The organism is Pseudomonas sp. TMW22080 (genome assembly GCF_022496745.1).
GTDB classification, from domain to species: Bacteria; Pseudomonadota; Gammaproteobacteria; order Pseudomonadales; family Pseudomonadaceae; genus Aquipseudomonas; species Aquipseudomonas bubulae.
Genome location: NZ_SCFF01000001.1, coordinates 57672 through 114533, shown reverse-complemented (window position 1 = coordinate 114533; position 56862 = coordinate 57672). Strand labels below are relative to the sequence as shown.

Annotated in this window: 53 protein-coding genes, 1 tRNA gene and 2 pseudogenes (2 of these 56 running past the window's edge); 23 read left to right on the top strand and 33 right to left on the bottom strand. The window is 58.3% G+C overall.

Annotated features, from left to right (window positions below; all coding sequences use genetic code 11):
• The 4 genes from EQV96_RS00530 to EQV96_RS00515 all read right to left on the bottom strand — a co-directional run.
• Positions 1 to 920: the 5' portion of an FAD-binding protein gene (locus EQV96_RS00530; protein WP_095019852.1), read on the bottom strand. Its footprint begins 826 nt before the window's first position; 920 of the gene's 1746 nt are visible here — the first part of the coding sequence; it begins with the start codon at positions 918 to 920; its stop codon lies off the left edge, out of view.
• A gap of 56 nt (positions 921 to 976) precedes the next feature.
• Positions 977 to 2164 carry an acyl-CoA dehydrogenase family protein gene (locus EQV96_RS00525; protein ID WP_095000073.1) on the bottom strand — a complete coding sequence of 396 codons (1188 nt, stop codon included), beginning with the start codon at positions 2162 to 2164 and terminating at the stop codon, positions 977 to 979.
• A 227-nt stretch (positions 2165 to 2391) separates the two neighbouring features.
• Positions 2392 to 3957: an amidase family protein gene (locus tag EQV96_RS00520; protein WP_240881023.1), complete on the bottom strand. Its 1566-nt coding sequence runs from the start codon at positions 3955 to 3957 to the stop codon at positions 2392 to 2394.
• Between the two features lie 92 nt (positions 3958 to 4049).
• On the bottom strand, positions 4050 to 5486 hold the full coding sequence (locus tag EQV96_RS00515; RefSeq protein ID WP_240881022.1) for a coniferyl aldehyde dehydrogenase: 1437 nt from the start codon (positions 5484 to 5486) through the stop codon (positions 4050 to 4052).
• 173 nt (positions 5487 to 5659) lie between these two features.
• On the opposite strand from EQV96_RS00515, the gene EQV96_RS00510 reads away from it, so the two are divergent.
• The 6 genes from EQV96_RS00510 (at position 5660) to EQV96_RS00485 (ending at position 11706) form a co-directional block, all read left to right on the top strand.
• Positions 5660 to 6640 (top strand): flavin reductase family protein, encoded by a 981-nt coding sequence (locus EQV96_RS00510; protein WP_095000070.1) that lies wholly within the window; start codon positions 5660 to 5662, stop codon positions 6638 to 6640.
• 29 nt (positions 6641 to 6669) lie between these two features.
• Positions 6670 to 7443, top strand: a complete 774-nt coding sequence (locus tag EQV96_RS00505) for a glucose 1-dehydrogenase (RefSeq protein WP_095000069.1) — start codon at positions 6670 to 6672, stop codon at positions 7441 to 7443.
• Between the two features lie 102 nt (positions 7444 to 7545).
• The gene (locus EQV96_RS00500; protein ID WP_095000068.1) at positions 7546 to 8337 is read left to right on the top strand and encodes a fumarylacetoacetate hydrolase family protein; all 792 of its coding nucleotides are present in this window, start codon (positions 7546 to 7548) and stop codon (positions 8335 to 8337) included.
• A gap of 21 nt (positions 8338 to 8358) precedes the next feature.
• Entirely contained in the window at positions 8359 to 9288 is a 930-nt protein-coding gene (locus tag EQV96_RS00495) for an acetaldehyde dehydrogenase (acetylating) (protein WP_095000067.1), read from the top strand.
• A 10-nt stretch (positions 9289 to 9298) separates the two neighbouring features.
• Complete coding sequence (gene dmpG / locus EQV96_RS00490) at positions 9299 to 10321, top strand: 4-hydroxy-2-oxovalerate aldolase (RefSeq protein WP_095018480.1); 1023 nt, start codon at positions 9299 to 9301, stop codon at positions 10319 to 10321.
• A gap of 71 nt (positions 10322 to 10392) precedes the next feature.
• Entirely contained in the window at positions 10393 to 11706 is a 1314-nt protein-coding gene (locus EQV96_RS00485) for an MFS transporter (RefSeq protein ID WP_240881021.1), read from the top strand.
• Here the strand turns inward: EQV96_RS00485 and EQV96_RS00480 are convergent.
• Both EQV96_RS00480 and EQV96_RS00475 read right to left on the bottom strand, forming a co-directional pair.
• Positions 11679 to 12761 (bottom strand): nitronate monooxygenase, encoded by a 1083-nt coding sequence (locus EQV96_RS00480; protein ID WP_240881020.1) that lies wholly within the window; start codon positions 12759 to 12761, stop codon positions 11679 to 11681. The genes EQV96_RS00485 and EQV96_RS00480 overlap by 28 nt on opposite strands.
• Positions 12762 to 12903: 142 nt before the next feature.
• Positions 12904 to 14463 (bottom strand): L,D-transpeptidase family protein, encoded by a 1560-nt coding sequence (locus EQV96_RS00475; RefSeq protein ID WP_240881019.1) that lies wholly within the window; start codon positions 14461 to 14463, stop codon positions 12904 to 12906.
• Positions 14464 to 14607: 144 nt separating this feature from the next.
• Between EQV96_RS00475 and EQV96_RS00470 the strand changes: the two genes are divergently transcribed.
• Together EQV96_RS00470 and EQV96_RS00465 are read left to right on the top strand one after the other, a co-directional pair.
• Positions 14608 to 15327, top strand: a complete 720-nt coding sequence (locus EQV96_RS00470; protein ID WP_095000062.1) for a murein L,D-transpeptidase catalytic domain family protein — start codon at positions 14608 to 14610, stop codon at positions 15325 to 15327.
• Positions 15328 to 15380: 53 nt separating this feature from the next.
• Positions 15381 to 16238 (top strand): GNAT family N-acetyltransferase, encoded by an 858-nt coding sequence (locus EQV96_RS00465; protein WP_240881017.1) that lies wholly within the window; start codon positions 15381 to 15383, stop codon positions 16236 to 16238.
• A 164-nt stretch (positions 16239 to 16402) separates the two neighbouring features.
• Here the strand turns inward: EQV96_RS00465 and EQV96_RS00460 are convergent.
• The 3 genes from EQV96_RS00460 to EQV96_RS00450 all read right to left on the bottom strand — a co-directional run bounded on the left by EQV96_RS00460 (position 16403) and on the right by EQV96_RS00450 (position 17822).
• Positions 16403 to 16477, bottom strand: a tRNA-Gln gene (locus EQV96_RS00460).
• Between the two features lie 274 nt (positions 16478 to 16751).
• On the bottom strand, positions 16752 to 17222 hold the full coding sequence (locus EQV96_RS00455; protein WP_095032534.1) for an anti-virulence regulator CigR family protein: 471 nt from the start codon (positions 17220 to 17222) through the stop codon (positions 16752 to 16754).
• A gap of 87 nt (positions 17223 to 17309) precedes the next feature.
• Entirely contained in the window at positions 17310 to 17822 is a 513-nt protein-coding gene (locus EQV96_RS00450) for a GNAT family N-acetyltransferase (RefSeq protein ID WP_240881015.1), read from the bottom strand.
• A 396-nt stretch (positions 17823 to 18218) separates the two neighbouring features.
• Here EQV96_RS00450 and EQV96_RS00445 point away from each other — a divergent pair, with 396 nt between their 5' ends.
• The gene (locus EQV96_RS00445) at positions 18219 to 19055 is read left to right on the top strand and encodes an endonuclease (protein WP_095018476.1); all 837 of its coding nucleotides are present in this window, start codon (positions 18219 to 18221) and stop codon (positions 19053 to 19055) included.
• Between the two features lie 126 nt (positions 19056 to 19181).
• On the opposite strand, the gene EQV96_RS00440 is transcribed toward EQV96_RS00445, so the two are convergent.
• The 4 genes from EQV96_RS00440 to EQV96_RS00425 form a co-directional block, all read right to left on the bottom strand.
• Positions 19182 to 19730, bottom strand: coding sequence for an AAA family ATPase (locus EQV96_RS00440; RefSeq protein ID WP_153326626.1), 549 nt, complete (start codon positions 19728 to 19730; stop codon positions 19182 to 19184).
• 185 nt (positions 19731 to 19915) lie between these two features.
• Entirely contained in the window at positions 19916 to 20227 is a 312-nt protein-coding gene (locus EQV96_RS00435) for a dihydrofolate reductase family protein (protein WP_262372257.1), read from the bottom strand.
• A 13-nt stretch (positions 20228 to 20240) separates the two neighbouring features.
• Positions 20241 to 21137: a serine hydrolase domain-containing protein gene (locus tag EQV96_RS00430; protein ID WP_095018474.1), complete on the bottom strand. Its 897-nt coding sequence runs from the start codon at positions 21135 to 21137 to the stop codon at positions 20241 to 20243.
• A 133-nt stretch (positions 21138 to 21270) separates the two neighbouring features.
• Entirely contained in the window at positions 21271 to 21621 is a 351-nt protein-coding gene (locus EQV96_RS00425) for a DUF3077 domain-containing protein (RefSeq protein ID WP_095018473.1), read from the bottom strand.
• 755 nt (positions 21622 to 22376) lie between these two features.
• Between EQV96_RS00425 and EQV96_RS00420 the strand changes: the two genes are divergently transcribed.
• The 4 genes and pseudogenes from EQV96_RS00420 (at position 22377) to EQV96_RS00405 (ending at position 24198) form a co-directional block, all read left to right on the top strand.
• Positions 22377 to 22706, top strand: coding sequence for a type II toxin-antitoxin system RelE/ParE family toxin (locus tag EQV96_RS00420; protein WP_095018472.1), 330 nt, complete (start codon positions 22377 to 22379; stop codon positions 22704 to 22706).
• A gap of 161 nt (positions 22707 to 22867) precedes the next feature.
• Complete coding sequence (locus EQV96_RS00415; RefSeq protein WP_095018471.1) at positions 22868 to 23152, top strand: XRE family transcriptional regulator; 285 nt, start codon at positions 22868 to 22870, stop codon at positions 23150 to 23152.
• Between the two features lie 224 nt (positions 23153 to 23376).
• A pseudogene (locus EQV96_RS00410) lies at positions 23377 to 23463 on the top strand (transcriptional regulator); the annotation flags it as partial.
• Between the two features lie 165 nt (positions 23464 to 23628).
• Positions 23629 to 24198 (top strand): DJ-1/PfpI family protein, encoded by a 570-nt coding sequence (locus EQV96_RS00405; RefSeq protein WP_095032358.1) that lies wholly within the window; start codon positions 23629 to 23631, stop codon positions 24196 to 24198.
• 115 nt (positions 24199 to 24313) lie between these two features.
• Here the strand turns inward: EQV96_RS00405 and EQV96_RS23290 are convergent.
• Positions 24314 to 24427: pseudogene (locus tag EQV96_RS23290) on the bottom strand (integrase); the annotation flags it as partial.
• Between the two features lie 101 nt (positions 24428 to 24528).
• On the opposite strand from EQV96_RS23290, the gene dusA reads away from it, so the two are divergent.
• Complete coding sequence (gene dusA / locus EQV96_RS00400; protein WP_240881013.1) at positions 24529 to 25539, top strand: tRNA dihydrouridine(20/20a) synthase DusA; 1011 nt, start codon at positions 24529 to 24531, stop codon at positions 25537 to 25539.
• 80 nt (positions 25540 to 25619) lie between these two features.
• On the opposite strand, the gene EQV96_RS00395 is transcribed toward dusA, so the two are convergent.
• The 11 genes from EQV96_RS00395 to EQV96_RS00345 form a co-directional block, all read right to left on the bottom strand.
• Positions 25620 to 27194 (bottom strand): tannase/feruloyl esterase family alpha/beta hydrolase, encoded by a 1575-nt coding sequence (locus EQV96_RS00395; protein WP_240881010.1) that lies wholly within the window; start codon positions 27192 to 27194, stop codon positions 25620 to 25622.
• Positions 27195 to 27293: 99 nt separating this feature from the next.
• A complete protein-coding gene (locus tag EQV96_RS00390; protein ID WP_095000051.1) occupies positions 27294 to 27596 on the bottom strand; it encodes a Dabb family protein in 303 nt (100 codons plus the stop codon).
• 36 nt (positions 27597 to 27632) lie between these two features.
• The gene (mmsB, locus tag EQV96_RS00385) at positions 27633 to 28823 is read right to left on the bottom strand and encodes a multiple monosaccharide ABC transporter permease (protein ID WP_346769595.1); all 1191 of its coding nucleotides are present in this window, start codon (positions 28821 to 28823) and stop codon (positions 27633 to 27635) included.
• Entirely contained in the window at positions 28820 to 30355 is a 1536-nt protein-coding gene (gene mmsA / locus EQV96_RS00380; RefSeq protein ID WP_240881009.1) for a multiple monosaccharide ABC transporter ATP-binding protein, read from the bottom strand. Before mmsA ends, mmsB begins: the two co-directional genes overlap by 4 nt.
• Before the next feature lie 44 nt (positions 30356 to 30399).
• Positions 30400 to 31470, bottom strand: coding sequence for a multiple monosaccharide ABC transporter substrate-binding protein (gene chvE, locus EQV96_RS00375; RefSeq protein ID WP_095000610.1), 1071 nt, complete (start codon positions 31468 to 31470; stop codon positions 30400 to 30402).
• A gap of 105 nt (positions 31471 to 31575) precedes the next feature.
• Positions 31576 to 32667, bottom strand: a complete 1092-nt coding sequence (locus EQV96_RS00370) for a Gfo/Idh/MocA family oxidoreductase (RefSeq protein ID WP_240881008.1) — start codon at positions 32665 to 32667, stop codon at positions 31576 to 31578.
• 50 nt (positions 32668 to 32717) lie between these two features.
• On the bottom strand, positions 32718 to 33713 hold the full coding sequence (iolG, locus tag EQV96_RS00365) for an inositol 2-dehydrogenase (RefSeq protein ID WP_240881006.1): 996 nt from the start codon (positions 33711 to 33713) through the stop codon (positions 32718 to 32720).
• Between the two features lie 70 nt (positions 33714 to 33783).
• On the bottom strand, positions 33784 to 34656 hold the full coding sequence (locus EQV96_RS00360; protein ID WP_095000046.1) for a sugar phosphate isomerase/epimerase: 873 nt from the start codon (positions 34654 to 34656) through the stop codon (positions 33784 to 33786).
• 44 nt (positions 34657 to 34700) lie between these two features.
• Positions 34701 to 35597, bottom strand: a complete 897-nt coding sequence (locus EQV96_RS00355; RefSeq protein ID WP_095000045.1) for an intradiol ring-cleavage dioxygenase — start codon at positions 35595 to 35597, stop codon at positions 34701 to 34703.
• A 55-nt stretch (positions 35598 to 35652) separates the two neighbouring features.
• Positions 35653 to 37092: a sugar porter family MFS transporter gene (locus tag EQV96_RS00350; protein ID WP_095000044.1), complete on the bottom strand. Its 1440-nt coding sequence runs from the start codon at positions 37090 to 37092 to the stop codon at positions 35653 to 35655.
• Between the two features lie 240 nt (positions 37093 to 37332).
• The gene (locus tag EQV96_RS00345) at positions 37333 to 38247 is read right to left on the bottom strand and encodes a LysR family transcriptional regulator (RefSeq protein WP_095000043.1); all 915 of its coding nucleotides are present in this window, start codon (positions 38245 to 38247) and stop codon (positions 37333 to 37335) included.
• 169 nt (positions 38248 to 38416) lie between these two features.
• On the opposite strand from EQV96_RS00345, the gene EQV96_RS00340 reads away from it, so the two are divergent.
• From EQV96_RS00340 to EQV96_RS00330, 3 genes are read left to right on the top strand one after another with little or no spacing between them, the layout of a single operon-like run.
• Positions 38417 to 39241 carry a dioxygenase gene (locus tag EQV96_RS00340; protein ID WP_240881004.1) on the top strand — a complete coding sequence of 275 codons (825 nt, stop codon included), beginning with the start codon at positions 38417 to 38419 and terminating at the stop codon, positions 39239 to 39241.
• Between the two features lie 39 nt (positions 39242 to 39280).
• Positions 39281 to 39730 (top strand): nuclear transport factor 2 family protein, encoded by a 450-nt coding sequence (locus tag EQV96_RS00335; protein ID WP_095000041.1) that lies wholly within the window; start codon positions 39281 to 39283, stop codon positions 39728 to 39730.
• Entirely contained in the window at positions 39705 to 40772 is a 1068-nt protein-coding gene (locus tag EQV96_RS00330) for a maleylacetate reductase (RefSeq protein WP_240881003.1), read from the top strand. Before EQV96_RS00335 ends, EQV96_RS00330 begins: the two co-directional genes overlap by 26 nt.
• A gap of 24 nt (positions 40773 to 40796) precedes the next feature.
• On the opposite strand, the gene EQV96_RS00325 is transcribed toward EQV96_RS00330, so the two are convergent.
• A complete protein-coding gene (locus EQV96_RS00325) occupies positions 40797 to 41459 on the bottom strand; it encodes a TetR/AcrR family transcriptional regulator (protein WP_218723421.1) in 663 nt (220 codons plus the stop codon).
• A 213-nt stretch (positions 41460 to 41672) separates the two neighbouring features.
• On the opposite strand from EQV96_RS00325, the gene EQV96_RS00320 reads away from it, so the two are divergent.
• From EQV96_RS00320 to EQV96_RS00310, 3 genes are all read left to right on the top strand, one after another.
• On the top strand, positions 41673 to 42512 hold the full coding sequence (locus EQV96_RS00320) for a TauD/TfdA family dioxygenase (RefSeq protein ID WP_095021135.1): 840 nt from the start codon (positions 41673 to 41675) through the stop codon (positions 42510 to 42512).
• 51 nt (positions 42513 to 42563) lie between these two features.
• Complete coding sequence (locus tag EQV96_RS00315) at positions 42564 to 43334, top strand: class II aldolase/adducin family protein (protein ID WP_095021136.1); 771 nt, start codon at positions 42564 to 42566, stop codon at positions 43332 to 43334.
• Between the two features lie 130 nt (positions 43335 to 43464).
• Positions 43465 to 44568: an alkene reductase gene (locus EQV96_RS00310; RefSeq protein ID WP_240881000.1), complete on the top strand. Its 1104-nt coding sequence runs from the start codon at positions 43465 to 43467 to the stop codon at positions 44566 to 44568.
• 48 nt (positions 44569 to 44616) lie between these two features.
• Here EQV96_RS00310 and EQV96_RS00305 read toward each other — a convergent pair whose 3' ends face one another.
• From EQV96_RS00305 to EQV96_RS00295, 3 genes are all read right to left on the bottom strand, one after another.
• The gene (locus tag EQV96_RS00305; RefSeq protein WP_153326635.1) at positions 44617 to 45564 is read right to left on the bottom strand and encodes a LysR family transcriptional regulator; all 948 of its coding nucleotides are present in this window, start codon (positions 45562 to 45564) and stop codon (positions 44617 to 44619) included.
• A 161-nt stretch (positions 45565 to 45725) separates the two neighbouring features.
• The gene (locus EQV96_RS00300; protein WP_153399575.1) at positions 45726 to 46169 is read right to left on the bottom strand and encodes a nuclear transport factor 2 family protein; all 444 of its coding nucleotides are present in this window, start codon (positions 46167 to 46169) and stop codon (positions 45726 to 45728) included.
• A gap of 168 nt (positions 46170 to 46337) precedes the next feature.
• On the bottom strand, positions 46338 to 47231 hold the full coding sequence (locus EQV96_RS00295) for a LysR substrate-binding domain-containing protein (protein WP_095018463.1): 894 nt from the start codon (positions 47229 to 47231) through the stop codon (positions 46338 to 46340).
• Positions 47232 to 47340: 109 nt separating this feature from the next.
• Between EQV96_RS00295 and EQV96_RS00290 the strand changes: the two genes are divergently transcribed.
• Genes EQV96_RS00290 through EQV96_RS00280 form a run of 3 tightly spaced genes read left to right on the top strand, consistent with a single transcriptional unit; the run spans position 47341 to position 49664 of the window.
• Complete coding sequence (locus EQV96_RS00290) at positions 47341 to 48000, top strand: ankyrin repeat domain-containing protein (protein WP_095000032.1); 660 nt, start codon at positions 47341 to 47343, stop codon at positions 47998 to 48000.
• 19 nt (positions 48001 to 48019) lie between these two features.
• Positions 48020 to 48481: a nucleoside deaminase gene (locus EQV96_RS00285; RefSeq protein WP_240880997.1), complete on the top strand. Its 462-nt coding sequence runs from the start codon at positions 48020 to 48022 to the stop codon at positions 48479 to 48481.
• Positions 48468 to 49664, top strand: a complete 1197-nt coding sequence (locus EQV96_RS00280) for a CynX/NimT family MFS transporter (RefSeq protein WP_095021141.1) — start codon at positions 48468 to 48470, stop codon at positions 49662 to 49664. Before EQV96_RS00285 ends, EQV96_RS00280 begins: the two co-directional genes overlap by 14 nt.
• Positions 49665 to 49690: 26 nt before the next feature.
• Here EQV96_RS00280 and EQV96_RS00275 read toward each other — a convergent pair whose 3' ends face one another.
• The 4 genes from EQV96_RS00275 to EQV96_RS00260 all read right to left on the bottom strand — a co-directional run.
• The gene (locus EQV96_RS00275; RefSeq protein WP_130871783.1) at positions 49691 to 49759 is read right to left on the bottom strand and encodes a hypothetical protein; all 69 of its coding nucleotides are present in this window, start codon (positions 49757 to 49759) and stop codon (positions 49691 to 49693) included.
• Between the two features lie 507 nt (positions 49760 to 50266).
• On the bottom strand, positions 50267 to 50737 hold the full coding sequence (locus tag EQV96_RS00270) for a hypothetical protein (RefSeq protein WP_095021142.1): 471 nt from the start codon (positions 50735 to 50737) through the stop codon (positions 50267 to 50269).
• A gap of 893 nt (positions 50738 to 51630) precedes the next feature.
• The gene (locus EQV96_RS00265; RefSeq protein ID WP_095018459.1) at positions 51631 to 51990 is read right to left on the bottom strand and encodes a hypothetical protein; all 360 of its coding nucleotides are present in this window, start codon (positions 51988 to 51990) and stop codon (positions 51631 to 51633) included.
• A gap of 3 nt (positions 51991 to 51993) precedes the next feature.
• Positions 51994 to 56862: the end of a hemagglutinin repeat-containing protein gene (locus EQV96_RS00260; protein ID WP_240880995.1), read on the bottom strand. It continues 5304 nt past the right edge of the window; 4869 of the gene's 10173 nt are visible here — the last part of the coding sequence; the start codon falls outside the window, past its right edge; its stop codon occupies positions 51994 to 51996.

Below are 56862 nucleotides of genomic sequence, written 5' to 3'. Positions count from 1 at the left end.
GCTGCCCCGGTATTGTTGCCCGGTGGCGTGGCGCTCCAGCTGGCACGGGTCGGCTGCGGCAGGAACTTCTCACGCAGCGTCTGGTTCTGTTCGAAACCGCCGGAGCCGAAAATCACGGCGCGACGGGCCTTGAGTTCAAGCACCTTGCCGCCGGTGGCGACCTTGATGCCGCACACCCGGTCACCGTCGAGCACCACATCCTGAAAGTCGGTGTTGAGCCACAGCGGCACGTTGCGGTCCATCAGTGAACGACGCAACGACGCCACCAGCGAACTGCCCAACGCAGCGCGGCGGTCGTACTTGCTTTTGCGCCGCCATTTGAAGTCGAGCTTGTAGCGCGCCATCAACTTGAAGATCAGCCATTGCCAGCCAAAGCTGCGCGCCATGGCCTTGTGCGCATCGCGGGCCGTCCAGGCAATGCGCCCCATCAACAGGGTGGAGGGTGAAGGCTTGCGCAGGTTGGGCAGCTCTTCGGCCAGCAGGCTGGTGTCGAACAGCTCCGGGTCCAGGGTGCGACCACCCGGCAAGGCGCCGGGCAGTTGCGGGTAGTAATCGGGGTATTTGTCGGCCACCGCATAACGCACGTGGCTGTTGGCAGTGAGCCTTTTGATCATCGGCGCGGCGTGATCCAGATACGCCTTCAGGCGCACCGGGTCGCCATGCTCGCCGGTGGCCGCCTTGAGGTACTGCATCGACAGCTCGGGGCTGTCCTGCCCGCCGAGCGCGGCAAAGTAGTGGTTGTTGGGGATCCAGATACCGCCACCGGAAATCGCCGAAGTGCCACCGTATTTATCGCTTTTTTCGACAATCAGGACCGACAGGCCCTGATCAGCCGCAAACAGGGCTGAGGTCATGGCGCCGGCGCCGGAGCCGACAACAATTACGTCATAGCTGGACTGAGACTGATCGTGAGCCGTCATTATTGTTATGCCTTGCGCTGAGGTCAGAGGTGTTTTGCCGGATGTAGATCAGCCGATCACACAAACGGGTCCGCGTTGGGCAGGCCCAATTGCACCAGGCCGTAACTGCGCCGGTAAGCCGCCTCGTTATTGGCGATATGCCCGCGAGCCTGATGCAGGTCACGGAAGAAGCGCGCCACCGGGTTGGTGTTGTACAAGCCCGATGCGGCCATGCAGCGCAGCAGGTCACTGACCCGGTCGGCGCACACATTGGTTACATGGGAGGACTGGTAGCGATACAGCAAGCGGGTTTCCACATCCGGGTATTCCCCGGCGGCGGCCAGCGCCATCAGGTTGGCGTAGTTGCGCATCAGCACCAGTTTGAGCGAGTCGACGGTGATGATGGCTTCGGCCACGGCAGCCTGGGCGGCCGGGTCTTCGGCGGTTTTGGCGCCATGCTTGCCGATGTGCTTGGCCGCGTTGTCACGGAACTCGTTGATCGCGCCTTGCAGGGCGCCGAGGGCCGAGGTAGAGACGGCACGGGCAAACACCTGGGCAAACGGGATGGCGTACATCGGGTTGGTGTTGACCAGCCGCCCCGGTGTGGCTTCGATGCCGTAATTGTTGGTGCGTTGTACTCGATGGGCCGGAACAAAAGCGTCTTCAACGACGATATCGTGGCTGCCGCTGCCGCGCAGCCCCAACACGTCCCAGTTCTGCTCGATACGGTAGTCGCTGGCCGGGATCAGGAAGGTGCCGTGTTCGGTAGGGCCGGTTTCATCTTGCGGCACGATGCCGCCAAGCAGACACCACTGCGCATGCTGGCTGCCACTGGAGAAGCCCCAGCGCCCGCTGACCTGATAGCCGCCCTTGACCGGCGTGACCTTGGCCACGGGCATATAGGTCGAGGCCACCAGCACCGAGCTGTCCTCGCCCCACACATCACGCTGCGCCTCTACCGGGTAACGCGCCAGTTGCCACGGATGCACACCCACTACGCCATAAACCCAGGCGGTGGACATGCAGCCTTCCGCCAGGGTCATCTGGATTTCAAAAAAGGTGCGCAAGTCGATTTCATGGCCGCCCCACTTTTTCGGTTGCAGGGCACGAAACAGCCCGGCTTCCTGCATTTCGCGAACGGTTTCGTCAGGTAGCTTGCAGTCCTTGTCCGCCTGGGCTGAACGGCTTTTAAGCGCAGGTATCAAATTGCGCGCGCGTTGCAGCAGCTCAAGCTCAATCGGACTTTTCTCTCGTATCTGATCCATCCGTGTGTTCTCCGTCAGTCTCTCGCTGCGCGAATGCGCGGGCGGTGTGTGACGAATAATCCCGCCAGCGGGGTTGTGGATCATCGTCAAAGCGGACTAGTCGGGATATCGGGATATCGGGTGAAGGCTGGCCCTCACCCCAACCCTCTGCCAAAGGCAGAGGGAGCTAGCCGCAGGGTAAACGCCAATCAATCCCCTCTCCCTGAGGGAGAGGGTCAGGGCGCTTTTTAAACCACCGGCAACTTCGCAAAAGGCCGATCCTGCTCGATCTGCGCGCCCAAACGCAGCAACACGTCTTCACCGCCCAATGGCGCGGTGAACATCATGCCGATGGGCAGGCCGTTGTCGCTCATGCCCACCGGCAACGACAGCGCCGGCTGCCCGCTGACGTTGGCCAACACGGTAAAGGCCGCGCTGCCCATGGCGTTGTGGGCATAGCTGTCCCACGGCTGGTTCAGGCTCAGCAGGCCCAGGTCCGGGGTAATGTTGGCCGTTACCGGCGACAGGATCACGTCGTACTTCTGGAACTGCTCTTCCATATAACCGCCAATACTTTCGAACGACTGCCGCGCCCGGTACAGACCCTCTCCAGTGACTTTTTGGGCATTGCCCAGTACCACCTGGGTGATGCGTTCATATTCATCGGCCGTGGCGCTACGCCCCAGCACTTGCTCGCGATCGTGCACCATGGTCAGCAAGGCATCGCCAACCACCGAGCCGTGGGCTCCGAACAACTGCCGTGGGTCGATGCTCAGGCGCAATTCTTCAACTTCATGGCCCTGGGCGGCCAGGCGTTTGGCAGTGTCGTCCAGCACCCTGACCACCGCCGGGTCCAGCGGCGAGCCGGTCAACGAGTCACGCACCACACCGATACGCAGACGGCCCGGTGCAGTGCGCAGCTCTTCAACGTAAGGACGTACCAGCGGTTTTGCCCAATACGGGCTGCCCGCCTCATGTCCCTGCCCCACGTCCATAAACAGCGCCATATCGCGCATATTGCGCGACACCACGTTGCCCACGCTGGCACCGAACCAACCCTCGTACTTGCCCGGGCCGCTTGGTGTGCGGTAACGCGTCGGCTTGAGCCCGACCAGCCCGCAATAAGACGCCGGAATGCGGATCGAGCCGCCGCCGTCGGTGGCATGGGCCACCGGCACAATACCTGCGGCAACCGCCGAAGCAGCTCCGCCGGACGAGCCGCCGGCGCTTTTGGCCAGGTTCCAGGGGTTGCGGGTCTGGCCCCACAGCAGGGATTCGGTGGTGGTGGTCAGGCCGAATTCCGGGCAGGTGGTCTTGCCAAACGGCACGGCCCCGGCTGCCTGATAGCGGTCAATCAGGGTACTGGTGTGGGGCGCTGGTGGCGCGTCCTTGTACAACCTGCTGCCATTGGTGGTGCGGGTACCTTGCAGGTAGGTGTTGAGGTCCTTGATCAGGATCGGCACCCCGGCCAGTGCGCCGGTATTCGCAGTCCCGCTGGCACTGCGGGCCTTGAGCAGTGCCTGGGCGTAGTCGTCATGGCGCATATTGACGGCATTGACCTTGGGGTTGACGGCATCACAGCGGGCCATGGCCGCTGCCAGCAGAGCGTGCGGGCTGAGTTCGCCCTTTTGTACGGCGCGGGCCATGTCGGTGGCATCCATTGCCAGATACTCGGCGGGCGAAATGGCGGTGCCTTCAGCGGCATTGGCAAAACGCCCCAGCAGCCCGGCACCCACGGCCAGGGCGCCCGCTTTGAGGACGTGGCGACGGGGCCAGCCAGTGGATTGTTCAGGTGTTTCGGCAGGGTTTTGCAAGGTCTATCTCCAGAGCAAATCTTGTTTTTATTTAAAGAGCAACGCCCCTTGTGGGAGCGAGCCTGCTCGCTCCCACAAGGGCATTTCGGGTTTCAGTCGGCGGTGACCATCGCCTGCATGGAGGGTAAAAAGTGCTCGCCATAAGGCGGCAACAGGCCCCACTCGCGGCGCGGGTCGTGGGCCGCAGCCTTGTACACGGTGCGCATATGGCTGAACTCCAGGAAGCCTTCGCGGCCGTGGTAATGGCCCATGCCCGAGGCGCCAATACCGCCAAAAGGCGCATCGTGCAAAGCCGCATGCATCATCACGTCGTTGATGCTGACCCCACCGGAAATCGTGTTTTGCAGCACATGACGCTGCTCTTCTTCACTTTGCCCGAAGTAGTACAGCGCCAGCGGGCGCTCGCGTGAATGGATATCGGCCAGCGCACGGTCAAGCTGCTCATAGGGCAACAGCACCAGTGCCGGACCGAAAATTTCTTCTTGCAGGATCAGGCTGTCGCGGGGCGGATTGATCACCACCTGCAACGGGCGCCTGCGTGTGAGCGCGTCAACCTCAAGAGCCCGAGGGAAGCGCTCGACACGCGCGCCACGCTGGCGGGCGTCCTGCACATAGCCTTCGATACGCTGCAGATGCCGGTCGTTGACCACCGCAACCACGTCAGGATTGGCGTCGGTGGCGGGCAACAGCTCACTGTAGGCCGCGCCCAGCAGGCCAAGGAAATCTTCCATCTGTTCGCGGGGCACATACACCACGTCCGGGTTGATGCAGATTTGCCCGCCGTTATTGGCCTTGGCCACGGCAATGCTGAAGGCCGCCTTGGCCAGATCGGCGCTGCGGGAAATAATCACTGGCGACTTGCCGCCCAGCTCCAGGGTCAACGGCACCAGGTGTTGCGCCGCATTGCGCATCACCGAGCGCGCAACCGCAGTGCTGCCGGTAAACACCAGATGGTCGAAGGCTTGCGCAGTAAACACTTGCGCCAGTTCGGCGTCGCCGGTGACCACGGCGATTTCCAGCGGATCGAACAGCTCGGCAAAAGCCCCGACAAGCACATCGGCGGTACGCGGCACCACTTCAGAGGGCTTGAGAATCGCCCGGTTACCCGCCGCCAGCACGCAGGCCAGGGGGCTGAGCAAGGTGAACAGCGGCGCATTCCAGGTGCCGAGAATGCCGATACTGCCCTTGGGCTGGTGCATCACCCAGGCCTTGGCGCCCAACTGGTCATAGGGCGCAAACACCTGGCGCGGCTCGTCTGCAACCCAGTGCTCGAGATGGTCGCGGGCGTATTTGAGCGAGGCCAGGGAACCCAGCACGTCATTCATCAACGAAAAGCCCTGGGGCCTGCCGCCAAAGTCGGCATCCATGGCCTCGACCAGCGGCTGCTGGAAGCGCACCAGCAACTCAATCACCCGCTGGATGCGCTCCCGACGCAGCTCGGCACTGACGTGGCCTGCGCCGACAAAGGCTTTTTTCTGCGCCGCCAACAGGCTGGTCAGCTGTTCTGGAGCAGTGCTGCTGAACGTCATGGATAAGTCCTCTGATACACCGGTTCGATCAACCGACGCTAGCGAACTGCGCCCCGCAATGCCTCGTCCGATCGGACGATAATCGGCCATATCCGTTAGTCCATTAAGACGATGTAGCCCCCGCAAGCCAGGGGAATACTGCCAGCACGAAAATTCAATCCATGAGGTTCGTCATGGCAGTGCAAAGCAGTTTTGACCCGCAGGCATTCCGTACCGCGCTGGGCACCTTCACCACCGGGGTGACGATCATCACCACCCAGGCCGAAGATGGCTCGCCCATTGGCATTACGGCCAACAGTTTCAACTCGGTATCGCTCAACCCGCCGCTGGTGCTGTGGAGCCTGGCCAAGTCCGCCCGCAGCCTGCCGGTATTCAGTGCCGGTTCGCACTGGAACGTGCATGTGCTGTCGACAGAGCAGGAGCCGCTTTCGGGGCGCTTTGCCATGCAGGGCGAGAACAAGTTTGCCGAAATCGAACTCGATAACGGCATCAGCCCCGCGCCGCTGTTGCAGGACTGCACCGCGAGGTTTCAGTGCCGCACGGCTTTTCAGTATGAAGGCGGCGACCATGTGATATTCGTCGGGGAAGTACTCGCCTTCGATCACAGTGACCGTGCACCGCTGGCCTTTCAAAGTGGCCAATATGCCCTGGCAACACGCAAGCCGCGCAGCGAGCTGCGCCTGGCAACCACCCCGCCACCGCCGGAATGCAGTTACACCGAAGACCTGCTCGGTTACTTGCTGGGCCGCGCCCATTATCAGCTGCTCGACGCCCTGCATCGCCTGCTGAGCAACCAGCAGCTGGACGAACATGCCTTTTTTATCCTGTCAGTGCTGTGTATTCGCGACAACCTGACCCTGGATGAAATCAATCACTTCGTCAGCTATACCGGGCATGTGGTAAGCGTGGCAAGCATGCGCTTTCTTGAAAAGCAGAACCTGGTCGCCCTCGAAGGCAGCCAGCAGGCGCCACGCTATGTGCTGACCGCCACCGGCCGCGAGGCCTCGCTGCAACAGGTGGCGCTGGCCAAGGCGGTGGAAGAGAACGTGTCGGCCCGTCTCGCTCCCGGTGATGCCCAGGCGCTCAAGGTGCTGCTCAAGCGCCTGATTGCCGCCAGTGATCCCGGCTTGCCCGACCTGTGGGCGCCCCGCTAGCTTTGTACCTAAAAAGGAAAAGGACTTTTATGAATATTATTCAGCGCTTCAACCTGACCGGCAGCGTGGCAGTGATCACCGGCGGCGGGCGCGGCATCGGGCGCGGCATCGCCCTGGCCTATGCTGAAGCAGGCGCCGACGTGGTTCTGGCCGCCCGCACCTTGGCCGACGTTGAAGCCGTAGCCGAAGAAGTACGCAGCCTCGGCCGTCGGGCCCTGGCCCTGAGCTGCGACGTCAATGACAGCGAACAGCGCAGCGCTCTGGTCACCCAGGCCCGCGAGCAGATGGGCCGCATCACCCACCTGGTAAACAATGCTGGCGGCGCCGGCCCCAACGATCCGCTGACCCTGAGCGTGGAGCGTTTTGAAGAAATCATGCGCTTCAACGTGTCTTCGGCCTATCACCTGAGCCAGCTGTGCGTGCCGCATATGCGCGAAGCCGGCAGCGGCAACATCATCAATATCACCTCGGGCGCGGCGCGTTATGCGCAAACCCAATTCAGCGCCTACGGCACCGCCAAGGCCGCGCTGAGCCATATGACCCGCCTGCTGGCCCAGGACTTTGCACCGCAGGTACGGGTCAACGGCATTGCTCCCGGCCCGGTACTGACTGCCGCCCTCAATGGCGTGCTGCCGGTGGCCATGCGCGACGGCATGATCAAGGCCACGCCGCTGCAAAGCCTGGGCGAAGTTGAAGATATCGCGGCTGCAGCGCTGTACCTGGCCAGCCCGGCTTCACGCTGGGTCACCGGCAAGATCCTGGAAGTAGACGGCGGCGCCGAATCGAGCGTCTGGCCGGGTTGAGCCACCATCAAACCGTGGGAGCGAGCCTGCTCGCGAAGAAGTTTCGCGAGCAGGCTCGCTCCCACAAGAGGATTTTCTGCATAGCCTCCCGAGAGCCAATTTATGGACACACAGTTGATTGAAGCCCTGGGCGACGAGTTGTTTCACGCCCTGCTGGAGCGGCGCAGCCTTGAGCCATTGACCGCCCGCTACCCGGATTTGACCCTGGACACCGCCTACCGCATTTCCCTGCGTTTCTTGCAACGCCGCCAGGCGCTGGGCGAGCAGGTGGTCGGCAAAAAAATTGGCGTTACCAGCCGTGCCGTGCAGGACATGCTTGATGTGCACCAGCCCGATTTCGGCTTCTTGACCGACCGCATGCAAGTCGCCGACAACAGCGATGTGAGCTTTGCCGCCCACCACCTGGTGCAGCCACGGGCTGAAGGCGAAATCGCCTTTATCCTCGGCGAAGACCTGCACGGCCCCGGCATCACCGCCGAAGACGTAATGGCAGCCAGCCAATGGGTGGTGCCGTGTTTCGAAATTGTCGACTCACGCATTGCCGACTGGAAAATCCGCATTCAGGACACCGTGGCCGACAACGCTTCCTGCGGTGTGTTCGCCCTGGGCGAACAGCGCATCAACCCGCGCGAGCTGGATCTGGCCAAGGTCGAGTTGCACTTGCTGAAAAACGGCCAGCCTGCCGGTCATGGTTTTGGCTCGGCGGTACAGGGCCACCCCTGCGAGGCCGTGGCCTGGCTGGCCAATACCCTGGGCAAGTTCGACATCCCGTTTCGCAAGGGCGAAATCATCCTTTCCGGCGCACTGGCGCCGCTGGTTCCGGTACAACCCGGCGATGAGGTCAGCCTGACTCTCAGCGGCCTGGGCTCTGCCAACCTGCGCTTTGTGCCCTAACCCCCCTTCGAGACCTTAGCCATGAGCAAAAAGATCAAATGTGCCCTGATCGGGCCGGGCAATATCGGCACCGATCTGCTTTACAAGCTGCTGCGCAGCGAAGTGCTGGAGCCTGTGTGGATGGTGGGCATCGATGCCACCTCCGAAGGCCTGAGCCGCGCCCGCGAGATGGGCCTGAAGACCACCAGTGACGGGGTCGACGGTCTGTTGCCGCACGTGCTGGCAGACAATATCCAGATCGCCTTCGATGCCACCTCGGCTTATGTCCATGCTGAAAACAGCCGCAAGCTCAACGAGCTGGGCGTGCTGATGATCGACCTGACACCGGCTGCCATTGGCCCGTATTGCGTACCGCCGGTCAACCTCAAGGCCAACCTCAAGCGCGGCGCCATGAACGTCAATATGGTCACCTGCGGCGGCCAGGCCACCATTCCGCTGGTGGCGGCCGTGTCCAGCGTCCAGCCGGTGGCTTACGCCGAAATCGTCGCTACTGCCGCGTCAAAATCGGTGGGCCCGGGCACGCGCAAGAATATCGACGAATTCACCCGCACCACGGCCAGTGCCATCGAGCAGGTGGGCGGGGCGAAAAAGGGCAAGGCGATCATTATCGTCAACCCCGCCGAGCCGCCGCTGATCATGCGCGATACCGTGCATTGCCTGACTGAAACCGAACCGGATCAAGCCGCTATCAGCCTGGCCATCGCCAGCATGATCGAGCAGGTGCAGCAGTATGTGCCCGGCTACAAGCTGGTCAACGGCCCGGTGTTTGACGGCAACCGGGTCTCGATTTTCATGGAGGTCGAAGGCCTGGGCGACTACTTGCCCAAGTACGCCGGCAACCTGGACATCATGACCGCCGCGGCCGCCCGCACCGCCGAGATGTTCGCCGAGGAAATCCTCAAGGGCGAGCTGCAACTCAAGGCATCAGCCCCCCAACCTGCCCTCGCTTAAGGAGCCGATCATGGATCTTCGCGGCAAAAAAATTACCGTGCATGACATGTGCCTGCGCGACGGCATGCACCCCAAGCGTCACCAGATCAGCCTGCAGCAGATGAAAGACATCGCCTGCGGCCTGGACGCAGCCGGCGTGCCGCTGATTGAGGTCACCCATGGCGACGGCCTGGGTGGCAGCTCGGTGAACTACGGCTTCCCGGCGCACACCGATGAGCAGTACCTGTCGGCCGTGATCCCGATGATGAAAAAGGCCAGGGTGTCAGCCCTGCTGCTGCCGGGTATCGGCACCGTGGACCATCTGCAAATGGCCCATGAACTGGGGGTCAATACCATCCGCGTGGCGACCCATTGCACCGAGGCGGACGTGTCCGAGCAACACATCTCCTATGCCCGCAAGCTGGGCATGGACACCGTGGGTTTCTTGATGATGGCCCATATGAACAGTCCCGAGGGGCTGGTCAAACAGGGCAAGTTGATGGAGAGCTTCGGCGCCAACTGCGTCTACCTCACCGATTCGGCCGGCTACATGCTGCCACACGATATCAAGGCGCGGGTTGCAGCCCTGCGTGCGGCCCTGCACCCGGACACCGAGATCGGCTTTCACGGCCATCACAACCTGTCGATGGGCGTGTCCAACTCCATCGCGGCCATCGAGGCCGGAGCCACCCGCATCGACGCTGCGGCGGCCGGGCTCGGCGCGGGCGCGGGGAATACGCCGATGGAAATCCTGGTGGCCGTGTGCGACCGCATGGGCATAGAAACCGGGGTCAGTGTGTTTGGCATTCAGGACGTGGCCGAGGATCTGGTGGTGCCGATCATGGACTTCCCGATCCGCAGCGACCGCGATGCCCTGACCATGGGCTACGCCGGGGTGTATGGCTCGTTCCTGCTGTTTGCCAAGCGCGCCGAGAAAAAGTACGGCGTGCCAGCACGGGAGATTCTGGTGGAGATGGGTCGCCGCGGCATGGTTGGCGGCCAGGAAGACATGATCGAAGACACCGCCATGACCCTGGCGCGCCAGCGGGCCTGAGGCGTCGCACCTTGACGGAGGCGCTGACCGGGTCAGCGCCTTCGGCGTTTTTACCTCACAGGAAACCCACCATGTCCAACACTCATGTCGGCTGGCGCAGCCATGCTTTGCTGTTATTGCTGGCAGCGGTGTTTGCCGACAACTTTGTCGGGCGCCAGATTCTGGCAGTGATGATTGAGCCGATCAAAGCCGAGTTCGGCGTCAGTGACACAGCGATGGGGCTGATTTCCGGCCTGGCCTTTGCCGCGGTATTCGCCCTGCTTGCCCTGCCTGCCGGTCGCCTGGCCGACCGTATGGTACGCACCCGCTTATTGGCCATCGCCTGTTTGCTGTGGGCCGTGGCAACCATGTTGTGCGGGCTGGCAGTGAGCTTCTGGATGCTCGCCCTGGCACGCATGGCTGTGGCGGTGAGCGAGTCGCCGACCACCTCGACATCGATGTCGATCATTGCCGACCTCTACCCGCCCCATCGCCGATCGTTTGCCATCAGCTGCTTCACGGCGGCACCGACCTTCTCCGCAGTGATCGGCCTCAGCCTTGGCGCCTGGGTGGTTGAGCACTATGGCTGGCGCACCGCGTTTATCGTGATCGGCATGCCGGCGCTGATGTTCTCCACGCTGCTGGCCTTTGTGGTGAAGGACCCGGCGCGTGGCCGCTGGGACCTGGCCAGCGCCCACGCGGCTCACCCCCTGCAGAGCATGGGCAGCGAGGCACGCAAACTCTGGGCCCTGCCCGCTTACCGTTGCCTGGTGATGGCGGGGGGTTTGACCACCCTGGGCTCATATGCAATCGGCATGTGGAACACCAGCTTTCTGGTGCGCTCCCACGGTTTGTCACTGCAACATGCCGGGGTGCTGGCGGGTTTTATCTGTGGCGGCTTTGCCGGGATCGGCGCCTTGTTCAGCGGCTGGCTGAGTGACCACCTGACCCGGCGCAACCCGCACTGGCAAGTGGGCATTCCGGTCATAGGGCATGTGACAGCGCTCAGTGCGCTGTTCGCCTACCTGCTGTGGCCAAACACAGTGTGGCTGCAGGTGGGCAGCGTACCGGTGCCCAGTGCGATGCTGCTGTGCGCGCTCTACAGCTTTTTTTCGGTGTGGTGGGTCGCGCCGTCGTTCAATCTGATCACCCAACTGGTCCCGGCCAACCGCCGGGGTACGGCGATGGCCTTGCAGACCATTATTTCGACCCTGCTGGGGATTGGCCTGGGGCCGTTGCTGGCCGGTTTGCTCAGCGATGCCCTGCAGCCGGCTTTCGGTATTGAATCGCTGCGCTATGCATTACTGCTGGTAAGCCTGCCGGTGGCAGGTGCAATCATGTTGCTGATTCGCACCGCCAGCCATGCCGGGCAAAATTGCTATAGGCATGTAGAGCGGGCGGCATAATCGTCGATAAATTTGCGTGTCAGCTCATACGACGTCAGCTCGGCCATGCGCCCGGGGCTCAGGGGGAAAGCCTGGCCCGCCCACAGGTTGATAAAGTCGCCGCTGTCAGCCCCGGATTTGGCCTTGAGCGGCAGCAGCACACCACCGGCCAACGGAAAAGCCGGGGCCTGGGGATTGAGCGGGCCCAGTTCGCGCATGACCCGATTGACGATGCCCCGTGCTGGCCGCCCGGTAAACAGATTGGTCAGCGCGGTATCACTGGCCTGAGCCTCGCGCAACGCACGGTGATGAGCCCTGGCCAGCTTTGCTTCAGGGCAAAACAGGTAAGCAGTGCCGATTTGCACGGCACTGGCGCCAAGTGCAAACGCCGCCGCGATCCCTCGCGCATCGGCGATGCCGCCTGCAGCAATCACCGGCACTGACACGGCATCGACGATTTGCGGCACCAGAGCGAAGGTGCCGATTTGCGTGGTCAGCTCACGATGCAGGAACATCGCCCGATGACCGCCCGCTTCATAGCCCATGGCGATAATTGCGTCACAGCCGTGGTGTTCCAGCCATTGCGCCTCGTCAACCGTCGTGGCCGAACTGAGCACCCTGGCCCCACAGGCCTTGACCCTGGCCACCAGCTCCGGTGCCGGCAGGGCAAAGTGAAAACTCACCACTTCGGGGCGCAATTCCTCGACCAGGGCGCAGGTGGCTTCATCGAAAGGCGCGCGGCTGGATATCGGAGTGGGCGCGTCATAATCGGCGCCGAGCTCGCTGTAATAGGCCTTGAACAGCGACTTCCACTGCTCGATGGCAGCCTCGTCGTACTCCGGAGGCTGATGGCAGAAAAAGTTCAGGTTGAGCGGCTGGTCGCAGGCAGCCCGAAAGGTTGCCACCTCGCTGCGGATGGCCTCCAGGCTCAACGTGGCACAGGCCAGTGAGGCCAGCCCCCCGGCCTGTGCCACGCCGATCATGATATCGGCGCCAGCGCCCAGCATCGGTGCCTGAATCAGGGGGTGGGCGATACCCAGCAGATCGGTGAAACGCGAATCGGGCCAGCAGCTCATGGGGGCTCTCAGGGTCGACAATCGGGAGCTGGATACTAGTGGCTCGCCTGCAGATGAGGCAAGTTGCCCAAGACTATGTAGCAGCTGACGAGCGGAGCGAGGCTGCGTTCGTCAGCTGCTACGAAAGTCCGCAATGGCCGAATTATTTTTTGCTGGCCAGTGCCGCAATCAATGCCGGGTCATGATTGTAGATATCCGGTGCATAGGTCACCTTGCCGTCCTTGTTTGCCTGGGCGGTCCAGTAAGTCATCAGGATCGGTGTCGGGTTCGACAGCCTGAACTCATGGGTCAGCCCGGTACCCAACAGCTCCTCGCTACGGACTTTTTCGGCAGGTGTCACCAGCAAGTCACGCAGCTGGAACACCGCTTCAACCCGCACGCAACCCGAACTGAAAGCGCGTGGCCCCTTGCTGAACAAGGCCTGGCTAGGGGTGTCGTGGAGGTACACCGAGAACGGATTGGGGAAGCGGATGGCAATTCGGCCCAACGGGTTCCTCGGCCCCGCGCCCTGGCGCAGCAGGATGTTGCCCGGTCGATCCCAGTCGATATCCTGAGCCGCCAGCGGCTGGCCGTTGCTGTCCACAATCTGCAGGTCCTGACGGCTGAGGAAAGACGGGTCGCGACGGATCTGCGGCAGTTTGTCTTCACGAAAGATGGTCGGCGGAATGGTCCAGGTCGGGTTGAGCGTAAGGCGATTGACCCGGGACTTGAGCAGCGGGGTCTGGCGCTCGGCACGACCGACCTGGGTGCGTGTCTGCCACACCGGCACACCGTTGCGGTACACGGTCAGTTGCGCTGCGGGCACATTGACCAGCAGGATATCGGGCTCCAGATCCTGGGCTATCCAGCGAAAGCGCTCCAGATTGATGCGCAGCTGTTCGCGCCGCTCACGGGGGCTGATATTCAGTTCTTTCAAGGTGCCCGCACCGACGACTCCATCAGCCTGCAAGGAGTGATCGAGCTGAAAGCTCTTCACCGCTGCCACCAGCTCATTGCTGTAATGATGATCGACCGTCAACGGCATCGCGTTGAGATAGCCTTCACTGACCAGCCGCCGGGCCAGCTCGGGCACCCGCGCATCCTCAGCCCCCGGACGCAGCAACGGCCCGCTGGCCAGTGGTTGCCATTGTGGCAAGGGTTGCTGACGCTGGCGGGCATAGACCCGACGCAGGTTTTGATACAGCTCGTTTTGCGGGCGCGCCTGTTCAAAAGCCCGGGGCAAGTCCGCCAGGCCCGGTCCGGCAAAGGCCAGGATGCGGGCCTGGCGGTCTTGTGCAACCTCACTGGCATGCCATACCGGCTCGAACCGCGACTGCTGCAGGCGACCATAGTGCAGGTCCTGCAAGGCTTGCAGATACTGCTGGCTGATCCCGATATCGGCACACAGATCACCAGCGACAGGCAGTTTGTAGGTGTCGGGGTCCAGACCGTCATCCGCCAACTGCGCAAGCTCCCCTTGCAGGGCGCTCAAACGGCCATTGACCGACCATACCGGCTGGTCATTCTGCCCCTGATAAAACCCCTGCAGCATTCGCAGCATCGGTGCATTGACCCGTGGCGCCAGGACCGGACAGGCTTGCGGCAGTTGGCTGAGCGCTTGTTGTACCGGGCTTGTGGTGTCTGCCTGTAGGGGATCGGCTACAGCGACCAGTGGCACAGTCAGCAAGGCAATGCTCAAGTAAAATGCGCGTTTTTTGAACAACTGCTTTACTCCAATTATGGGCCGTCATCTTTAACTTCAGCTCAATCAGCGGTCACGGCAAACCCACAGGCTAGCAGTTAAAACCCAAGCGCCAAGTTATCGGCGCAGCATTACTGGTCTGACTACATCGAGAATACGCAAATCATGCTCAACTTTTTACGCCGTTTTTGCTTTGCAGCCATCGCCTTAAGCGCAACCTGCACTACTGCCTACGCTGCTAATCCGCTCTTGCTCAACAAGCTCAGCCATGCCGCCCCGGAACTCAACCCCCAGGCCCTGAAAAGCGCCCTCAGCGCCATGCAGTGTGCGGTCAATAACGGAGCCAAACAGGCTCGGCATCTGGCGGTAATCGACTTCTCGCAACCTTCAACCGCTCGCCGTCTCTGGATCTTTGACCTGACCCGCAAGACATTGGTTCTGCGTGATCTGGTGGCCCACGGAAAACAATCCGGCGAGAACTTCGCCACCAGTTTCTCCAATACCGAAGGCAGCAACCAGTCCAGTCTCGGCCTGTTCAGCACCCAGGAAAGCTATGTGGGCAGCCATGGTTACTCATTGCGCATGGACGGCCTTGAGCCCGGCATCAATGACCAGGCCCGTGAACGGGCGATCGTGATCCACCCCGCCAATTACGTGAACCCGCTGTGGAGCAAAACCCAGGGCCGCATCGGCCGCAGCCTCGGCTGCCCGGCGGTCCGCCCGCAAGTGGCGCGTCAGGTCGTAGATAAACTCAAAAATGGCCAGTTCATGTTTGCCTGGTACCCCGACCAGCAATGGCTGCAATCCTCGGCCTACCTCAACTGCCAGCCACGTCAGGTGGCGAGCATCATGTCGGCCAGGCATGAGGTCGCACACGGGGGTTGAAAGCGCGGCGGCAATACCTGTAGATAGTGCGCACATGTTCCAGGAGTTTCATCATGCCCGCGCCGCAACAGGCTGCCTTCACCTACCGCGCCATGACCCGGGCCGACTTGCCCGCCGCCCACAGGTTGTCCGCGCAACTGAACTGGCCCCATCGCCTGGAAGACTGGGCGTTGTTGCACCGGTTGTGCAAAGGCTTTGTGGCCTGCGAAGGTGAGCGCTTGATCGGCACGGCGTTCGCCTGCCCACAAGGTGCGTTTGCAACCATTGGCCTGGTGGTGGTCAGCCCCGATTATCAGGGCCAGGGTGTTGGCCGCCGATTGATGGAGCTGGCGCTCGAGGCCTGCAAGCCGGCCACGGCGATCCTCAATGCCTCGGCGGCAGGCGCACCGCTGTATCTGAGCCAGGGCTTTATCGAGTTCGGCACCCTCGAGCAGCGCCAGGGCCCGGCACAATGTATGGCCCTTGAACCGCTGGCCGCAGACGAACACTGCCGCAGCCTCAACGCAGAGGATCAGGCACGGCAACTGGCACTGGCCAACGCTGGCAGCGGGCTGGATCGCAGTGCCATTTTCGCCCATCTGCACGACACTATCGAACACACGGCCGGTATCGAGTGCGGTGGCCAGTTACAGGCGTTTGCCCTGTTGCGCCGCGCCGGAAAGGGCCATTGCATTGGCCCGGTGATTGCCCAAAATCCCCGGCAGGCCAGGCACCTGATCGCCACCCTGCTCTCACGGATCCCTGGCCAGTTTGTGCGTATCGATGTGCCACATAACAGCGGTCTGTGTGAATGGCTGACGCGGGCCGGCCTGGGCCCAGTAGACCGGGTGAGCCAAATGGCCCTCGGCACACCCCCGCAATCCACTGAAGGTGTTCATCAGTACGCACTGCTTTCACAGGCAATGGGTTGAGCTGCAGAAACGCGCAGGACTGATCCGCCACAAACCGGATGGGCAAGAAAAAGACAGTGGTATTAATTGGTATGGGATGGGTGACTAGCGAGGTTGCGTCAGGCCGAACGGCGTTGACGCTGTGCTTGGAGACTCTTGCCCGATGCTGGACAAGATCTGAAAAATGGCAGGGGCGGCTGGATTTGAACCAACGCATGGCAGGATCAAAACCTGCTGCCTTACCGCTTGGCGACGCCCCTGTAGTTGTTGCGATGAATGCCTGGCATTCATTTAACGTCCTTGCAGCTTGCGAATGTTGCCAATCGCCGTGAACCTGTAAGGGTTCGCTGTGAGAACGAGCGCAAATATACCCGCACTCTGAGGATATGGGAAGCACTTTTTAAATAAATTTATTCAAAAACAGCCACTTAGTGATAAACACTGGCACATTGCCCCGGCTGGCCGGGCTTTTCCCGGGTCTAGGCGAGGGATAAGCCCGGAGTTTCAGGCACTGATCGACACAACGGCGTCACATCAATCAAAGGCACCATTGAGAATCTCATAAACCAACCCGGTGGCAATGGAGACCAGAATCAACTCCGTGCCCACCTGCTGCCATTCGTACCCCTCGTAATGAGGCAGCCTGCTGGCCAGTCGGCCATCCAGCTTTTTGGCAATACCCGGCGGCAGCGGCTTGCCCCGCGCCAGATTCTTCTGGATGCCGGGCGGCAGCGCCTGGCTTCGGCTCCAGTAATCTCTATGCCCGTGAATGATTTCAAGCGTGGCTGCACGATTGATACTCGGGCCATGCGCCCTGTCGTCAGCGCCTGACTTTTTACCTTTATTGCCCTGGCCACCTTGCTTGCCATGATCCTGGTCATAGTGCTGACCGCCTTTGTCATTGCCTTTACCGTTCCCGTTACCTGGATCGGCCGAGGCAGTGACCGGGCCACAAACAAGCGCAACACACGTAATGGCTGTAATCAGTGAACGAGGCGTTAACATGGTCGAGGACTCAGAATAAGGGTGGTCCTCTGACTATAGACGACAGCTTAAGTTCGTCAGGGCATCAAGCTGCCACCCAGTGCTGCTTCAGCTCTGCTCAGGTGCGAACCAGCCCATGGTGATATCCGCGATCAGACTGCCATCGGGTAGGCGTATACGCTTTTCAAGACGACCTTCTTCCACAAAGCCGAACTTCAAATAAAGGTGCCTCGCACGGCGATTGACCTCACGCACCCGCAGTTCGACTTTTACCAGCCCCGGGCGATCCCCGGCCCACTGCAACAAGCGCGTCATCAACACATGGCCGATACCCTGCCCCACATAGTCGGGATGCACAACGATAGTCAGGCTCATAACGTGCTTAAAGGCCTCAAGCCCCATTGGCTCAAGCAAAGCATGCCCGACAATCTGGTCATTCCATTCAACCACCAGGTAAAGGCCATCATCCTTCAGGGCAATAATTTTTCGCTCAAAGGCTGCAGTGTTAAACTCACTTGGCCGCGAGACAAGCAAACCGGGGGTTTTGGCCGTTTCACGCTCGGCATTGCAGAGCTGCGTCGCATCCGTTAGTTGCGCATGACGAATGACCAGGTTTTCCAAGCGATAGCTCCCTATAAACTGTTCTGAGTAGGTCAACTGCTTGCGCTCGAAAACACGCAATTCCTGATTAACTTACGCCCCCTTACAGCGCACACAAATCTGCGCGGTCTGCATTTCCCTCCGCCCTCAGCCCTTCAAGCAATAACTGTTCCCGTTGATCAATCCTCGTAGAGCAAGGCGTTCTTGCGATGTGTTTTGTAGCACTCCCGTGGTACAAACAGCAGTAATACGTGACATTGAATACCCTGACGCGTCAGGCATTGAGCGAGCTTCTGGCACATCACGCCTGGACTATTGGTAAAAGCTGCGCGGTGAGGTGTTCAATTGCATTGCCCCGAACTGAAATTGGCCATGCTTGGTACATAGGCCTACTGATCCACCTTGAAGGTGCACCCCATGCCCGCCCCTACTGCTCGCCCCGACCTTGTTTATACATACCCGACCCACCTGCGCGCTCAGGTCGAGGCCGCCCCGCGAGCACCCGGGGTGTATTTCTTTTACGCTGCTGGCGAGTCCATGCCGCTCTATATCGGTAAAAGCATCGATATACGCAGCCGACTGCTTTCCCACCTGCGCGCGCCGGAAGAAGCCCGAATGCTGCGCCAGACACAACGGATCGAGTACCAGCAAACCGCAGGAGAAATCGGTGCCCTGCTGTTGGAGTCCCGCCTGATCAAAGAACTGCAACCCTTGAAGAACAAGCGACTTCGTCGTCAACAGCGTCTGTGCTCATTGCGGATTGTCGACGGGGTACTGGAAATCATCGACACCACCACCATCTGCGACGGGCCACAGTTGTACGGGCTTTTCCGTAACCGGCGGATGGCCACCGAAGCCCTGATGCAGATTGCGGACGAGCACCGGCTCTGCCACACCCTGCTGGGCCTGGATAAATCAACGGGACGGGGCTGCTTTCGGGCTCAGATAGGCAAGTGCGCCGGTGCCTGCAAAGGGGCAGAAAGCCCTAAGGCGCATACCCAACGCTTGTTGAGTGCCTTGGAACGCTGGGCCGTGCATCACTGGCCCTATCCAGGCGCAATCGCATTGCACGAGCAGCATGGCGAGATCGAGGAGTACCACGTCGTGGACAGCTGGCGCTATATCGGCACCTATACCTGCGAGTCTGAAGCCAGACTGGCCCCCAGACTGACAGGGCAGGCATTCGATGCCGACTGCTACAAAATTCTGGTGCGGCCCGTCTTGCTCGAGAGCACGGCAATCATCATGCTTTGATTGCGAACGTGCCGATCCAGGATAACTGCCTCGAGCTTTTTGACTGCCTTAATGTGCCGCTGAATGACTGGCCCATCTCTTCCACTCGCTTGGCAAGCTGGACGTAACCCTACAGCCAACACACGTTCACATGACTGACGGTGTGTGCTTCAGTCCGTCGACTGCATCCCGTATTTGCCGCACCCGATCTGTAACAGACATGTCCCCTTCAAGCTTTAAGACCGTACAGGTAAGCGCAGACAGCCATTCCTGATGCCTGGCCAGGCTACGTCCAGGGACGCCCCCCTCATCGTACTGAGCTGCCCAAGCCAGAAACTCCGGCTTTGCTTGACCGAAGCGTTTTACCTCTCGACGTTCTAGCCTCTCCAATCTGAGTTCAACCGGAAGATAAAGGAACACCACAAGATCAAATTCGCTCTCAAGCGGTTGACCCCAGCCCATTACTGATCCGGCAACCACTGCACGGTCATGAGAGCGCATTTCATGTAGCAAGCGCTCTCCTCGTAGCGTTTTGTCTGCCAGATGCAGATAGGGCGGGTTACTGGGCAGCCACAAAAAATCATCTGCTTCCAGGTGAGTTGCGCTCAGTTCCTTAGCTAAAGCATCCGCCAAGGTCGTGGTGCCGGTACCTGCCGCGCCTGTGATCAAGATGTAACGTGCCGTTTCTTTTGTCATTTCGTTTCAGCCACTCTAAAACTTTGCCATCTCCGATAACTTAACAGTGCCCCACTGATGTGGCAGCCGAGCAAGAACATCCTCGAGACATCGAGCCAGTGGTGGCCAGCGCCTGCAAATGTGGGTCGGTTAGCTACGACCTGACTTTGAACGTCGCTATGCACCAAATGACGTGCGGGCAGTCATCAAATCTCTAGAGCCCTGCAATCAGATCCTGTTTTGTCAACTGAGCAAGCCTGGGCGAGCACTTGGTAACGACTCTGTACAAATCCGTTATCAGACGCTGAGGAGTCAATCAGACTTAAATTTAGCTCGCCACCCAACTGGCTGAACAAAGGAATTCCTTTGCCCAACAACACTGGAATGCGTGTAATAGTGATCTCGTTGATCAATCCCGCAGCGAGGAAAGCCTGGATGGTCTGACCTCCGTCAATATAGAGATGCTTCAGACCTTGAGCCGCGAGCTGCGCCACGATAAGTAGCGGATCGCCGGCCAATACATCGAAGGACTCAGACGACTTTACCCCCCGACCGCAAAACTTGTATCAGTTGCTCGGCGGCGAGGGTTTCGACGGTGCCTTCACGGGTGCCTGCGCCGAAAACAGCGCAACAGGCCGATGTGTCGCCGTCGCAGATACGGTAAACGGCAATGACGCTGCCAGGCCCGCACCCTGTGTGTCCGCATAGGGTAAAACCACCGTCGATCGAACCCCGCATTAAACCCAGGCCGTATCCCGGTGTAATCCATGGGCGACCTGGAATCGAACCACCCAATGCCTTTGCTATCTGCATGTCCTGGAGCAAGCCTGTGGGGAGCAGATGCCCAGCGAAAAGTCGGTCGAGGAAGAGTGCGGCTTGCGAAATGGGGCCGATTAACAAGCCGTGATACACCCAGCCGGGGTCATAATTTGATGTATTTCCAAGGTGGGTATCTTGTAAGTCTGCTGGCGTTTTAGCGAAGCGAACCCTCGAGAGCCCCAAAGGCGTCAGTGCGTATCGACCCACTGCCTCTTCAAGCGACAAGTCAGTCAGTTGTTCAATTAGCTTGCCTATTAGAAGGTAACCCACATTGGAATAGCGCCATCCAGTTCCGGGGGTATATCGAAGCCGAGCGCCATCAAGGCGCTGCATCATTTCGTCTGCTGACCATGCAGCCTCATGGTTGGCAACGGCGGCGTGATAATCTGCAAGTTCACCATAATCGGCGAGCCCTGCCTCATGCCTAAGCAGTTGGCGCAACGTGAATGGCTGATCAGGTATCGGGGTGTCCAGTCCGATCCGCCCATCACGTACTAATGACAGGGCGGTTACAGCCAGGATGGTCTTCGTAAAGCTCCACCAAGGCACCACCAGTTCTGATTGATCCGACGTTGGTTGCTGACCATTTGATACCAGTGAACTCAGCATTGACTTCCTTGTATTGTTGGGCAGCTTGTCAGCTACCTAGGGAGGCTCCGATCAACTTGCCGCGATTTTAGAAAAGTACCCAATATACCCAGAGATCAATAACGCGCCTGCCGCCAACCAGGCGCGTGCTGCATCAGTGCATCGCCACACCGTCCAGCGATTTATCGACATACGCCCTGGCCAGCTCCACCAGATGCATGACCGACAACACCCGGTCGCGCGCGAGCCCGCACAAACCATCCCCCGCCTCACTCGCCGAAGCAACCGCACAGCGCAACAAGTCTGACGCTTGGGCCAAAGCCGCTTCTGAATTGACACTGTCCGGGATGGCAAATATAGCCGTGCTTATGGGGCGAGCAGGCTTATGGTCGTGCAGGTAATAATCGAGCGCACGCCTGACGGCCGCACGGTCCAGCGACTGTGAATCGCACTGTTCAGCATCTTGCAGGGTCAATGAGGGGGGATCGGGGACAACTTTTTTCATTGTGATGACTCCTGGTACATAAAAAGGAGCTGTCACCTATCGCTACTAAACGACTGGGTGGCAGCCGTACGCAGGTTAGTAGACCGGTGTACCAGGAAACCGGCGCGCCACAAGGGCGCCCTGCGCACGGCCACCATAAAACGAAGGCCAAAAAAAGCGCCTCGCTAAGGTGGCGCATTGCGCCTGGTAACACCGGGCTACTAAACCCGACCGCTGATTTTGCAGCGATGGGCCGAGACTATTCCCCGATTTGAGCAGGCGCAAGCGAACGGGATTCTCTCGGATGATTCGCGAGATGGAAAGCGAAACGTCGTACGAAACTCCTGAATATCTCTCGGTAAGCTCACCTCCAATGTTCAACGGCCCTACAAAGGATGAATGTCCAGGAATGAAGCCCACTCGACAAACTGGCATTCGCCAACATCTGAATAAATCCCTACACAGATTCACCAGCACCGTCAGGAAGCGGCTGACCGCATCCCAACGTGGAAATGAGCCGCACAAGGACTCGTAGCCTCACTGGGAGCATTTCGCATGCATGATGGCCCCACCTCTTGATGTCTGCAAAACAGTGATGAGAGATGACCTTGTATTTATATCAAAACAGATATAATGTTTATCTCGCAGGCGTGGATTCGCACACGCGAATCCGTAGGTGAGACGAGCAACATGCCTGTTCGATTTTTGACCAGAGAGGAAGCGACCGATGACTACTTTCAGATGCATAAAATGTTTGATAAGACGGAGGTGCAGCGATGCCCAACCGAGAAATGAAGGAAATCATGTGGGTTGGAAGTAGCTTGCAAGACCTGCGGGACTTCCCTGAAGTGCCTAGGAAGCGAGCAGGTTTTCAGCTAGAACTACTGCAGGAAGGGGAAGAGCCTGACGACTTCAAGCCAATGAAATCCGTTGGCAAGGGTGTTCAGGAAATCCGGATTGCATGTGATGATGGGGCTTTTCGCGTGTTTTATGTGGTCAATCGGCCGGAAGCAATCTATGTGTTGCATGCCTTCCGCAAGACAACTCAAAAGACGGAAAAGCGTGATTTGGATCTGGGTAGAACCCGATACAAATCGCTGGGTTGAGCGTAGGGTGGCGTGGCGATCCCCTTTACCAACGGTGAAGGGGTAAAGCCCTAGCTATGACCCGACTCAAAAAAAGTACACCTGTCACTTTTTTAAAAGAACTTGTAGCAAAACAGTTGTCCAAAAATTAGTAAGCAAGTGATTGATCAGAGGAAAAGTGTATGTCAAACGAACGCCCTACCAGTGTCTGGGATGCGTTGGTTGATACGCCAGAAGAAGCCGAGAACCTGCGTGTCCGTTCTCAGTTGATGCGAGCCATCAGGCGGGTAGTGAAAACCTGGGATGTATCGCAAAAAGAAGCGGCCCAGCGGCTGCATATCACTCAGCCAAGGCTGAATGATTTGCTCAAGGGGAAAATTGAAAAATTTTCTCTGGATGCTTTGGTGAATATGTTGGCCAGTGCAGATCTGGAACTCGAAGTTCGCATCAGTAACAAGGCAGCCTGATTTTCAGGTGGTGGTTCAAGCAAGCAAAAAGGCTGGCCATGATGTGGCTGGCCTTTTTTCGCTTTAATGGCACCCAAGGACGAAAATAAGCTATCGCAGGTAGTTTGCAGAGACACCGGTGCGTTTGTCTGAAGCTACAAGAAACCTCTGTTCTCATCAGCCACTTGGGTGTGCAGCTTTAGAACCCGTATACGCTGTATACACTCAAGAGTGAGGATTCCATCATGGCACCGCCCGTGTTGTCATTCTGTGTTGAAGAGGCGCTCGTGGAGCAGCTCGACCAGTTGTCCCAAGCCACCGACCGCGACCGTTAGTACCACCTCAAACGTGCGTTGGCCCGCTACGTCGAGGCTGAGTCCTGGCATATATAGGTAGAGAGCAGATTTTTGCGAGCGACTGCTATCCGACCCAAAGCAGCCCTTGATATCCATTTATTGTCGCCATAGGGTGTTGGCATTCATGGAGGATTCTGACTGATGGCACGCATAGGTTTACTACTGAGCCCCGGTTTTGCTGACTGGGAATATGCTTTTATAGCTGGAACTGCGTCCCCATTTTACGGGATCGACGTCAGGTTTTTCGCTTTTGCTCCGGGACAGATCCACTCGCAGGGCGGGCTGCCTGTAACGATCGATAGTAACTTGCAACAATGCCTGGACTGGAAACCGGATGTTGTGGTCGTTATCGGGGGAATGGTCTGGGAACGTGCAGAAGCACCGGATATTCGAGACTTTCTTCATGCCAGTCGTTCAAGTGGAGCGACGATTGCCGGTATCTGTGGGGGAACTCTGGCACTTGCGAGGGCCGGGCTTCTCGACAAGACTCCACATACCTCAAACAGTGCTAATTTCTTACAAGAGAATGCTGCAGGTTATGAAGGTCACGGGTTTTATCGAAACAGTCCGATAGCGGTGATTGCAGACCGCATCATAACCGCTCCAGGCCCTGCCCCCGTTAGCTTCACCTGCGCAGTATTCGAAGGTGCCGGGCTATCTTCAGAGAGTATTTCCCAGTTCAGATCAATGTTGGCAGCGGAACATAAGTGACCGTTTGGCGCTGCAAAACAGCGCTCAGGTTATGTTGTTCGAGTGGCTGCATCTGTCCGATTGCTGCCTGTTGCAAAGTCCCGCAATCGACCCAAAGCTGCCAGGCCGTCTGTTATCGGGCGAAGATCTGGCTCTCTTGGTAGACTTGCAACCCATCGCAAAACAGGCGTACTTGTGCCGTGTAACTGATGCTGCCGTCAGTACGCTTGCGTGCTCGGATAGTGGCCATGATCGCCTGGTACAATTGTTGTTTTGATTGGTAAATTGTACCAGTCGACTTCAAAATACGCCCTTTTACCCCCTAAAAACGCTGCAAAAACGTAGAGCACAATGGTACAGAATATTGCTTTAAAGCCAGTAAACACAGGGGCTGCGCTGTCTCGGCGGTTTTCTGTTGCACCCATGATGGACTGGACAGATCGCCACTGTCGGTTTTTTCTGCGTCTGCTATCCAAAAACGCCTTGCTGTACACCGAAATGGTCACTACGGGTGCGCTGATCAATGGTGATGCCGAGCGCTTCTTGCGTCATGACGCGTCTGAGCATCCGCTGGCCTTGCAACTGGGAGGGAGTGTTCCGGCTGACTTGGCCGTTTGCGCACGCATGGCTCAGGATGCAGGGTATGACGAGGTGAACCTGAATGTCGGCTGCCCCAGCGATCGGGTGCAGAACAATATGATCGGCGCCTGCCTGATGGCGCATCCGACGCTGGTGGCCGATAGTGTCAAGGCCATGCGCGATGCGGTCGCTATCCCTGTCACGGTCAAGCATCGTATCGGCATCAACGGCCGCGATAGCTATGCACAACTGTGCGATTTCGTCGGTACGGTTCGTGATGCAGGCTGCACCAGTTTCACCGTGCATGCGCGTATTGCCATTCTCGAAGGGCTGTCGCCTAAAGAAAACCGCGATATCCCGCCTCTGCGCTATGACGTTGCCGCGCAGTTGAAAACCGATTTCCCTGAACTGGAGATCATTCTCAACGGCGGGATCAAGACCCTCGAGCAATGCCAGGAACATTTACAGGTGTTTGATGGTGTGATGCTCGGCCGCGAGGCCTATCACAACCCGTATATTCTGGCCGAGGTCGATCAACGTCTGTTTGGCAGTTCTGCCCCTGTCATTTCGCGGGTAGAGGCGCTCACGCTGTTGCGGCCTTATATCGCAGCGCATATAGCCGCGGGTGGTTCAATGCACCATATCACGCGTCATATTTTGGGGCTGGGCCAGGGGTTCCCTGGCGCCAGGCGCTTTCGTCAACTGCTGTCGGTGGATATCCATAAGGCCAAGGACCCGTTGGCATTACTGGATCAGGCCGCAGAACTGCTGGTAGGCCGCTGAAACCAGCGCAATAGCGCCGGCGCAAGGTACACAAAGGCCTGCATGAGACTTCTCATGCAGGCCTTTGTTTTTTTGCACCACTATTGCGTTACTTCGACACAGGCATAACTGTCGGCATTGTCGATATCGCCCTTGCCCGCGTAACGGGCGACCTGCGGCCAGGCACATAGCGGGCGGGTGCGCACAACCTTGCCGTCTTCAATTTTCGAAGCGACGATGCGCTGCGGTGCTACGCCGTGCTCCACCCAATTGTCGATAATGGCCAACTTGTCAAAGGTGTCGCAGCCCGCACCGCCGTAACAATGGCCCATGCCCGGGATCAGAAACAGCCGGGCCGAGGCCCGGGCCGCCTTGCCCGAATCGCGCAGCAGTGACTGGTAGTAGTCGATCAGCTCCTGGCCGTTATGAAAATCGTTCCAGCCCACATAAAGCAGTAGCTTTGCCCCCCGGTCGAAAAATGCCGTGAGGTTGGAGTCAACGTGCAACAAGGGCCCGAGCCTGTTCACAGCCTCATTCACGGTCTTGTCCCAGTCCATGGTCGTCCAGTCCCAGTCCGGATCCTGGAAAGCCGCGTACTTGAACAGGTCCAGGGCCACCGGGAACGCTTGGCCATCGACAAAATCACCGAGCAGGTTTTCATTGCCCTTGGCCACGCCAGGAAAGATCACTTCCCCGGTACGCGGGTTGATCGGCCCTCGATAGAGCTGCTGCATCAGCTCTACCTGCCCCGCCGTCAGGCAGTCGGCTGTCTCGGTGCCTTTGCACTGCAATTGTTCAGGCTCAAAATCGCAATGCTGCGGGTCGTCGATAAACCCCTGCTTGAGGCCAATGGGCGTGGCGCAGGCCTTGAGCGCCGCCTTGCTGACCATCTCGAGCTTGGCCTTGGTCATGTTCACATCGCGGTGGCGACCGAGCAACCAGCCGGGCCAGAGCTGGGCGGCATTGAACTTGACCAGCGGGTTGGGCGGCGCACCGGCGACGATACCATCGTAGTCATCGGGAAAGCGCCTGGCTTCGATCAGACCTTCAAGGCCGCCCAGCGAACAGCCTATCCAGTACGCCCGGCTGGCCGGTTTTCCGTAGTAGGCCTTGATCAGTTCCTTGGCATGTACCGTCATCAAGTGGTCGGCGCGCCAGGCATAGTCGATCAGTTTTTCCGGGTGCCCCAGGGCGAACTGCCCGCCCTTGCCTTCTTCAGTACTGCTGTCGTGTCCGGTATCGGTCGCTGCCGTGGCGTAGCCCTGCTCAAGCCCGGCGAGCATGGCCGGGTACATCATCGCGCCGCCCCAGCCAAAACTGCCGACACCCAGTAACTTGCCGTTCCAGCCATTGAGCGGCAACCAGACTTCGATCTTGATATCTGAATCGCTGCTGGGCTTGAGTGTGGCAGCAACCCTGCAAAAGGCCGGGTTTGGCCCGACTGCGGGGCGCCCTGCCGGGTTCATGCCGGAGAAACTCGCCAATCGGGTCAGCGGGTTTTGCGGCATTGGGTACTGCCCGGGGGCAATGGCCTCGGCCACGGTGATGGTCGCATCGGGCAAGGCCCTGGCGGCCAGGGCGCTGCAGGTGTCTTCGGCACGGGCTTGCGCTGCCATAGCCAGAGCCAGCAGGCCTATGGCGACGGCCCTGCGGGAAGTTGAACGGGGTTGTTTCATAGGGGTATCCCTGCCTTTGGATCACGCTCGAGAACAAACACTGCACGCAACCGGATCAGTGAATGCGCCACCACGACCTTAGTTGCATCGTGAAGAAGTTCAAGGCACCGCGTAGTCCACCTGATGCCTGGCAATGCGTGAGTCAGCCAATTCCCGGCGCACCCGCAAGTGCTCCGGATGCGTGGCGTAGGCTGCTAATGCTTCGTTCGAGTCGAACTCGCTGTAGAGCACGACATCACAGGCATAATCGATACGACTGATATCAACCCCGACCTCGATTTTCAGCAGTCCCGGTATCCGCCCGGCGAGCCCTTCAAATAGCGCCTTGAGCAGCAGGCACGCCTGGCGATTACTTTCCGGTGTGTCTCCTGCCAGGTTCCACATCACAATATGCTTGATCATTGTTGTCTACCTTGAGTGTCATCCATACCCGCCCCATCAACCCTTGTTTTTCTGGTAAACATCCACGAACACTGCCGCCAGCAACACCGCGCCCTTGATCATTTGCTGGTAATCGATACCGATGCCCATGATCGACATGCCGTTGTTCAACACACCCATGATAAAGGCCCCGATGACCACCCCTACCACCTTGCCCACGCCTCCGGATGCCGAGGCACCGCCGATAAACACCGCAGCGATCACATCCAGTTCAAAGCCGGTGCCACCGCGTGGCGTAGCACTGTTGAGGCGGGCCACGAAGATCAGCCCGGCCACTGCCGCCAGCACGCCCATATTGACGAAGGCGAAGAAAGTCACCCGTGAAGTGTTGATCCCCGACAGCCTGGCGGCCTTGAGATTGCCCCCGACGGCGTATATCCAGCGACCGATCACTGTGCGGTTCATGATGAAGGTGTACACCCCGATCAGCACGCTCATGATCACCAGTACCGTGGGGATTCCGCGGTAAGTGGAGAGCAGATAACAGAAGTACACGAGCAGCCCGGCTACCAGGCCATTTTTCAGTGCGAACATGGCCATGGGCGTTACATTGCCGCCGCTTTTGCGGGTGCGGGCACGGCTGCGGTATTCGATCAGAAAAAACAGTGCGGCCGCGGCAATGCCCAGCAACAACGAGGTGACGCGCAGGTTTTCATGGACAAAAACATCGGGAATAAAGCCCGAGCTGATGGCCGAAAATACTGCAGGAAACGGCCCTATGGATTGCCCCTGGGTAATCGCAATCGTGGCACCGCGAAAGATCAGCATGCCGGCCAGGGTCACGATAAACGACGGCATGCCCCACACCGCGACCCAGTAGCCCTGCCCCGCACCGATCAAGGCACCGGTGAGCAGGCAGATCACTGTGACGGTGAAAAAATCCAGCCGGTACTGGACCATCAGCACCGCAGCAATCGCGCCGATCACGCCGACCACCGAGCCGACCGACAAGTCGATATGCCCACACACGATCACCATCAACATGCCCAACGCCATGACCACGATATAACTGTTTTGCAGCAACAGGTTGGTCAGGTTCAGGGGCTGCATCAACGCGCCGCCCGTGGCTACCTGAAAGAACACCATGATCACGATCAGCGACAGCAGCAGGCCATATTCACGGGCGCCGCGCTTGAAGGTTGTCAGGGCATTGGGTTTGGCTGAGAGAGGCAGACTGACTTCGCTCACTGGATCACCTCGTTGTTCATGATTGCGTGCATGATTTTTTCCTGCGATGCCTCGGCGATTGCAAACTCGCCCACAAAGCGGCCTTCGTTCATCACATAGATACGGTCACAAGTGCCAAGCAGCTCGGGCATTTCCGAAGAAATCATCACCACCCCCCGGCCTTCGCTGACCACCTGATTGACCACCCCGTAGATCTCGTACTTGGCACCCACGTCGATACCGCGAGTAGGCTCATCGAGGATCAACACCCTGGGATCGGAGAACAGCCACTTGGCCAATACAACTTTTTGCTGGTTGCCACCGGAGAGCTTTTCCACCGACTGGGTGACGTCCGCGCTGCGAATGCGCAGACGTGAGCGGTAGTCGACGGCCACCGCGGTCTCGGCCAGTTCATTCATCACCCAGCGCCTGGACACTGCGGCCAGATTGGCCATGGAGGTGTTGCGAGTGATGCTTTCTCCCAGCACCAGCCCTGCGCCCTTGCGGTCCTCGGTGGCATAGGCCAGGCCTTGATCGATGGCCTTGCGCACAGTCCCCAGGTCGACTTCCTGCCCCTCCAACAGGGCCTTGCCGCGAATATTGACCCCCCATGCCCCCCCGAATACGCTCATGGCGAACTCTGTACGCCCGGCCCCCATCAAACCGGCAATCCCTACCACCTCGCCACGGCGCACATGGAAGTTAATGTTACGAATCCGGTCCCGCCCAGGGCATTGCGGATCACCCACCGACCAGCCCTGGACCTGGAACAGAATCTCTCCGATGTCGGCCACTCGCACGGGGTAACGATCCGACAGTTCGCGGCCGACCATGGAACGGACAACCCGCCCCTCATCAATACCCCCGGTACGGCAATCGATAACGTCGACGGTACTGCCGTCACGGATCACGGTGATCTCGTCTGCGATCCGGCCAATCTCGTTGAGCTTGTGCGAAATGATGATCGAGGTGATGCCACGGCTCTTCAGCTCCAGCATCAGTTTGAGCAAGGTATCGCTGTCCTTCTCATTCAGGCTGGCCGTCGGTTCGTCGAGGATCAGCAGACGCACGTCCTTGGCCAGCGCCTTGGCAATCTCGACCATTTGCTGCTGGCCGATACCGAGGTTGCCCACCAACGTTTGCGGCTGCGCATCAAGACCGATCCGCGCCAGCAATTCACGGGCGCGCCGGTGGGCCAGGTCCCAGTCGATAACGCCACAACGGGAAATCTCATTGCCCAGAAACAGGTTTTCGGTGATCGACAGCATGGGCACCAGCGCCAGTTCCTGGTGAATGATGCAGATCCCGAGCGCCTCGCTGTCGCGCAGGCCCTGAAAGCTTCTGGGCGAACCATCGAAGTGAATTTCACCCTCGAAACTGCCGTGGGGATAAACGCCGCTGAGAATTTTCATCAACGTCGATTTGCCCGCACCATTTTCCCCGCAAATCGCGTGGATCTCGCCGCTGCCCACTTTCAGGTTGACCCCGCTCAAGGCCTTGACGGGGCCGAAGCACTTGCGGATGTTGCGCATGTCGAGAATCGTTTGGCTCATTTTCTCTCTCCTGCCTCACGGCTGGCCGCAGACAACGCAATCAACTAGTGCAGCTGCTCAAGGGTGTAGAAGCGTGTGTCATCAACCAGTACCTTCTGCCAGTTCTGGCTGTCGACCAGTTGTGGGGTCAGCAGTTGGGTGGGAACGATCATCGAACCGTTGTCATAAGAAGTGGTGTCGTTGACTGCCACCGGCCTGGCGCTCAGCTCAGCGTCCATCATCTGTGCTGCAGCTTGCGCCAGCGCACGGGTGTCCTTGAAAATCGTGGAACTCTGGTCGCCGCGAATGATCGACTTGATACTGGAGATTTCCGCATCCTGACCGGTGACGATCGGCATCGCCAACTTGCCGCTGCCGTAGCCCACGCCACGCAGGGATGACACCACGCCATTGGCGACCTGGTCATTCATTGCCAGAACCGCATCCAGATGGGCAGTGCTGTAGAACGCGCTGAGCAGGTTATCCATGCGCGCCTGGGCCAGGGCACCGTCCCAGTTGAGGGTGGCGACCTTGTCCATGTCTTGCTGGCCGCTGCGCACCACCAGTTGGCCGCTGTCGATATACGGCTTGATTTGCGACATCACGCCGGCATACACCACATGGGCATTGTTGTCGTCGGTTGAGCCGGCAAAGATCTCCAGATTGAACGGCCCCTTACCCTGCTTGAGCGCCAGCGAGTCCACGATCGACTGCCCTTGCAATACACCGGTGCGATAGTTGTCGAAAGTGACGTAGTAATCGAAGTCTTTGGAGTTACGGATCAGACGGTCATAGGAAATGATCTTGATTCCTTTCGCCCGCGCCTGCTTGAGCACATCAGCCATCGTGGTGCCGTCGATAGGCGCGATAATCAGACCCTTGACGCCCTTGACCATCATGTTTTCGATTTGCGACAACTGGGTCGGTGCTTCGTACTGGGCATATTGCAGGTCAGTGTCATAACCCAGCTTTTTCAGTGAGTCGACAATGTTGCTGCCATCTGAAACCCACCGCGCCTCAGCCTTTGAGGGCATGGCGATACCGATGGTGCCTTTGTCACTGCTCTCGTTTTTAGAACAGGCACTGACGGCCAGGCCCAGTATCACGGCGCCAACAAGCTTGATGATCGTGTGCATATCGTCCTCTCTGTTTTTTGTTGTTGTCTTTTTCAGGGACGCAGCACCCCATGCGGCTCAATAAATTGAGCCGCAAGGCACATCGCGTACCGGGACTGCGGTGATTTACAAGGCCAGGTGGACTTCCTGACCGTTCGCATCAGCGGACTCGAACAAGGCTTCGAGGATCACGTTGATGTCATGCGCCTGCGAGGCAGGCACCGTCGAAGGACTGCCGGTGCGCAGCGACCGGGTGAAGGCTGCGGCCTCGCGGTCGAAGTACACCGGGTTGCCGATTTCGGCGATTTCCGGGGAATACACGGTTTTGCGCACCGCCCAGATTTCAGGGAAGCTGTTTTCGTTCCAGTGTGTCCAACCTTGCTGATGGCCATTTTTGCCATCGTGGTAGAGTTTGTACGAGGCCGGCATCGGCGTGGAATGCATCACGCCATGAGTACCATAGGCCGTGATGTCCCAGCTCTCGGTCCAGGGCATCGGATCCCAGGACATAAAGTCGATGGTGATCAGCTTGTCATCGTAATTGAGCACTGCGCCCACGGCGTCCTCACGAGCCGATTCACTCATCTGGCCAGCAAACTTGCTGATCCGCGCATTCACCGAGCGCGGCTTGCCGAAATGCAGCAGGATGCGGTCGATGGTGTGGCAACCGATCACATAAAAAGCCCCCCCGCGATCGCCCGGTTGCTTCATATGATTGGTGTCGGCCTCGTCATGGGAGCAACCGGCGTGGGCGCGAACTTGAAGTACCTTGCCGATTTCACCGCTTTGCAGCACTTGCTGCATCTTTTCCACCGATGGCGCGTAACGCCAGCAATAGCCCACCTGAAACAGGCCGCCCGTGCGTTCGACCGCATCGACAATACGCCGTGTGTCCTGGGTACCACGGCCCGCTGGCTTCTCGCACAGCACCGCCTTGCCGGCCTCGAGTGCTGCAATCGTCCACTCGGCCATCAGGTAGCTTTTGGGGTGCACCAGTACCACATGCACATTGGGATCCGCGAGGATTTCTTCCATGCTGCGGGCCTGCAGACCCAGCGCATCACAGAACGGTGCGAGCAGCGGGCTATCGTCGTAAGCCCCCAAAAACTGCACGTCGGCCATGCGTTTGAACGCCTTTACCCGACCCGACGTATGCGGGTGTGTGATCCCCAGGCAAGCCACGCCAATGGTGGTACCACTATCAAGTGTGTAGGGCATAACGGTTCTCCTGCGGTTCTGATCCAGACATCCGATTCAACGAGGCAGCGTCAGAGCCTGACCGCACACCCGGTCTTGACCGACTCAAGGGCAGCATCGGCCAGCTGCAGCGCCTTGAGCCCGTCCTGGACGGTGATCGGCATCTGTTTTTTGTGCACCAGTGCATCGATATAAGCGTCCAGCTCGGACTTGTAGGCTTGCTGATAACGCTCAAGGAAGAAGTTCAGCAACGGCTCGCGGGCGTCGGTTGCGTCCCGGCTCCAACGGCGAATGGTGGTCGGGCGCAAGTTATCCATCTGCAGCATGCCGGTCGAGCCAAACACTTCGATACGCTGGTCGTAGCCGTACACAGCCTGGCGGCAGTTGTTGATATGGCACTGCTTGCCGGAGGCCGTTTGCATCTGCACCATCGCGGTGTCGTAGTCGTCGTACTTTTCCATCAGCGCGGGATCGATCAGGCGGCTGGCGATTGCAGTCAGCTCAAACGGTTCTTCGCCCAGCAACCAACGGCCGATATCAAGGTCATGGATGGTCATGTCACGGAAAATGCCACCCGAATGCTGGATGTAGTCTTCCGGAGCGAGGCCCGGGTCACGGCTGCTGATGATCACCTGACGCACTTCGCCGATATCACCGGCGTCAATGGCCGCACGCATCTGGGCAAAGGTACTTTCGAAGCGGCGGTTGAAGGCCAACATCACACGGCCATTCAGGCGCTCGACTTCCGCAACTGCCGCCAGGCTCTTGGCCATGTCCAGGTCGATCGGCTTTTCGCACAACACCGCCTTACCCAGACGTACGGCACGCAGCATCAGGTTGATATGGGTGTGGGTCGGGGTGCCGATAACGATGGCGTCAACATCGGCCCGATCAATCGCGGCTTCACAATCAGTCATGGCTTGCGCGCCAAGCTCGTCGGCCAGACTGGCTGCGGCGTCGGCAAATGGGTCAGCGACAACGACCAATGTTGCGAATTTGCTGGCTGCCACATTGGCCGCGTGAATTTTGCCGATACGACCGGCGCCGAGAACTGCGATACCCACCATATTTTTCTCTCCTGAAAACGCTGTTGTTCGTTGTTGTAGCCAAGAAGAAGGTAAAGGTTTAACTCAGGCATCAAGCCGGGAACTTGATGTTTTCAAACTGTGTGATTGTCGTGTCAAAGGCCCTTTTGGCTGCGACTTCCAACGGCAGCTTGCGCAACTGGGCACTGATCAACTCCACGCCCCACGGCCCGCGATAGCCGACATTGACGACCTGCTGGATAAACTCGGGTACATCCAGGTCGCCCTCGCCGCAGAGCTTGCGGTGATGAGTCGAGTCGTTGAGCAATGACTCGACCACCGCATTGCTGGCGTCGTCCAGCTCGATGGACTTGATCAGTTCCAGGGGGATTTTGCCTATCTCGTCGAAACTCATGCCGCCTCGCGCAACATGCCAGGTATCGACCAGCAAACCACCATTGGGGCGCACGCCTTCAGTTACCGCAATGGCACGATCAATGGTGTTTACACTGGAAAATGGCAAAAACTCGATCACCACGTTGACACCACAGGGCCCGGCCCGGTCGCACAGCACGGCAAAAGCATCACGCATACGTGAAATATCAGGTGCACCTTGTTCAAACAGGCCGCCAGCAACCTTGAGGCTGCGCGCGCCAAGCTCGCCAGCGATGTCCAGCAACTCGTCACGAACCCTGTCCGAATCCGCACGCAGCTGGCCATCAAGGTGCCAGTCGGTGAGGAACTCGACCTCCAGATGCTTGATGCCGTTGTCCTGAAAAATGGAGCGCATGGCAGGGAGTCCCAGTTTGGCGACGTTATGTACGAGGTCGGCGTGCACCAGCCCCATGCCGCGCCAGCCTGCCCGTGCCGCAGCCTCGGCACGGGACTGCAACGAGAAAGGGCTGATTTCGCTGGGAGCACCCGGGTAGGTGTCACCCGCAAGGGTCCAGTAAGCAGCAAGCAATTCAACAGATTTGTCGGGCATGACGATCACTTTTATAGGGTGTTGAATAATGAATGGTCGATGGATCAGGCCGGATTAAGAACGAAGTCCCAGGTCACAGCCAAAAACGGTACTTGCAAGCCATGGCGTTGGGCCGTGGCCTCATCGGTTTGCGTGGTGAACTCGGCGATCAGTTCCTTTTTCACGCCGAACACCGTGTCTTCGTGCAGATACGGGCAATCGGGAGTGAAAATATGGGTAATGACCTGATCGAAGCCCGGGGCCGTGACGATAAAGTGCAAATGCGCGGCGCGGTGGGGGTGGCGTCCCAGCTTGCCCAGCAGCTTGCCCACCGGGCCGTCGGCCGGGATCGGGTAGTGCCGGGGCTTGACCGTGCGAAAGGCGTAGTAGCCATCCTCGTCGGAGGTAAACAGCCCGCGCAGGTTGTAGTCCGGCTGCAGGCCTTTTTGTTGCACGTCATAGAAGCCGTCGTCGTTGGTTTGCCAGATGTCCAGGGTGGCCCCGGCAACTGGCTTGCCAGCCGTATCGAGTACCCTGCCGCTAACCAGCGTTGGTTCGCCCTTGCCGTCCAGACAGATATTGGCGCCGTTTTCGTAGCGTGGCGCATCAGCCACATAGAACGGTCCAAGGATGGTGTTGGGCGTAGCACCCTTGGGCCGACGGTGGTTGATCGCGTCCACCAGCATAGTGGCACCCAGCACGTCCGACAGCAGGATGTATTCCTGGCGCCAGTCGGTGCACATCTGCCCGGTACCGGTGAGAAACTCGATGGCCTTGAACCACTCATCGTGGGTCGGTTCAATTTCCTTGATTGCCGCATGCAGATGCCGGGTCAACACCGTCATCACTTCACGAAGGCGCGGGCTGGCCTGGTCGCTGATGCGGGCATTGACGATTTCGGCAGAGCGTTCTTCTTCGAAGAGCCCGCCAACCGGAAGCTCGGTAGCCGAGTACGCAGTCATGGCGTAGTGTCCTTGAATATTATTATTGAATTCGGATAGTCGTTTCACAGTCGGGTCAACAGGCGTTGACGCGGGTAGCGGCCGCTCGCCACTTGCGCCCGCTCAGGCGCTGCTCCATGAACTGCTCGATCTGTTCCAGGGTCATGCCTTTGGTCTCCGGCAGCCACAGGGTGCAGAAGATGATCGAGCCAATATTGATCACGGCGAAGAGGAAGAAAGTCATGCCGCCCATCTCGCTGAGCAACACCGGAAACAGGAAGGCGACGATGGCGTTGAACACCCAGAACGTAGCGACCGCAATACCGTTCATCAAACCCCGGACGTGGTTGGGAAACAGTTCCGACATCAGCAACCAGTACACGGGGCCGATGCACATCTGCATAAAGAACAGGAACACCAGTACACCGGACAGGGCCATGTAACTCTGCATCAGGGAGTGCGGCATAAAGTTGATCACGATACCGAGGAAGATTTGCGCCAGTACCACCACAATCAGTCCCATCAACAGCATCGAGCGACGCCCCATGCGATTGATCAGCCACATGCCAATCAAGGCCGCAATCACCGAGACCACACCATTGCCGATGGTTGCAATCAACGCCGCATGGGTGCCCATGCCGGTTTCCTTGAGAATCATCGGTGTGAAATAGACAAAGGCATTGACCCCGGTGAACTGCAGGACAAAGCCCAGGGCGATACCAATGCCCAGCAACTTGAGCAACCAAGGTTCTTTCAATGCACTGAGGCCAGTGCCATGGTGTTGCTCCTTGGCATGCTGCTCGACGATTTCTTTCAGCTCGCCGTCCACCTCAGCCTGCGTGTCGCGGATGCCCTCAAGGATGGATTTCGCCTCATCAACCCGACCTTTACCCACCAGCCAGCGGGGCGATGCCGGCACGAATCGCATACCGACATAGAGCAATACGGCCGGGATCAGCGAAATTGACAGCATGAAACGCCACGTCAGGGGGCTGTCGAACAAGTGCGCCAGACTCGCACTGGCGATGTAGGCCAGGCACTGCCCGGAAACAATCATGACCTCGCTCTGACATACCAGCCTCCCACGATGACGCGGCGCGGCCAGTTCGGCGATCAGGACCGGAACGGTGGCAGAAGCACCGCCGACAGCAATGCCCAGCATGAAGCGAGTGGCAACCATGGTCCATAGTGTCGGCGCCACGGCGGTGCCCAGCGCGGCCAGTGCAAAGAGCACCGCCAGCGCCTTGAGTACGCCCAGGCGGCCATAACGGTCAGACAAATGGCCGGCAAACAAGGCACCAAAGGCTCCGCCAAAAATCAGCGCCGAGGCGACCAGGCCTTCGGATACGGGATTGAGCCCCAGGCCACCCTGGCTGGCATCGAGGGCCATGAAAGGTAATGCACCGGAGATGACCCCAGTGTCGTAGCCAAACGCCAGCGAACCCATGGTTGTAATGGCCGCGATACGCCAGAGTATTTTCGACGACGCACGCGCCGCGGTTGGGTGATTCGACATGAGGTCAACCTTTATTGAATTTATGTGTTCGCTCAGTGGGGGTGAGACTACTGCGATTGAATCGGAAAACAAATGTCTGTTCGGCAAATGTGTTTTCCGCTAGGTGGAAAACAGCAAACTGCAATACCAAGCGTTACCTGATCTGCAGCCACATCCCCATTTCATCCACGCGCGGGCGCACAGCCACCTGCGGTGGCCGTGTGTAACGTGAGAAATTAGCTGGAGGGAAGAAAAACTGCGTTAACGCGTCCAGTAACGCTCATGTTCGTGTTTGTTGAAGTCAGCCAACAGAAACTCAATAAACACGCGCAACTTGGCAGGCATATAACGGCGGCTTTGAAAGGCCATATTGATGGTCAGCCTTGGCAAATCCCAATCGTCCAGTATGGGAATCAATCTCCCGGCGACCAGATCGGCATTAATGATGTATTTGGGCTGTACCAGAATGCCGCCACCCGCCAGAGCGGCAGCACGAACAATCTGCCCGTCATTGGTTTCCAGAATCGGCTCGGCCTTGAAAGCCACCTCCTCCCGGCCCTTGCTGAAACGCATGACCCGGGGCTGGTTGGCATGGCTGTAAATCAGCAGATCATGACCCGCAAGCTCTTCAATGGTCCGGGGCGTGCCCATGCGCTGCAGGTAACCGGGCGACGCGGCTAGCACGCGGCGTGTCTCGGCCAGGCGGCGGATGGTGATATTGGAGTCCGGCTCGAATTCCTTGGTTCGAATCGCCAGATCGATCTCACTGTCGATAATGTCGAAATAGCGGTTTTCCCCGAGCACCTTCAGCGTGATGTGCGGGTACAACTTGCGAAAAGCCGGAATCAACGGTGCGATATGCAACATGCAGAACGAAATCGATGCTGTAACCGTTAGCGTGCCCATCGGCTGCACCAAGGATTCGCTGAGCGAGGCCTCGGCTTCCTTCAATTCGCCCAGCAGGCTTTTACAACTGGCGTAGAACTGATGTCCAAGATTGGTCAGGGCTAGGCGTCGGGTATTGCGGTCGATCAAGCGCACATTGAGCCGTTGTTCCAGTGCCACCAGATGTCGGCTGGCGGCTGCATTGGACAAGCCCAGAATCTCTGCGGCTTTGGTCAAAGTACCCACTTCTGCGGTTAATACAAAAAGTTCCAGCTCAGTCAGTCGATCCAAGGCGTACTCCCTTTTTATTTTTTCATATATGAAATAAAGAATTCCAAATACGGCCTTTTATTACATTCCTTGGAACTATAACGTGCGGCGCTATGGCCTGAGAAGCCAGTCCGCCGCCATGACAAAAATGGTCAGGCGCTGACAGGCAGGAAATTGTCTGGGAGTCGAAATGCGCAATTTGGACGAAATGACCATCACCCAGGCGGTGCTGGCCAACAACAGCAGAATCGGTGATGACCGTTTATGCGAAATCATGACCAGCCTGGTGCAAAACCTGCACGCCTTTGCCCGAGATATAAAGCTGACGGAAACAGAGTGGCAATGGGGCATTGATTTTTTGGGCCGGATGGGTGAAGCCAACACAACCGGCCACCCACAATTTGCACTGCTATCACATGTACTGGGGATATCTACCCTGGTACTTGCGCAAAACAACAGAAAGCCTGCCGGCTGTACCGAAACGGCGGCGTTCAATACTGTGTCTGAACAACCGCCTTTGTTACTCGATCTTGGCGCGGACCTCAGCACGAATCCGCTTGCCCCCAAAGGCTATGTGCAGGGTTCTGTTCTGGATACCGCAGGCAGCCCAGTTCCACATGCGTCGCTGGAAATCAATCCGGGCTCTGACGAAGCCCCGGGCCGGGTTCTGCTGCAAGCCGATGAGCAAGGTCGCTATCACTTTTGCACGACGCTGCCAGACCACCAGTGCATCCGTGAGGACAGCCCGGTGGGTCAGATACTAGGCGCCCTGAACCGCCCTGCCTGGCGCCCGGCACAACTTGAGTTCACTGTTCGCGCCGCCGGTTATCAACGCCTGACAACCCGGGTTTTCCGTCAGAGCGACCCCTATCTGGAAGCTGATCCGCTTTTCGCTGTGCGCTCAGCGCTAGTCGCGCAATGGCAATGGCATGCCGCCGGGACAACCCCTGTGGGCACGCTCAGCAGCGATCCGTTTTACACCCTGGCGTTCGATTTCGTTCTGGCGAAAAACTGAGCCCTGCAACTGCGTTGTCATTTACCGTTTGAGGTCAGCATGCACTGCGATTCAGTCATTACCGCTTTGATCCGTTCACTGGAAAGCCAGCGCTATCAGGCGATGCTACAGGGAGACCTTGTCACCTTCCAGCGCCTGGCTCACCCCGCTCTGGTCTATGTGCACTCCAATGGTGTGAAAGACGATCTCACCGCCTATTTGAACAAATGCCGCAACGGGCTTTACCTCTACCAGCGCATTGACCACAGCGTGCACGAAGTGCGCGTGTGCGGCGATATCACCTTGGTATTTGGGCAAATGTCTGCCGATATTGTGTCCCACGGCGTGGCCAAAAATCTGAATAACCTGACGCTCAGCGTCTGGCTCAAGTCGCAAGGCCAATGGCAGTTGACTGCTTATCATCCCACGCCTGTCATTGCGCGCCCAGTCACCCCCCCTGCTTTCACTCAAGGAGACCTGCCCCATGTCAACGCTCCCATTTATCTATAACGGCCAACCGTCACGCGTCATATTCGGCAAGGGTTCACTTCAACAACTGGAGGCGGAAATTGATCTACTGGGCGCCAGGCAGGCGCTGATCCTCTGTACCCCGGAGCAACGCGCCCAGGCAGAACGGGTTGCGGATCTGCTCGGTAGCAGGGCCGCAGCCATCTTCGACAAGGCGGTGATGCATGTTCCTGTCGAAACCGCCCGTGAAGCCCGCGAAGTGGCACGCAGGCTGGGCGCAGACTGCGCCGTGGCCATCGGCGGCGGCTCTACTACTGGTCTGGGCAAGGCTATTGCACTGGACTCCGGCCTGCCGATTCTGGCCATTCCGACCACCTATGCCGGTTCCGAAATGACCCCTGTGTTCGGCCTCACCGAAAACGGTCTCAAGCGCACCGGCAAAGACCCGCGAGTGCTGCCGAAAACCGTGATCTACGACCCCGAACTGACGGTCAGTCTGCCCGTCGAGATGTCGATCACCAGCGGCATGAATGCCATCGCCCACGCAGCGGAGGGCCTCTACGCCCAGGATGGCAACCCGGTAATGTCATTAATGGCCGAAGAAGGCATCCGCGCCCTGGCCGCAGGTATGAAGAACATTCATCATAACCCGGCCGACCTGGATGCACGGGGTGACTGTCTGTATGGCGCCTGGCTGTGTGGCACGGTACTGGGCAACGTCGGCATGGCACTGCATCACAAGTTGTGCCACACCCTGGGTGGCAGCTTCAACCTGCCTCACGCCCAGACCCACACCATCGTGCTCCCCCATGCCATTGCCTACAACCAGTCGGCGGCACCCGGCTTGTCACGCATTTGCCGGGCCCTGGGTGTCGACCATTGCAGCCCGGCGGCGGCGCTGTTCGACCTTTCCAGCTCACTGGGTGCGCCGACCCGCCTCAAGGACCTGGGCCTGAGCGAAGCCGATCTGGATCGTGCCACCGATATCGCCCTCTCCAACCCTTACTGGAACCCTCGCCCGATCGAAGCTGCGGCCATTCGCCAACTGCTACAGGACGCCTACGAGGGGGTTCGACCACAGTAACCGTCCCGGGGAGCGACCGCCAGATCACTCCCGCGTGCAAGGCCGCAGGCACCCCATGGCCATGGCCACCAGGCTGTCGAGCAGCGCCCTGGATTCAAGCTGGTCTGGCATGTCTTCCAGTACCGAGCGGATAACACTGCGCAGCCCCTGCCCGAGCAGGTAAGCGGCCATGGCCGGGTGTTGCGTGGATATTTCATCCTCATACAACTGCAGCAGCGGCAACCAGGTCGCTTCGATAAATTCCCCGGTGGTGGTATATGGCCCGCGCCACATGCCCAGGTGCAAGGCCGAGTGATAGCGCAAATGAAACACCTTGTTCAGCCTGAACAAGCGTGTTTCGACGCGAATGATGTTGGCCAGAATTTGTTCCAGCGCCGACTTCAGGGGCACGCCAATCAACTTTTCCCGCACCTTCAGCAACTGCTCGGACTCTTCGTCGAGCACACGCTCGTACAGCAAAGCCACGATGGCGTCCTTGCTGGGAAAATACTGGTAGATCGAGCCGACCGCGACACCAGATACCTCGGCGATGCGGGCGATCGTCAGCGCCGCCTCTCCTGCTTCATCCAGAATCTGCAGGCAGGCTTGCTCAACAGCATCGACCAGTGCCCGTGAGCGGGATTGCACCGGCCGCTTGCGCAGCGCAGGCATCAGACCCTTTGTATTGTCATCGGCTGGCTTGCTCATGGGAACCCGAGCGGAGTATTTACTGCTGTTCTTAATTTCAGATATTTTCCTTTTATATCAGTAGGTTAAATACGCAATCAGATGCCCGCAGAATGCGAATATCTCAACCCTGATGACGTCAGTATGATCTTTGGAGACGCTCGGACATCGTCCAAACGTGTAGTGATACGCCCTCTATAAGATCGGATATTTCAGCCTGCCGGGAGATTGCCCATGCCTTCACCACTCACCCTCCAGCCCCTTGGCCCACACCTGGGCGCCGAAGTGCTTGACCTGGATCCTGCCACTGTTTTTCAGCCGCAAACCCTGGCGGCACTGGAAGCCGCGCTGGTCAAACATGAAGCCCTGGTACTGCACGCCCCATGGCTACAGCCAGAACAACACCTGGCCATTGCACGATATTTCGGCGAGCCCGAAGTTCACACGTTCTATCCCAACCTGGGCGCAGGCTTTGAACAGATCACCGTGATCGACTCCAGGCTGGGTGACCGGGCGGATATGTGGCACCACGACGAGAGCTTCCTGCCCGACCCGCCGATTGTCACCATGACCCACGCCCAGATCCTTCCCCCCTGTGGCGGCGATACGTGCTGGATCAGCATGACCACGGCCTATGACAGCCTGTCCGGGCGTATGCAGCACTACCTCGACGGGCTCAGCGCCTGGCACGACATGAACGGGCCCATGACGGCAGCGCTGCGCCAGAGCGTCGTCAGCCATGAGCGCTATGCCGAGGTCGTGCAGATGAACCGCCGCCACCTGCACCCGCTGGTGATCCAGCACCCGGTGTCCGGTCGCAAAGCCCTGTATCTGAGCCCGACCTACACCACCCATATCGAAGGTATGGCCCCCTCTGAAAGCGACGCGATCCTGGACTATCTCCACGCGCACTGCCAGCACGTGCAATTCGGGTTTCGCCATCGCTGGCGTGTCGGTGACATGGTGCTCTGGGACAACCGAAGCGTGTTGCACAACGCCATTCTGGACTACCAACCCCATCAACGGCGCATGCAGCGCACCTCGGTATTCGCCCGCGAACCCTTGCAGGCGTGAGTTCTGAAGGAACATTCACGGATCACAACCGCTGCAGAGGAGCACACCAGAATGATGAACGATGAACTTAATCACGACCTCCTGGCCCGCTACATTCCCAGGCCAGGCCGGTATGCACTGTTGCCCGAACTGACTGCGCACCAACGCGTGGCGCTGCTGTGCCGGGTGCTGTATCGAGAGGGTTATAACGACCATATTGCCGGTCATGTCACCGTCAAGCAGGACGATGGCACCTATTTGGCCAACCCCTGGGAGCTCACCTGGGGCGAAGTAACCGCCTCGGACATCCTGCGCCTCGACCAGACCGGCAAGGTCATCGAAGGCGAATGGAACATCACCCCGGCGATCAACCTGCATATGGATTTACATGCCGCGCGCCATGATGTTGAGGTGGTCATCCATAACCACCCGCGCTGGGCAGGCGTCTGGTCAGCCGCGGGGCGCATCCCGCCGGTTTACGACCAGACCTCCGCCCTGGTTGATAGCGACCCGGTGCTCTACGACGAATATCGCGGTACCGTCGAGGACACCGTCCTCGGCCGCGCCGTAGTGACGGCACTGGGAGCCCAGAAATGGGCCATGCTCGCCAACCACGGTGTGCTAGTGGTCGCCAATGGCATTCGCCAGGCCCATTTGCGCGCGATCACACTGGAGTGGCGCAGCCGCCTGGCCTGGCATGTCGAGGCACTCGGTGGCGGCGCGCCGCTCCCTGCCCATGTCGCCCTCGCCACTGGAGAGCGCACCGATGCCAACGGTTTCCCGTTTCTGTGGGAAGCCATGGCACGGGAAGAAATCCGCCGCGACCCGACTGTTCTGGAGTAATTAACCCCGCAAATTATGGAATTCAACTCCGCAATGTTTGGAATCCAGGGCCGATTATCCGGGATCAATATCACCGTATATTGACCCGGACTGGCGCCACGCAGCGCCCCACACCGGAGGTCCCTGCCCTATGAGTATTCTGTTTTCTCCATACACCTTGTCGGGAATGGAACTGAACAATCGTGTCGTGATGGCGCCCATGACCCGTGCCCGCGCCTTGAACGATATTCCTGACGAGTTGACGGTGCTGTACTACCGCCAGCGTGCAAGCGCCGGCCTGATCATCAGCGAAGGTGTGCCGGTTTCCATCCAGGGCCGCGGCTATCTGTTCAACCCCGGCCTTTATAATCAGGAACAAGTGGAAGGCTGGAAGCACGTCACCCGGGCCGGGCATGAGGACGGCGGCAAGATCTTCGCCCAGCTCTGGCATGTCGGCCGGGTATCCCACACCACGCTGCAACCGGACGGCGGTGCGCCGGTGTCATCCAGCAACAAGGTGGCGGCCAACTCAATGACCTATGCCTATGACGAGCACGGTCAACCGGGCCCGATCCAGGCCAGCCAGCCGCGCGCGCTGTCGACCGAAGAAGTCGGAGCGATCAAAAATGACTTTGTTCAGGCTGCCCGCCGGGCTGTCGAGGCGGGGTTTGACGGGGTCGAAATTCATGGCGCCAACGGCTACCTGTTCGAGCAGTTTATCAATCCGTGTGTAAACGATCGTACCGACCGTTATGGCGGCTCAATCGAAAACCGCATTCGCCTGCTGCTGGAAACCATTGATGCGGTTGCCGACGCCATTGGGCGTGGCAAGGTTGGCGTGCGTATCTCGCCGTTTGGCCGCCTGTTCGACATGGCGCCGTTTGATGACGAAGCCCAGACCTGGGTCGCGGTGGCTCACGCCATTCATCAACGCGACATTGCCTACGTGCACTTGAGCGATCAATTAACCATTGGCGCCGAGCGCATGCCCGAAGGCTTTGCGCAGACTTTTCGCGAGTCGTATCAAGGCACACTGATTGCCGCTGGCGGCTTTGATCGCGAGTCGGCGCAAGCCGCACTGGAATCAGGCGCCCTGGACCTGGTCGCGTTTGGGCGGCCTTTTATTGCCAACCCGGATCTGGTGGAGCGGATGAAAAATAACTGGCCGATTGCAACCCCGGACCGCGCCACGTTCTACGGCAACAGCGGCGAAAAAGGCTATGTCGATTACCCCTTCCACTCGCCGAACCTGTAACGGTATTCAGCTGCAGCGCTTCACGTCATGGAGCTTGAGGCGCTGCATTCATGAACCCTGGGGGTTGGGCACGCCCTGATCCGGGCGAAAAATCCCGGCATCGCGTCGGGCCAGTGCCAGCAGTTCATCGACGACCATTCTGATCTTGGGCTGTATGTAGCGCGTGCGTGGCCAGATCACGTGAATAGGCATCTCGGCACCGGCATATTGCTCAAGTACGGGCACCAGCAACCCCTGCTGGATAGGCGTCTGCACCAGCCAGGTGGGCAGTTGGGCCAGGCCGCCCCCGGCCAGTGTCATGTCCAGCAACATTTCACCGTCTCCCATCTCATGCTTGACCCGCACGTCGTGCTCGTTGGTCTGCCCCTTTTCATCCACCAGCATCCAGCTTTTGCGAGTGCCGTTGCGCCAGCCGACAATGCAGTCATGCTGCAGGAGATCAGCCGGTGCCTGGGGCGTGCCATGCCTGTGCAGGTATTCGCGGGTTGCGCAAATCAACAGGCTCTGGCTGCCCAGCCTGCGGGCCACTATTTCAGCGTCATCCTTCAATGAACCGATTCGGACCACAAGATCGATGCCCTCATTGACGATATCCACCAGCCGCTCACTGAAGCTGATGGAGAGATCGAGCTGCTGGTATCGCACCGCCATATCGATCAAGGTCGGCAAAATATGTCGGCGACCAAAGGCCGCCGGCAGATCGATCCGCAACCGACCGACAGGTTCCTGTTGGCCGGTGGTCAAAAAGCCCTGGGTCTCGGCCAGTTCATCCATTACCCGCAGGCAGCTGGCCAGATAGGCCTCACCCTCGCTGGTGAGGTTCAGGCGCCGGGTGGTGCGATGCAAAAGCTTAACGCCAAGGCGCGCCTCCAGGCGAGTCACGCTCTTGCCAACGGCGGAACTGGTCACGCCAAGCTCCAGGGCTGCCGCTGTAAAGCTCAGTGACTGGGCCGCAGACACAAACTCACGAATACCGTCAAATGGGTTGCCCGTCATTGTGGCGTCCAAGGCTAAAGTTTAAGGATCTGCAGCTGCACAATAGCAAAGCCATGCAGTAATAGAGGGGTAAAACCCCGAGGCTTACCTTCTGCGCAAACAAAAATGCGCCCTGGATAAAGGCGCATCGTTCATGCTCAATCCTCGGAGCCGGCCCTGGATCAGGCTGCACGCTCAGGCCAGACCACTTCAAGGCGGGTATGGGTGATGCGCCACTCGCCATCGATACGCTGGTACGTGTCGGCGTACAGCCCGAGCAACAGTAGCGGGTTCGGATCGGGCTTGGATGCGGTCTCGAAATCAATCAGGTAGCAACGCCCTTGCGCGGTATCGGGCCCGGTCAACTTGATCCAGTGGTTGGCGATCGCATGCAGAAACGGATAACTGCCCTGGTGGTCGCGATCGAAGAGTTTGAAGGCATCATTGAGGCCACTGCGGATGGCATCTATACCCGTCATTTTGCCGACCGTAACCTCCACCACCGCATCTGCCGAGAACACTTCGTCAAGGGCGTCGATAGTGTTGCTGTCCAGGTGATGTGCATAGAGGGTTCTGAGATTGCGAATCTCTTCGCGATCAAGCAACGCTTTGAGTTTGGTATCCATAACCTGTGACCTCTGTAGTAACTGGCTTGCCTGTGAAGGCGCTGGGCTGCTCAGGACAATCAGCTCCTGACCTGTAAAACCTCTACTTTAGTCATGTTCCAGCACAAGATAATCACCCACAAATTCCAAACATTCTGGAATCACAGGATCAAATTGTTTCACTCTCACTCAACTGGCCGCGTTTTGAAGGGCTCGTTCACCAGCCTGCTCATCGTTAGCAAGCGTCTGGCACAGATCCAGCAGCTGGCATTGCAGCAATTTGCCCGCATGGCTCAGAGCGTTTTGCCCATACAACGCCAGAAATACCCCCTGGATATCCGGCAGGCCGCTGCCGGCATCAATCACCCTGTGTTCCGGGCTGATCACCCGCAACGGCAACAAGCTGATACCCAGGCCCGCCGCCACGGCGGCACAGACACTGGCCAGACTTGCGCTGGAGTAGTTGATGCGCCAGCGCCATCCCCCCACTTCAAGGTGATGGAGCATTTCATTGCGGTACAAACCGCCCACCGGAAACGCCACCAGCGGCAAGGGCTCGCGCCCCAGTGCGGGCGCTGAACGGCTGTCGACCCAACACATGGGTTCGGGCCAGCAAGCCAGGCAATCATCGCCCTGCCCCATCTGCTTGACCAATAACAGGTCGAATTCATTCTGGCGATAAAGCCGCATCAGTTCAGGCCCCAACCCGCTGGTGACTTCCAGGCGCACTCCCGGGTGCTCCAGGCCGAACCGCGAAAGGATCGGCATCAAGCGCTCGGCAGCAAAGTCTTCAGGCACGCCGAGGCGCAACACCCCCTCACTGGCCTGGTTGAACAGCACATCGCGGGCTTCCTGATCAAGCGCCAGAATGCGCCGCGCATAGGCCAGCAGGCGCTCACCTTCAGGGGTGGCAATCACCCGGCGCTGTTCGCGGTCGAGCAGCTTGCAGCCAAGGCTGTCCTCCAGACGGCGGATCTGCTGGCTGACCGTCGACTGGGTGAGATGCAGACGCTGCGCCGCCCGGGTGAAATTGGCGCAGTCCACCACCGCGACAAAACTGCGTAACAGTATGGGATCAAGCATCCGCCTCACCATTCACATTGCCACTTAAAGGCATGGCTATATTTAATTTCAGAATACCTGCTGCGCTGACCATACTGGCTTTTCACGGGATGTAAAAGAGGGCTCAACCATGGGCAGCCTGACACGCAAATGCGGCCTGCTGACGGTCGCGCTGTTGATAATGGGAGCGGTGATGGCAAGCGACAAGACACTCCTCAATGCCGTCAGCGACGGCGAACTGGACAGGGTCCAGCAACTGATCAGTGAAGGCACGGACCTCAACGTACAGGCGCTGGATGGCAGCAGCGCGCTGCTGCTGGCAACCCGATCGAACCAGATCGAAATCGCCCGGGCCTTGATCCAGGCCGGGGCCGACGTCAACCAGAAGAACCTGATGCGTGACAGCCCCTATCTGTTGGCAGGCGCCAGTGGGCGTAACGAAATCCTGCAAATGACCCTGGCTCACGGTGCCGATCTGCAGAGTACCAACCGCTATGGCGGCACCGCCCTGATCCCGGCATGCGAGCGCGGACATGTTGAAACGGTACGCCTGCTGATCGCAGCAGGGGTTGATCTGAACCATGTCAATCGCCTGGGCTGGACCTGCCTGATGGAAGCCATCGTGCTCTCCGACGGCGGCCCGGCGCATCAGCAGATCATCACCCAGCTGATCAATGCCGGTGCCGACCTGAACCTGCCGGACAGCGACGGCCACACCCCCCTGCAACAAGCGCAGCAGCGCGGCCAGGGCGTGACCGCACAATTGCTGCGTGATGCCGGCGCGCACTGAATCACACCCTGGAGTTGTTATGCATAGCGATGAGTTTTACCTGCAACGCGCCGTGGCCCTGGCCGCCAGCAACGTTGCCGGCGGTGGCCGGCCTTTTGCTGCGCTACTGGTCAAAGACGACCAGGTGATCGTTGAGGCCGTCAACACCCTCCATATCAGCCAGGATCCGACTGCGCACGCAGAACTCTTGGCCATACGGGCTGCCAGCCAGCAACTGGGCCCGCGCCTGGAGGGTTGCGTGATCTATGCCAGTGGCCAGCCTTGCCCCATGTGCCTGAGTGCCATGCAACTGTGTGGCGTAACCCGAGTGGTGTATGCCGCCAGCAACCAGCAAGGGGAACCCTTCGGGCTGTCTACGGCAGCGATTTATCAGCAACTGGCGCTGCCGTTGAGCGAACAGAAACTGGCGATACAACACATACCCCAACCGGCCATGGTCGAGATCTACAGTGACTGGAAAGCCTGCCATGAGCCTGGATAAACACCCTGCGCGGGTGTTCGCCAATTGGGCATTGCTGGTGGTGCTGGGGCTTAACCTGCGTCCGCTGCTCAGCTCCATCAGCCCGCTGTTGCTTGAGATACGTCATGACACGGGCATGAGTTTCCAGAGCAGTGCCTGGCTGACCAGCCTGCCAGTGATCTGCATGGGTCTGGTGGCCTTGCTCGGCGTACGCCTGCAGGCAGGCCTGGGTGAGCGCCGTGGCGTGGCCCTGGGCTTGTCGATGATCCTGGGCGCCTGCCTGTGGCGCTTGTCTGCCGATCGGGCAGAAACCCTGATGGCCACGGCCTTGTTGGGCGGTGCCGGGGTTGCGCTGATCCAGGTGCTGGTTCCGGCGCTGATCAAGCGCCAGTTTGCGCAGCGGGTTGCGCTGGCTTTAGGGGTGTACTCCGCCTCCCTTATGGCCGGCGGCGGCCTGGCTGCACTCGTCAGCCCGCTGGTGGCCGGCCATTTTGGCCATTGGCAGGCCGGACTGGGGATTTGGCTTGCGCCTGCTCTGGTCGCACTGGTGCTGTGGGGCTTATTGCCCTTTGCCAGCGCTGCCCGAACGGCGGGCGAGCCAGCCATGCGCCCGTGGCGCAACCGGCGCGCGTGGTTACTGGCGCTGTACTTCGGCCTCGTCAACTGTGGCTATATGAGCATGGTGGCGTGGTTGCCCGCCTACTATTTGCAGATGGGCTGGAGTGCAGCACAAAGCGGCTCGCTTCTGGCGTTCATGACCATTTTTCAGGTACTGGCTGCGCTGGTGATGCCTGCGCTGGCCCACCGCAGCACGGACAGGCGCCCGCTCTTGGCGGTCAGCCTGGGAGCGCAGGCACTGGGCTATAGCGGACTGGTCATGTGGCCGCTGGAATCGCCGTATGTGTGGGTGGCCTTGATTGGTTTTGGCCTGGGTGCCTGTTTCGCCCTGAGCCTGATCCTGACCCTGGACCATTGCCGCAAACCCAGCGAAGCCGCTCAGCTTGCAGGGTTCGTGCAAGGCGCGGGATTTCTTGTCAATGCGGTATCGCCATGGCTGACGGGTTGGCTTCGCGAACTCACGGGGAGTTTTGTTACTGCCTGGTGGGTTCTGGTTGTGGCGGTTGTTGCAATGCTGCTACTGACGCGGATTTTCAGCCCGCAGAGTAATATACGCTGTGGCGGAATCATTCAAGCAGCTGCCTGAAATGCAATCAAAACGAGGGTCTGTCGTCACAATAGTTTTTGCTGGATTTCAATTACAGACTGGATAGCATTTTCCGTCCATCCTCGTTTACCCATTTGACCGGCAATTTTTTGACTCGATTGCTATAGATATTCCTTTTGCACCCTCTTAACTATAACTATTTTAAGTTTTTCAACTGCCTGATTCAACAGAAACATAAATTCTTCAAGCTCAAAACTCCAAGTCCCGTCTTTAGCAGACGGTTATATTTCTATCTCAACTGATCTTCCAGGCTCGTGGGATACTTCAGCTAGTTTATCAGCGTCCATCCAGATTTCGAATACTAAATTTTCTCGATCTGGAGGGCTGCTCATCAAAGAGGATAGATGTGTCATGGCTTCGGTGGTTCCAGCAGACCAATAAATCCCCCACTAGCATCGTAGCGAAGCCCCCTTCCGTCGGGAGCAACTACATCTATAGCTTTCCCAAACCTCCCGGAGTCTTTGTAGGTTACGGTCGACGCGGGATTACTCAGAATATCATCAGCTATTTTTTGACCTTGAGCATTGATTTCGGAAGGACTGCCTTTGACGCTAGCAAGGATACATGCCTCTTTGCCCCCATCAACTCACAGAGATAAGGCTCAGCCCCTCACTGATCACTATTTCCTCTGGGATCTCATCATAGATAAAAAGCTCATCTCCTAAGTTTAAAATGGATAGGCAAAAACCGTTATCAAACGAAAGAGCAACGCCCACCACTATGTCTTCTGCTAAGGACTGCACAAGTGATGCTGACACCAACCTCCTTCCTACAACATCGGAGAAATAAAGCTCACCAGAGATACAAAAAATATCTTGCCTACCGTATTCACCTAAATCGCAGTTTGAAATCGGACTCAAAGAAAAACAGAGAGACGCACCATCAGGCCCTCCATAGAGCTTCCCAAATTCAGACTGTTCGAATAGAAGGCCAACCTCTTGAGGGGCAGAATCCCTCTCGAAACAGAAAACATGGAATAGAGCATTTACTGACAGTAATTTCTTCCCGAGCACTGTTAACATCCAGGTAATCATAAGCTCAGGAGAGTTCATTACCTGACGCCCTCCTTCAATGCACTCTGTACAGATGGATTCAGAGCTACCCCATCCTTCAGTATAGTAACGAACGTTCCATCAGGCTTGGTAACAACCACATCATTACCCTTAACTCTGAAAAACACATCACCTCGTGCGCCATTTACACCTTGCCCAGCAAAAGTCCCGGGGATTACCTTTTCAGGATTACCTCCAACGTCATAAATTTTATCGAGTACCATTTTACGATCTCTTGGGCTAGCCGCGTTGCCGCCAAAATCCTCAACGTGCTTACCGAGTTTTGCACCAACTAAACTATTAGTTTATGCAGTGAAATTTTACTATCTGAAAATTTAACCACACCTTTTGTAACTGACAGACACTCATCAGACTCAGTCACGCTAAGACCGCAGCCTCCGAAACCCAAATAAACGCCAACACGGACTTCGCCTACATCACTTATCCTATACTCATATACCGGCAATAATTTCAACCCCGGGTATTTATCGACCCCACTTAGTGACTTGATTGGATACGCAAACTCATCATTTATCTCAGACAGCTTCAGCAATTCCAGATCTGAATCCAGCTTTAAAAAACTTTGACACTCCCTCGCTAACTGTTAATGAGACCCAGCCTGAATCACACAACTTAAAAAATATCAAGAACTCACAAAACAGATCACCAACCATAAAAAATGAGCGGACTCTGACATCGCGCAACACCTCATTGATCAGCACCGTCTTTATGCCCTCCACACCAAGCATGCTTTGTTAGCGCTCTAGCAGCTTTAGTCAAGCCTTCTTTGTTGATAGGTTCACCCGTCGTAGCGATCAGTACGTTACTAGTGCGTCCACCGAAATTCTGGAGAGCAATTGCCGATCCTTTTGCACCAAAAAAATCTTATAGCATTAAGTATTACCTAAATAAACGGCCCCGTCCGAGAACTCCATCAGCCAAGGCTCAGTTGATAACGAACAAAATGCATTCAAGATGCGGCCATCAGACAATTTGAAAAATGGATCGATTGGCTGAGAATCAATAAGCCAACCCACCTCAATAATAGACAAACCTAAAAGATCAGAAACATGGTCAAGGGCGTCGTCATCCCAACAACCGAAAAGCAGTTCCCGCCCCTTAGAAACGCGCCACGCGCTCTCAGTCCGAAAGCTCCAGTCCGCCGAAAAAAGCATCAAAGTATCGCCATCCCAAAATACTCTTTCAATTTTAATAGGCAACACAAGAGCCACGGCTTGCAACAATTCACTCATCTTTTAGTCCACTTGCTCAATATGCGTACGCTTTCTAATCCACTGCTTCCGCTCAGCCTTCGATAAACCTTGCGGGGGCTGCGGCGGATTTCCAGTAGTAGGGTCAACAGGTCCGCCATTAGCGTTCTCGAATGACGCGCGCCGAGGACTCCGACCATCCGCCTGCATCACCCGAACTCGCGAACCATCAGGCAAGATGTATTGAGTTCCGACCACATTTCCGCTGGTCGGAGAAACTACTGGTTTTGTTGGGTACCCTGCTGTTTCAAAATTAGCAATCATCTTAGACTGACTTTTAGGAAGATTCACTCCAGAGATATGACTAATTGACCCCACATTTGCTTTTGCACCAACACCCGCAGCAGCCTTACCAGCCGCCAATTTGGCAAGAACCGCCTCAACAACAACCTTGGCGCCCTTACCTGCCGGCATCAACAGCATAGCAGCATCAAGCTCGGGCGCTATGGTTGTAATCCCTTTGCCTGCCAAATCTGACAAACGCTGGGTAGCCGATTTTATACCTGACTCAGTACTGGACAACGCACCCATTTCTTTCGAATGCGCGCTGGTTTGCTCCTGGCCGTATTGCCGCCATTGCTCATACACCACGCCTTGACCATGCAAGACTGACGCATTGAACAGCGTTGAGTCATTGAACTGTTTTTCGGTTGCTCTGAACGCGAAGGCTTTCTCGCCATTGGCAACAATTTGGCTTCCATCGCCCCACTTCAGAGGGATTTTCTGTGCCGCCAGTTGCCCAATAATCCCTTTGGCAATATTCAGGTCATCGATAAAATTTCGGGACTGCGGATCATTGCCTGTGGATTGCGCAACCAAACCGCTCAAACGGGCTTCATCAGCAGCATCCAGGGCGCCACCCGCAGCAATCATCAACAAATCCAGCCAAAGGGCACTGGATCTTGGCGCTCCCAGGGTTTTGTAAAGCTCTTCGGCCTTTTTCTCCAGAACCGGAATTTCTTGTTGCTTATGCAGCTGCCTATTGAAGGCTTCCACACCAAACCCTGCCCCACCTGCCACCACAGCCTCGCCGGGCCCACTTCCAGCCCCCGCAGAGGCTCCAACGCCTGTCGCAATCAATGCAGCTATAGCATCTTGTTCCTGACGAGACAGCCCACTGTCTTTCAGCGCCTGACCCACCGATGGCATCAACGCCGCAGAGGCTCCAGCTCCCAGAGCACCCGCCTGCGCATTGCCGCTGGACAAACCTATTGCCGCACCCGCCAACGCATGCAGCAAGACACGAGCTGCACCGCCTTCATCCCAGGCTGCCTTTACTGCACTGTCCGTAGATTTATCTCTTTGCGCGGTAGCGAAATCACCGATTTTTTTAAAAATCTCACTGGATGATACGTTCGCAACAACACCCACAGCCGTACTGCCCGTTGCCCCTCCCAGGCCCGCCGCGATCAGGCCCGATGCAATATTGGCCATCAGCCGTTTATCGCCCCCGACCTGCCAGCTCCTGGCGTCATCCAGCGCAAGCGCAGCCGCTTGTTGTTGCTCTGGGGTAGTTGCCTCATTGGCCTGTTTGGTTGCCGCATCAGCCTTGGCTTTGGCCACGCTATTAATTACGCTGCTGGACAGCTGCGCCGAGCTTTGAATCAGGTCGATGCGTGCTTGCATGGCCTTTTCATCAGGCCGATCCAGATGCTGATTGGCGTTCACGGTGTCGCGGTTCAACTCCACCAGGTCATTGCCGCCATCGGGGTTGCGCACGGTGATGGTGCCTTCACTGATGGCGCTTTGGGTTTTACTCTTCTCAGAGTCCTTGAGAAACACCGGCAGCGTGCCGCCAGCGACCGAGCGGGCATCCACCCCGCCCCCTGCCAAGGCCCCGGAATAGCTCAAACTCCCGGCCTGACTTGTTATGGCGCTTTTATTTTTGATGTCACTGACCAACAGGCGATCAGTGCTGAGATGGTTTTTGTCAGCCGGCGCATCGCTGGCAATCACGGCGCCTAGAAGCGCGGTGGTTTTTCCGACGTTGATTTCGTAACCACCTGTGCCCGCAGACAGGCCCGTCTGATCGGTCACAGCCTGATAATCGCTGTTCATTTTGCTGCCAGCGATATTGGCCGAAGCGGATACCGGAGCGCCCACACAAAACGGGGGCACACAAATGCTCCCGCCCACGCCACCGCTGGTTTGCCTGTTCTTCTGGCGGGCTTCACCCTGACGTGAAGCCATGCTCAGAATGCCACTGATATCAGCCTTGATGGCATCCGCCCGCATTTGAGCACCGGCCAACGCAGTGTCCTGGCCGCTTTTGAGCACCAGCAGTCCAGTGTCTAACGTGCTGTTGACCTGGCTGACTTCCCGCCCTTTACCCATGCCCTTGGCCAGTTGTGCGCCAACGTCGAGGGTGAAACCCGTTTGTTCACCCACATTGAAGCTGACACCCATACTGGTTTTGTCGTTTTTACTTTGGTTGTCCCAGCTTTTCCGGTCTTGGGCGCTTTCCAGGGTGATGTCATGCTCTGCCCGCAACAGGGTGTCTCTAGCCTTGAGGCTGCTGCCAATGACATGAATATCGCCCTGGGTGTCGGGGGCATTGCCTGTTGCCACAATGGCCAGACTGCCGCCACTGTTGAGGGTGGATTGCCTGGCTGTTTCAGCGTTGTACTCACTGCTGCTTTTCTTGTTAGTGGAGCCCAGTTCGGTACCGATTTTTATCAGCGCGCCACCGCTATTGGCAGGCTTACCTTCTGACACATTCGCGGCACTGGCATCCATATTGCCTGCGGCGTTGTAAGCAGACAGCAACGCCTGCGCGCCCTTGACTGCCTTGAGACGGCTGTCGTCAGCCTGCTGCGAAGCCCGCACGTCGTTACGAATGCTGGTTACCGTATCGACCACCATGCCACCCACAACCCGCCCCACGCCCATACTCCTGGAGCTGTCTCGAGTGGTCTGGTGCGCGGTTTCAGTACCCGCGGCGATGGTGACATTGGAACCGCTCAGGCCCATGTCCTGGGTACTGACCAATTCACTGGATATCACCTTCAACTCACGACCCGCAGTCAGGGTCACGTCACCGACGCTGGAGCCCAGGGTGCTGCCCTGCAAGGTGCTCTCCTGTGCAGTGCCGTTGTGCTTTTGGCCACTGTTGGAGAGATGCAGGTTGCCGCTAATATCGTCCAACCCAAGGTTGTTCCCGGTCAGCACACCTGTGAGGTCGCGCTTTTTCTCCTTGCGCATCTCAGTTCGCGAAAACGTGTTGATTGCCGCATCAACAGTCAGGTCACGCCCGGCTTGAACAGTAAGGTCATCGGTGCTGACCAGCGCCGAACCCGTGACTTTTACGTCTCGCCTGGCAGCCACATTGACCGTGTCACCCGAGACAATGCTTCCTACAGCTGTCGTGCTGGCTTCACTGACCTGACGCTTGGCCTTGCTCGAGTTCAGGCCACCCCAACTGCTTTTACTTTGACTGTTCTCGTGGCGCACACTGCTGGAATCACTGGCGGCGAGGATCTGAATATTGTTGCCCGCAAGCAGCTTGGCAGCACCTTGCTTTGCATTGACCGCACTGACTTGCAAGAGCAGGTCATCACCCGCCACCAAGGTGCTGTTACCCCCCGAGGTGACCAGACTGCCAACGTTAGTGAGGGTGTCGGTTTCGTTCAGGCGGAAGGATTTTCCGGACGAGCTTTTTTTGCTCTTGCTATAGAAGCTGTAATCCAGTTCCTCTGCGGACTTGAGCTCAAGGCTTGCGCCAGCCACCAGGTATGCTTCACCGCCCGCCTCCACCCGACTGCCAATTACCGCCATATCCTGCCCGGCACTCAGCGTCACATCGCCACCGGCCTTGACCACGCTCGAGACCTGGCTGACGCGATCGTCCCGGGTTTTGACTTTTTTGGTGTTGAGCGCGCTGTGCTGCTCGTTTGCAGCCGAGGCCAGGGTCAGGTCGCCCGATGCGGCCATGGCCAGGTCGCGGGTGGCTGCAATCTGGCTGGCGATAGCGCTGATATCCCGCGCGGCAACAATCTGGAAGTCGCGACCCGCTTCAATGACAGAGCCATATTGGGTGACGCTCTCGCCACGCGACAGTGTGCCGGCAACCTGGCTGTTGCGTTGTTCTGTGGCAATAAGGTTGACGTCACGACCTGCCTTGATGGTGGTGTCTGCGCCGCTTTTGATTACGCTACCAACACTGTGGACGTCGCGGCCCGCGTGCAGAGACAGGTTGTTCGCCGCTTCAATGCGAGCGGCGCTGTCCATGAAGTCGGTGCGTTCGCTGCGATAGCCGTTGCTGCTGTTATGACGGATAACGGTGCGCTCATTGAGTAGATCACCCTTGCTGGCCGTTAGGCTGATATCGCGCCCGGCAAGGATGCCGCCCGCCTTGTTGCTCAGGTTATTGCCCGTCAGCAGGTCGAGGCGGTTGCCGGCGTCGATCAGGCCGCTGTTGATCAGGTGGTTACCTGCGTTGGCTGACAGGTTTTCTGTGGCCCGCAAGGTGCCGACGTTTTTGAGGTCTTGACCTGTGATCAGGTTGACGTTGTTTCCGGCAATCAATGCGCCATTAGGGGCCAGGCGTTTGTTCGCCTGGGCCATGTACAACACCGGAACCAGCACTTGCTGGTTGTTGATCGTGGTGTTTTCCAACCAGACGATATCGTGGGTCAGGGCCACGATCTGTTCGCTTGTCAGGGTGATACCCACCGAGAGGTTGAGCGCCTGCTTGCTGGCGACAGCATTGTCCATCAGGTATTTAAACGTCGCCGCATCGCTGGTTTGGCCGTCGATAAAACGCTGGCCAGTACGGGCGGTGAGGGCTTGCTGAATCAGGCGCTGTTCATAAAAGCCGTCACCCAGGCGCTTCTGGCTTTGGTCCGGCTCGTAACC

Excerpts from the sequence above, each read along its gene's own strand:
- EQV96_RS00405 (WP_095032358.1), top strand. The coding sequence starts at position 23,629 with ATGGCACGCATAGGTTTACTACTGAGCCCCGGTTTTGCTGACTGGGAA.
- dusA (WP_240881013.1), top strand. The coding sequence starts at position 24,529 with ATGGTACAGAATATTGCTTTAAAGCCAGTAAACACAGGGGCTGCGCTG.
- iolG (WP_240881006.1), bottom strand. The coding sequence starts at position 33,713 with ATGGTGGGTATCGCAGTTCTCGGCGCCGGTCGTATCGGCAAAATTCAC.
- EQV96_RS00465 (WP_240881017.1), top strand. The coding sequence starts at position 15,381 with ATGCCCGCGCCGCAACAGGCTGCCTTCACCTACCGCGCCATGACCCGG.
- EQV96_RS00440 (WP_153326626.1), bottom strand. The coding sequence starts at position 19,730 with ATGACAAAAGAAACGGCACGTTACATCTTGATCACAGGCGCGGCAGGT.
- EQV96_RS00445 (WP_095018476.1), top strand. The coding sequence starts at position 18,219 with ATGCCCGCCCCTACTGCTCGCCCCGACCTTGTTTATACATACCCGACC.
- EQV96_RS00420 (WP_095018472.1), top strand. The coding sequence starts at position 22,377 with ATGCCCAACCGAGAAATGAAGGAAATCATGTGGGTTGGAAGTAGCTTG.
- EQV96_RS00500 (WP_095000068.1), top strand. The coding sequence starts at position 7,546 with ATGGACACACAGTTGATTGAAGCCCTGGGCGACGAGTTGTTTCACGCC.
- EQV96_RS00320 (WP_095021135.1), top strand. The coding sequence starts at position 41,673 with ATGCCTTCACCACTCACCCTCCAGCCCCTTGGCCCACACCTGGGCGCC.
- EQV96_RS00430 (WP_095018474.1), bottom strand. The coding sequence starts at position 21,137 with ATGCTGAGTTCACTGGTATCAAATGGTCAGCAACCAACGTCGGATCAA.
- EQV96_RS00305 (WP_153326635.1), bottom strand. The coding sequence starts at position 45,564 with ATGACGGGCAACCCATTTGACGGTATTCGTGAGTTTGTGTCTGCGGCC.
- EQV96_RS00300 (WP_153399575.1), bottom strand. The coding sequence starts at position 46,169 with ATGGATACCAAACTCAAAGCGTTGCTTGATCGCGAAGAGATTCGCAAT.
- EQV96_RS00390 (WP_095000051.1), bottom strand. The coding sequence starts at position 27,596 with ATGATCAAGCATATTGTGATGTGGAACCTGGCAGGAGACACACCGGAA.
- EQV96_RS00270 (WP_095021142.1), bottom strand. The coding sequence starts at position 50,737 with ATGAACTCTCCTGAGCTTATGATTACCTGGATGTTAACAGTGCTCGGG.
- EQV96_RS00515 (WP_240881022.1), bottom strand. The coding sequence starts at position 5,486 with ATGACGTTCAGCAGCACTGCTCCAGAACAGCTGACCAGCCTGTTGGCG.
- EQV96_RS00265 (WP_095018459.1), bottom strand. The coding sequence starts at position 51,990 with ATGAGTGAATTGTTGCAAGCCGTGGCTCTTGTGTTGCCTATTAAAATT.
- EQV96_RS00415 (WP_095018471.1), top strand. The coding sequence starts at position 22,868 with ATGTCAAACGAACGCCCTACCAGTGTCTGGGATGCGTTGGTTGATACG.
- EQV96_RS00335 (WP_095000041.1), top strand. The coding sequence starts at position 39,281 with ATGCACTGCGATTCAGTCATTACCGCTTTGATCCGTTCACTGGAAAGC.
- EQV96_RS00455 (WP_095032534.1), bottom strand. The coding sequence starts at position 17,222 with ATGTTAACGCCTCGTTCACTGATTACAGCCATTACGTGTGTTGCGCTT.
- EQV96_RS00280 (WP_095021141.1), top strand. The coding sequence starts at position 48,468 with ATGAGCCTGGATAAACACCCTGCGCGGGTGTTCGCCAATTGGGCATTG.
- EQV96_RS00285 (WP_240880997.1), top strand. The coding sequence starts at position 48,020 with ATGCATAGCGATGAGTTTTACCTGCAACGCGCCGTGGCCCTGGCCGCC.
- EQV96_RS00480 (WP_240881020.1), bottom strand. The coding sequence starts at position 12,761 with ATGAGCTGCTGGCCCGATTCGCGTTTCACCGATCTGCTGGGTATCGCC.
- EQV96_RS00485 (WP_240881021.1), top strand. The coding sequence starts at position 10,393 with ATGTCCAACACTCATGTCGGCTGGCGCAGCCATGCTTTGCTGTTATTG.
- EQV96_RS00290 (WP_095000032.1), top strand. The coding sequence starts at position 47,341 with ATGGGCAGCCTGACACGCAAATGCGGCCTGCTGACGGTCGCGCTGTTG.
- EQV96_RS00340 (WP_240881004.1), top strand. The coding sequence starts at position 38,417 with ATGCGCAATTTGGACGAAATGACCATCACCCAGGCGGTGCTGGCCAAC.
- chvE (WP_095000610.1), bottom strand. The coding sequence starts at position 31,470 with ATGCACACGATCATCAAGCTTGTTGGCGCCGTGATACTGGGCCTGGCC.
- EQV96_RS00330 (WP_240881003.1), top strand. The coding sequence starts at position 39,705 with ATGTCAACGCTCCCATTTATCTATAACGGCCAACCGTCACGCGTCATA.
- EQV96_RS00295 (WP_095018463.1), bottom strand. The coding sequence starts at position 47,231 with ATGCTTGATCCCATACTGTTACGCAGTTTTGTCGCGGTGGTGGACTGC.
- EQV96_RS00505 (WP_095000069.1), top strand. The coding sequence starts at position 6,670 with ATGAATATTATTCAGCGCTTCAACCTGACCGGCAGCGTGGCAGTGATC.
- dmpG (WP_095018480.1), top strand. The coding sequence starts at position 9,299 with ATGGATCTTCGCGGCAAAAAAATTACCGTGCATGACATGTGCCTGCGC.
- EQV96_RS00350 (WP_095000044.1), bottom strand. The coding sequence starts at position 37,092 with ATGTCGAATCACCCAACCGCGGCGCGTGCGTCGTCGAAAATACTCTGG.
- EQV96_RS00310 (WP_240881000.1), top strand. The coding sequence starts at position 43,465 with ATGAGTATTCTGTTTTCTCCATACACCTTGTCGGGAATGGAACTGAAC.
- EQV96_RS00470 (WP_095000062.1), top strand. The coding sequence starts at position 14,608 with ATGCTCAACTTTTTACGCCGTTTTTGCTTTGCAGCCATCGCCTTAAGC.
- EQV96_RS00510 (WP_095000070.1), top strand. The coding sequence starts at position 5,660 with ATGGCAGTGCAAAGCAGTTTTGACCCGCAGGCATTCCGTACCGCGCTG.
- EQV96_RS00395 (WP_240881010.1), bottom strand. The coding sequence starts at position 27,194 with ATGAAACAACCCCGTTCAACTTCCCGCAGGGCCGTCGCCATAGGCCTG.
- EQV96_RS00370 (WP_240881008.1), bottom strand. The coding sequence starts at position 32,667 with ATGCCCTACACACTTGATAGTGGTACCACCATTGGCGTGGCTTGCCTG.
- EQV96_RS00525 (WP_095000073.1), bottom strand. The coding sequence starts at position 2,164 with ATGGATCAGATACGAGAGAAAAGTCCGATTGAGCTTGAGCTGCTGCAA.
- EQV96_RS00315 (WP_095021136.1), top strand. The coding sequence starts at position 42,564 with ATGATGAACGATGAACTTAATCACGACCTCCTGGCCCGCTACATTCCC.
- EQV96_RS00355 (WP_095000045.1), bottom strand. The coding sequence starts at position 35,597 with ATGACTGCGTACTCGGCTACCGAGCTTCCGGTTGGCGGGCTCTTCGAA.
- EQV96_RS00425 (WP_095018473.1), bottom strand. The coding sequence starts at position 21,621 with ATGAAAAAAGTTGTCCCCGATCCCCCCTCATTGACCCTGCAAGATGCT.
- EQV96_RS00495 (WP_095000067.1), top strand. The coding sequence starts at position 8,359 with ATGAGCAAAAAGATCAAATGTGCCCTGATCGGGCCGGGCAATATCGGC.
- mmsA (WP_240881009.1), bottom strand. The coding sequence starts at position 30,355 with ATGAGCCAAACGATTCTCGACATGCGCAACATCCGCAAGTGCTTCGGC.
- EQV96_RS00325 (WP_218723421.1), bottom strand. The coding sequence starts at position 41,459 with ATGAGCAAGCCAGCCGATGACAATACAAAGGGTCTGATGCCTGCGCTG.
- EQV96_RS00360 (WP_095000046.1), bottom strand. The coding sequence starts at position 34,656 with ATGCCCGACAAATCTGTTGAATTGCTTGCTGCTTACTGGACCCTTGCG.